This is a genomic window from Cellulomonas sp. HZM (assembly GCF_000708885.1).
Lineage (GTDB): Bacteria > Actinomycetota > Actinomycetes > Actinomycetales > Cellulomonadaceae > Cellulomonas.
Window position 1 is genome coordinate 57,672 of record NZ_JEOE01000005.1, and the last position, 57,671, is coordinate 115,342.

The window sequence follows — 57,671 nt, forward strand, 5'->3', positions numbered from 1 at the left end:
CCTGCTTGGTCTCGGGCGTGACGGACATGAGCTGCTCGTCGAACACGACCGTGCCGATCGCGGCGGCGCCGTTGCTGGAGACCGTGCGGATCTCCTTCGACATGTCGAGCATCTTGCGGGCCTGGTCGAGCTGCTGCTGCGAGGCGTCGAGCTTCGCGCGCTGCTCGTCGAGCTGCTTCTGCTGCGCGTCGAGCTGGGCGAGCGCAGCCTTGAGCTCGGGCGTCTCGCCCGACTGCTTGATCGCGCCCTCGGTCTGCGTGCGTGCGTCGTCGAGCTTGGTCTGCGCGTCGTCGACCTGTGCGCGTGCGTCCTTGACCTGGGCCTCGCCCTGCGTGACCTTCGCGGCCTGCTCCTCGCGCTGCGCGGTCGACGCGAACGGGTCGACGACGGTCGTGACGCCGTCGACCTTCGCGGCGTCGGCCAGCGCCGCGCTCACGCCGGCCTGCTGGTCCTTCGTCATCGCGGAGTCGTCGTCGGTGTGGAAGACGACCGCGCCGGTGCCGCCGCTCGCTGCGGGCAGCTCCTTCGCGAGCCGGTCCGTGACCTCGGCCGTCGGCGTGCCGGGGATCGAGAGCGTCGAGGCGAGCGAGCCGCCGAACGCCACGAACGCCGCGACGGCGATCGCGAGCACCGCGGCCCAGCCGGCGAGGACGACCCACGCCCGGCGCGCGGAGAACCGGCCGAGCCGGTAGAGCAGTTCAGCCACGGGTCATCGCTTTCCGGCGCACGGGTGCGCGGCCTGGGGTGAGGGGAAGCGGATCGACGCAATCCACTTCGGGCAGCCTAAGCATCTCCTGCCCGCCTGTGCACACCCGCGCGGCTGTGAAGTTGATCTCAGCTATCCGCTTCGGCGGGTATCGTCGGCCGCATGACCGACCGCCGCCCGGCACTGCGCCGCGACGCCGAGCGCAACCGCACGCGCATCGTGTGCGCCGCGCGGGAGCTGTTCGCCGAGCGCGGGCTCGGCGTCGGGTTCAACGAGGTCGCGCACCGCGCCGGCGTCGGGGTCGGCACCGTGTACCGGCGGTTCGCGGACAAGCCGGAGCTGGTGCGCGCCGCGCTCGAGGAGCCGCTCGACGCACTCGTCGAGGTCGCCGCCCGGGCCGACGAGGCCGCACGGGCCTGGGACGGGCTCGAGCTCCTCCTGGTCCGCATCACCGACCTGCTCGTCGACAACCTCGGGCTGCGCGACGCCGCGCTCGGCGGCGGTGCCTGGGAGCTCGCCGCACCCGCGACCGAACGCATCGCCGAGGTCATGGAGCGGCTCCTCGCCCGTGCGCACGACGAGGGCGACCTGCGCGCCGGCGCCGGCGGCGAGGACGTCGTCATGCTCCTGTGGCTCGTCACGACGCTCGCCGAGCACGCCGCCGAGGTGCGCCCCGCCCTGCACCGGCGCTACCTGCAGGTGCTGCTCGACGGGCTACGGTCCGGCCCCGGCCGTGCCGCGCTCCCCGAACCGCTCGGCCCGGCCGACGTCGACGCGATCTCGCGCCGCTGGGCTGCCTCGTGACAGGCGACGTCGGCACGGCCTGGGACGAGCGCCGCGTGGCGTTCGCGTCCGCGGCGTCATGGTTCACGGCGACGGTCGGGCTCGTGGGTGCTCGCTGGGGCAGGCCGGCCCTCGGCGAGTGGGACGTGCGCGCGCTCGTCGGCCACACCTCGCGTGCGCTCCTGACGGTCGAGCAGTACCTTGCCAGGCCCGCGGCGGCCGTGGACGTCCCCACGAGCGTCGCGTACTTCCTCGCGGCGCGGTCGGCAGGAGGGGGCGTCGCGGCCGACGTGGCACGGCGCGGACGGGAGGCGGGCGCCGCGCTGGGTGCCGACCCGGTCGCAGCCCTCGACGCGCTCGCCGCGCGCGTGCTGCGCGCCGTCTCGGCCACCACCGGCGACGAGCTGGTGACGAGCGTCGTCGGCGGGATGCGGCTCGCCGAGTACCTCCCCACGCGGACTTTCGAGCTCGTCGTCCACACCGTCGACCTGGCGGTAGCGCTCGACGAGCCGGCTGAACCTCCCGCCGCCGCAGGTCGCGCGGCGCTCGACGTCGTCGCCGCGCTCGCGGCCGCCGAGGGCACCGCGGGTCCGGTGCTGCTCGCCCTGACCGGGCGCGACGCGCTGGCACCCGGCTTCACGTTGCTCTGAGACCGGCGGGGGTGCCGCGCGCCGCCGCCGGCACCCACCTCGCGGCACGGTAGAAATACCCGCAGCACGGCCGCCGGGGCCGTCGCGGACGACGAAGGGTACGCGTGCTCACGGACACCGAGCGGATGAGCGGCAAGGACCACGCGACCCGGACGCTCGTCGCGCTCGCGGCCGCGGTCGTGGTCTTCGTCGGGGTGTGGGCCGGGCGAGGCTTCCTCGCGCCGCTCGTCCTGGGTGCGGTGGTCGTCGTCATCGCCCACCCGCTGCGGTTCCCGCTCGAGCGCCGTGGCTGGCCGCGCTGGGCCGCGACGACGGTGGTCATCGTCGCCGGCTGGGTGATCCTCGCCGGCATCATCGGGCTCGTCGCGTTCGGCGTCGTGCGGTTCGGGTCGATGATCGCCGACTACCAGGACGAGCTCGCCGCGAAGCTGAGCGACGCCCAGGGCTGGCTCGACTCCGCGGGGCTCGGCGGGACGACGACCGACGCGGTGACCCGAGCATTCGACCCTGCGACGCTGCTGTCCCTCGCGCGCCGCATCGGGTCGTCCGCGATGGCCATCTCCGGGGCGCTGTTCTTCGTGTTCGCGTACGTGCTGTTCATGGCGGTCGACGGCGCGCACTACGCGCGCTCGCGCACGTACTTCGGGCACGAGCGCGGCGCGGCGATCGACCGGGCCGGACGGCTGACCGCCGGTGTGCGGCGCTACTACGTCGTCAACGCGACGTTCGGCGCGATCGTCGCGGTGCTCGACGGCATCGCGCTGTGGCTCCTCGGCGTCCCCGGTGCGGTGGTGTGGGCGATCCTCGCGTTCGTCACCAACTTCATCCCGAACGTGGGCTTCGTCATCGGCCTCGTACCGCCTGCGATGCTCGCGCTCGTCGTCGGCGGCTGGCCGCTCATGCTCGCGGTGATCGCCGTGTACTGCGCGGTCAACGTGGTGCTGCAGGTGTTCGTGCAGCCCAAGTTCGTCAGCGACGCGGTCGACCTGAGCCTCACGCTCAGCTTCGCGTCGGTCGCCTTCTGGTCGCTCGTGCTGGGGCCGCTCGGCGCGGTGCTGTCCATCCCGCTGACGTTGCTGGTCCGAGCCCTGATCCTCGAGCCCGACCCGTCGAGCGGGTGGTTGCGCTGGCTGTCCGGGGACCGCTCGGCGAGCGAGCGGGACGTCAGCAGCGATGGGGCGCCCACGTCCTGACGCCCTGACGTCCCGCACCCGATGCCCCGACGTCTGGCGTCCTGAACAGGACGCGCGCGCGATCCCCGAACCATCGCGGGGGTTGACGTTTGCGCGCGTCGGTCCGTAATGTCGGCGTTCACCGTGCAAGAACTCGACGAGTAGACGCACAAAGCGGTGCGTGCAGTGAAACGAATCGAGCAGCGGTGCCGCCGTGGCGAGCCGACCCCCGTGGCCGACGTCCGCGACGAATGCTGCACCCGCAGGTCCACGCACCGATGTCGCACGTCCGCTCCCCCTCCTGCCCTGCGGGAGGGGAACCCGACCCCGCAACGACGCGGGAGACCGAGGAAGTCTCACCGATGAGGCCATCGCGCAGTCAGAAGCCCGTCCACGACCGCCCCCTCCACGACCAGCCCCTCGCCGGCGCACGGACCAGGACCCGGCGCGCCCGCCCGTCCCGGAGCGTGCTCGCGCACCGGCTGCGCGGAGCCGTCGTCGCCGTCGCGACCGCCGCGCTGGTGGTCCCCCTCGGCGTCACCCTCGCGACGAGCGCGTCCGCAGCCCCCGTCGACCTGGCGCTCGGCAAGCCCGTGACGGCCAGCAGCCAGAGCGACGTCTACGCGCCCGGCAACGTCACCGACGGAAGCACGGGCACGTACTGGGAGTCGCAGAACAACGCGTTCCCGCAGTGGGTGCAGATCGATCTCGGATCCGCGCAGACCGTCGAGTCGCTGGGCCTGAACCTGCCGCCCGGCTGGGGAGACCGCACCCAGACCGTCTTGGTCCAGGGCAGCGCGGACGGCTCGTCGTTCACGACGCTCAAGGGTGCCGCCACCTACTCGTTCACGCAGTCGGCCTCGAACGCCGTCGAGATCGACACGACGGACGCGAGCGTGCGCTACGTCCGGCTCACGGTGACCACCAACTCCGGCTGGCCCGCGGCCCAGCTCTCCGAGGTGCGTGTGCTCGGCTCGACCGGCTCGGGCACCGGTGACCCGGGCGGCAGCAACCTCGCCCAGGGACGCCCGATCGTGGGCTCGTCGACCACGCAGGGCTACGTCGCCGCCAACGCGGTCGACGGCTCGCGCAGCTCGTACTGGGAGGCCGCCTCGGCCGCCAGCACCCTCGACGTCACGCTCGCCGCGCCGTCCGACCTCACCGCCGTGAACGTGCTGCTCAACCCGGACGCCGCCTGGGGCGCCCGTACGCAGACGTTCGCCGTTCTCGGCCGCACGGGCTCGAGCGGGTCCTGGACGACGATCAAGCCGTCCGCGACGTACGCGTTCGCACCCAGCAGCGGCAACCAGGTCGCGGTCCCCGTGACCGCGGCCGCCTCCGAGGTCCGGCTCCAGTTCTCCGGCAACACCGGTGCGACCGGCGCCCAGGTCGCGGAGCTGCAGGTGATCGGCACGCCGTCGAGCACGCCGACGGCCCCCGACCTGCAGGTCAGCCTCCTGGCGACCTCTCCCTCGGCACCGACCACCACGACCCCGGTGACCCTGTCCGCCAACGTCCGCAACGCCGGGACCGGCGCAGCCACGGCGACGACCGTCGTGCTCACCGTGGACGGCACGACGGCGGCGACCGTCGCCGTCCCAGCCCTCGCCGCCGGCGCCTCGACGACCGTCACCGCCGTCGTCGGCACGCGCGCCGCCGGGACGCACGCGGTCGTCGCCACGGTCGACCCCGCCGGGGCCGTCACCGAGTCCGACGAGTCCAACAACACCGCGACCGGCTCGTTCACCGTCAGCCCGGACGGTGTGCCGGTCAAGGCCGACCTCGTCGTGCAGGGCCTGACCACCATGCCCGCCTCGCCGACGACGGCCGATGTCATCACTCTCGGCGCCACCGTCCGCAACCAGGGCACCGGCGCCTCGGCGGCCACCACCGTGGCGTTCGCCGTCGCGGGGCAGCAGGTCGGGACCGCGACCGTCCCGGCGCTCGCGGTCGGTGCGTCGTCCGGCGTCACCCTGACGCTCGGAACTCGCGCCGCGGGCACCTACACGCTGGGCGCGACCGTCGACCCGACGAACGTCGTCGCCGAGTCCGACGAGGGCAACAACTCCGCCACCGGCAGCGTCACCGTCACCGCCGGCCCCACCGGAGGCGACCCGGTCGACCTCACCACCCACCGTCCCGCCACGGCGTCCTCGTCGGTCGGGTCGCTCGACGCCGCCAAGGCCACCGACGGTGACACCGCCACCTACTGGGAGGGCGGCAGCGGCGCCTACCCCGGGACCCTCGCGGTGACCCTCGCGTCGGTGTCCACGCTGCAGCAGGTGACCGTCAAGCTCCCGCCGAGCGACGCCTGGGGGCCGCGCACCCAGACCTTCTCGGTCGAGGCCCGCACCGGGACCGGCTCGTGGACGACGATCGCCGCGTCCAAGGCGTACGCGTTCACCAACGCGACCGCGTCGAACTCCGTCACCTTCCCGGTGACCGGCTCCGGCAACGAGGTGCGCCTGTCGTTCACGGGCAACACCGGCGCAGGCAACGGGCAGGTCGCCGAGCTCGTCGTCGTCGGCGTCCCGGCACCCAACCCCGACCTGGTCGTCACGAGCGTGGCGACGACGCCGACGGCACCGACGGCCGCCGACGCGGTCACCGCGACGGTCGTCGTCAGGAACACCGGCAACCTCGCCGCCTCGGCAACCACGGTCGACGTGCTGATCGACGGCGCCGCGACGGCCAGCGCAGCCGTCCCGGCGCTCGCGGCCGGCGCCTCGGCCACCGTGACCGCGTCGCTCGGCAAGCTCGCCTCCGGCTCGTACACGCTCGGGGCGAAGGTCGACCCGGCCGGCACGGTCGTCGAGAAGGACGAGACCAACAACGTCCTGACCAGCACCGCGGCGCTCGTCGTCACGGACGCCCCCGGCCCCGACCTGCAGGTCATCGACCTCACCACCAGCCCGGCGAACCCGGCGGTCGGCGCGGCGGTCTCGTTCACCGTGCAGGTGAAGAACCGTGGGACGACGGCGGTCGCCGCCGGGACCGTCACCCGCGTCACGATCGGCTCGACGACGCTCAACGGCACCACGCCCGCGATCGCCGCCGGCGCGACCGTCACCGTCGCGATCGCCGGGACCTGGACCGCGACCAGCGGGGGCGCGACCGCGACGGCCACGGCCGACGCGACGAACGTCGTCGCGGAGACCAACGAGGCGAACAACACCCTCGCCACGGCGATCGTCGTCGGACGCGGTGCCGCCGCGCCGTTCACGTCCTACGAGGCCGAGAACGGCACGACGAACGGCACCGTCGTGCGCGCCGACGCCGAGCGCACCTTCGGGCACACCAACTTCGCCACCGAGTCCTCGGGGCGGGCGTCGGTGCGGCTCGACGCGCAGGGCCAGTACGTGCAGTTCACGTCGACGGTGGCGACGAACTCGATCGTCGTGCGCAACTCCATCCCGGACGCGAACGGCGGCCAGGGGCAGGAGAAGACGATCAGCCTGTACGCGAACGGGACCTTCGTGCAGAAGCTCACGCTCTCGTCGCACTACTCGTGGCTGTACGGCACGACGGACCAGCCCGAGGGCCTGACGAACACCCCGGGCGGTGACGCCCGCCGGCTGTTCGACGAGTCGCACGCGCTGCTGGCCCGCTCCTACCCGGTCGGCACCGTGTTCCGCCTCCAGCGGGACGCCGGGGACGACGCGGCGTTCTACTACATCGACCTCGTGGACCTCGAGCAGGTCGCGCCGGCGCTGACCCAGCCGGCGGGGTGCGTGCCCATCACGCAGTACGGCGCGGTGCCGAACGACGGCATCGACGACTCGGCTGCGATCCAGGCGGCCGTCACGGCGGACCAGAACGGGCAGATCAGCTGCGTGTGGATCCCGGCGGGGCAGTGGCGGCAGGAGAAGAAGATCCTCACCGTCGACCCCCAGCACCGCGGGACGTACAACCAGGTCGGCATCAGCGACGTCACGATCCGTGGCGCTGGGATGTGGTACTCGCAGCTCTACTCGTTGACGGAGCCGCAGGACGCCAACACGATCAACCACCCGCACGAGGGCAACTTCGGGTTCGACATCGACAAGAACGTGACGCTGTCCGACATCGCGATCTTCGGCTCAGGCCGTATCCGCGGTGGCGACGGCAACGCCGAGGGCGGCGTCGGGCTCAACGGTCGGTTCGGCACCGGCACGTCGATCAGCAACGTGTGGATCGAGCACGCCAACGTCGCCGTCTGGGTGGGCCGCGACTACGACAACATCCCCGACCTGTGGGGACCGGCCGACGGGCTGCAGTTCAGCGGCATGCGCATCCGCGACACCTACGCCGACGGCATCAACTTCTCCAACGGCACGCGCAACTCACGCGTGTTCAACTCGACGTTCCGCACCACGGGCGACGACTCGTTGGCGATGTGGGCCAACCCGTACGTCAAGGACCGGACCGTCGACAACGAGCACGACAACCACTTCGTCAACAACACGATCGCGCTGCCCTGGCGTGCCAACGGCATCGCGATCTACGGCGGCTCGAACAATTCGATCGAGAACAACCTCGTCTCCGACACCATGAACTACCCGGGAATCATGCTGGCGACCGACCACAGCCCGCTGCCGTTCGGGGGCACCACGCTGATCGCCAACAACGGGCTCTACCGCACCGGCGGCGCGTTCTGGAACGAGGACCAGGAGTTCGGGGCCATCACCCTGTTCCCGTCGACGCTCGACATCACGGGCGTGACCATCCGGGACACGGACATCGACGACTCCACGTACGACGGGATCCAGTTCAAGAACGGCGGCGGGAACATGCCCGGCGTCAAGATCACGAACGTGCGGATCGACAGGTCGAACAACGGGTCGGGCATCCTCGCGATGAGCGGCGCTCGCGGTGACGCGACGCTGACGAACGTGACGATCACGCGATCGCGCGACGGGGACGTGCTCAAGGAGCCCGGCAGCCAGTTCGTCCTCACGGGCACGACGAGCTGATGCGTGGCTGACGGGTGGCACCTGAACCACGACGAGGGGAGCGCGGCCATCGCGGCCGGGCTCCCCTCGTCGTCTGCGGCTGCGGGACCGGCGGCCGACGAGGCCTGAGGCCCGCGGCCGGGCTACGTGTGCTGGGCGACCACGCCGTGCGCCGCGAGGCGTGCACGCAGCACGTCGTGCCCCTCGTCGAGGTGCCACACCACGGCAGGCATGCCCGCCGCCCGCGCGCCCTCGACGTTGGGTGCGGTGTCGTCGACGAACAGGATCGTCCCCGGGTCGGCTCCGATCCGCCGAGCCGCCTCGACGAAGAAGCCGGGGTCCGGCTTGGCGACCCCCAGGTCGTGCGAGTAGCAGCTGACGTCGAACAGGTCGTCGTAGCCGAGCGACGTGCGCATGTACGCGCCGCGCATGCTCTCCTGGTTGGTGCCCAGGTGCACCCCGTAGCCGCCGGCGCGCAGCGCCGCGACGAGCGCGAGGGACTCGTCGTGGACCTCGATCCGGTGCCACACGTCTGCGTACACCACCTCGACGGGCGTCTCGACCCCGTGCTCGGCGAGCGCCGCGGCGAGCACAGGCAGGTACTCGCCGCGTCCCGCGAGCATCGGCAGCTCGTCCTTCCACGTCGCGTGCAGGAACGTGCGCGCGCGGTCACCGAGGTACGGCTCCATCGCGGCGTACCAGCCGCCGGGTATCTGCTGCAGCACGCCGTCGGCGTCGAGCAGCACGTGCCGGATCGTCGTCATCGGTCGACCGACCCCTCGGCCCCGAACCCGGTGTGGGCCGCCCACCGGCGTGCGGCGCTCGAGGCGGCGTCCGTCACGAGGTCGCGCAGCTCCGGGACGTCCGGGACGCGGAACGAGACGTAGCCGCCTCGCCCCCCGGCGACCGGGCGGCCGTACGCCTTGGCCGCGAGCGTGCCGTCCGGCAGCAGCCGCACGGTGATCGACTGCAGCTCGAACTCCTCGCCGCGGCGGGTGTCGCGCCAGCGCATGTGCTCGGGCACGACGACGTTGACGGCGAGGGCGGAGAGCTCGGGTTCCGGCACGACGCCATCCTCGCGCGTGCGTGTGGGTCTCGGTGCGTCAGTGGCGCAGCAGGACCCACGAGCGGATGTAGGACCTCGTGACCCGCTCGTGCGGGTACGGGGTGACCTCGTCGAAGGACACGAAGTTGTCGTCGTCGCGCCAGCGGAGCGTCACGTACTTCCACCCGGTCGTCGACGACGTGGTGCGCACGGGCATGATCTTGTCGCCGACCTGCACGTCGAACGTCCCGCACGTGGGGCAGGTGCGCACGAGCAGACGGATCCCGACCGCACCGTCCTGGTGGAACTGCGACGCGCTGGAGGAGCCCGAGTGGTGGACCGAGTTCTGCAGCACCGCGACGGTGTGGCCACCGACCTTCTTCGTCTTCCCGTAGACGGTGAAGCCCTTCGCCGTCACCGGCGCGGCGACATCCGTGCAGTGCGGGGCTGACCACGGGCTCGTGCGGCCGAGCTCGTCGCGCGCGCGCACCTCGTAGCAGGCCTCCTCGCCGGCGCGCAGCGTATGGGTCACCGACCGCTTCGTCGTGTGCGACGCGAGCGGCGCCCAGAGGCCGAGGCCCTCGTCGATGCGGGCGACCTTGACGCGCACGTCGTACGACGTGACGCCCCGGTCGTCGGTGCCCGCGAACGTCACGGTCGAGCGCAGCCTGCCGCTCGTCGGGACCCCACGCCAGCGCGGCACCGAGACCTTCGTGACCTTCGGCGCCGCGGTGTCGGTGCCGAGGCAGCGGCTAGAAGACCACGCCGAGACGTGGCCCTGCCGGTCGCGCACGCGGGCCGCGAAGCAGATGCGCTGGCCGGTCGTGATCGTCACCGACGCCTTCTGGCTCGTCGTGCCCTGGAACGACGAGCGGTACGTCCACGCGCCGTACGCCGACGAGCCGCGCGGCCACACCTTGTAGCGGACGTCGAAGCTGCCGATGCCGGTCGCGTCGGTCGCCGCGTACGTGACGGTCGCGGTCGCGCGGCCAGCCTTGACGATCACGGCCGGGGGCACGGAGACCTTCGTGAGCGTGGGCGCGGCGAGGTCGGACAGCGTGCACTCGGGCTGTGACCAGTCCGAGGTGTTGCCGAACCGGTCGCGGGCCCGTGCCTCGAAGCAGGTGGAGCGGCCGTCGACGGCCCTGACGCTGCGCGTGGTGCCCGCGGTCGGGGTGCTCCACGGCGTGGACGAGTCGCCCGGGCGCGCCTGGCGGGAGCGCATCTCGACGGTGACGCCCCCGGCCGCGACGAACGGGAACGTCGCGACGTCGGTGGGCACGTAGGTGGTGGCGACGACCGTCGTCCCGGCGCTCACCGGTGGCAGCGAGGCGACCCAGGGGACGTTCGGCGCGTCGTGGTCCTCGACCTGCGTCGCGGCCGCCGGCAAGCCGGACAGATCGACGAGGCGCGCGTGGCCGACGGCGTCGACATACACCGCGCTCGTCCCGGACTCGTCGACGTCCGGCTGCGCGCCGGAGGCGGGGCCGTAGCTCGTCGTCGTACGGTCCTTGCCGAGATCAGCCACGACGAAGGCGCCGCCCGCACGATCGAGCCCGACCGCGACGTCGCGACCGGTGACGAACGTGTCGCGGTCCTCGTACGGCGCGGCCCAGCTGTCGAGCACCCCGGTCAGGTCGCGCACGAACCGAGTCGGGTACCCGGGGGTGGTGACCGTCGCCCACCGGCCCGCGGGTGCGACGGCCAGGACCCGGCTGGCGAAGGGCGCCGAGGAGATCGACGTCTGCGTCCCGAGGTCGAGCTCGCGCAGCTCGCGCACCTCGCCGGGCGCGGACGCTGCCACGAGCACCCACAGGTGGTCGCCGTCGATCGCCGCCGTCGACCCGGCCGCGACGGCGTAGTCCCACACCTCGTCGCCCGTGCGCGCATCGCGGACGAGCCAGCCGTCGGTCGACTCGTGCAGCGCGTACCGCGCCCCACGTCCCAGGACCGTGCCGTCGGGCACCTCGCGCGCGGACCAGCTGCCGTCCGCCTGCTGCCACGCGATCTCGTCGTGCTCGCCGGCGTCCACCAGGAGCGTGCCGGAGTCGGCGTCCAGGAGGTTCCCGACGAGGCGAGCGCCGTCGACGTCGACCGGGGTCCACGCCGTGCGCGGGCCGGAGCGGTCGAGGGTCGAGATGCCGTCCGCGGTCTGCGCGACGACCAGGTCGTCGGTGAGCCCCACGGCCGTGACGAGCGTCGCGTCGCCGACGAGCACGCCCTGCGGGAGCGCCGCCTCGGCGTGCACTCCCGTCGCGACCGCCCCCGCGGAGAGCCCCGCGGCGACGAGGCCCGCGGCGGTCGCGGTCGCCCACGCTCGTCGTGCTGTCCCAGCGGTGGCGCGGCTCATCGTTCCCCCTGCTCGCGTGCGGTCGTCGGTCGAAACGTAGCGGCTGGCGACGCCGCGTGGGAGGGGTTCGCGCAGGCCGTACCCGTTCGGGCGCTCAGTCCTCCGGTCTGCGGCTGCGGCGTGTGATCTCCGCGAGCACGCGCGGGATGTACACGGGCACCGCGAGGTTCGTGTCCGCACCCGTCTCGAGCGTCGACCACTGCCAGTACGGGGTGACCGCGGCCTCGCGCCCCTCGACCTCGAGCCGCAGGTCCAGCAGCACCGCGTACCGGTACCCGAACCGGTGCTGCAGCGCCTGCGCCGCAGCGAGCGCGGGGCGGTCCTCGTCGGCGTCGTCGACCGCGACGTGCATGAGCAGCAGGTTGTGCTCGGGGCCGAGCAGCCCGCGGTGGTGGACGATGAGGTTCGGTACGTCGACGCCGAGCGCGACCGACCGCTCGAGCAGCATCCCCGAGCGGTCGTACTCGCTGTCGACGCTCCACTCGCGCGGCACCATCTGGCGCAGGTACCACCCGAGGTGGAACGCGAGCGTGCGCGCGCTGGGGCGGCTCGTGCCGGTCGTCGGCGCGAACAGCGACCACTCCTCGACGAGCGTGTTGGTCAGCGCGATGCGCACGCGCGACTGCAGGTCGGCCAGGATCATGCCCGGACGCTACGGGCGCGATGTGTCGCCAGACTGGGCCCTTCGGCTACGGGCGTGTGACATCTCGAGCTGGTGGCAGCCGGCTCGGCTCGGGAGCCGGGTCCCACCCGGTCGGCGCCCGGCGCGCGGCGGGTCAGCGGCGGCGCAGGTGCAGGACCGCGTCGTGCAGCGTGATCTCCTCGCCGTCGACCGTCGCCGGGCGGGGGACCTTCGCGGCCGTCACCGTCTCCCACTCGTCGTCGCCCAGCACGGCCGCGAGGTCCGCCGCGTCGGCGAACATCTCCTTGGGGTGCGGGCGATCGACGACCTCGGTGTCGGAGCCGTGGTGACCGACGACGACGAGCGAACCGCCCGGAGCCACCAGCGCGGCGACCGCGACCAGCCAGCGCTCGCGGATCCCGAGCGGCAGGTGCAGGTACGCGGACGTCACCAGGTCGAAGCGCTCGTCGGTGCTCCACGTGCGTGCGTCGGCTCGCACCCACGTCACGCGGTCGGCGACGCCCACGGACTGCGCCGCCGCACGCCCGCGGGCCAGCGCGTTCTCCGCGACGTCCAGCGCGGTCACGGTCCACCCGTGCTGCGCGAGCCAGATCGCGTCGCCCCCCTCGCCGGCGGCCACGTCGAGCGCCGTCCCGGGCACCAGCCCCGCGACCTCGGAGACCACCGTCCCGTTGGCGCGCCCGGACCACACGCGGTCGTCGCCCGCGTACCGCTCCTCCCAGAAGTCGCGGTCGTGCAGATGCGTCAGGTCGTGCTCGTGGTCGTGGCTCATCGTGGCCTCTCGTGACGGGTGCGCGGCCTCAGTTGAGGCTCGCGTCCTCGGGGTAGCTGGCGACGATCGCGAGGTCGCCGCCCTGACGGCGCAGCACCCTGCGCCAGAGCTGGTCGGGTTCCGGGGTGAACGCATCGGCCGTCTCGGCGGGCACCACGAACCACGAGCCCTCCTCGATCTCGGCCTCGAGCTGCCCACCGCCCCAGCCGGAGTGCCCCGCGAACACGCGAAGGCCCGTGAGCGCGCCGACGAGCGGCTCCGGGTCCGAGTCCAGGTCGATCAGCCCGAACGGCGCCGCCATGAGGTCCAGCGAGCCGCCGCCGACCGCGACGCCGATCGCCCCGTCGAGCCCGACCGGGCCGCCCTGGAACAGCGTGCTCGGGCCGCTGACGGCGGCGCCCCAGCCGGGCAGCACGTCGTCGACCTCGACCTCGAGCGGTCGGTTCAGCACCACGCCGAAGGTGCCCTCGTCCGTGTGGTCGAGGAGCAGGACCACGGTGCGGTGGAAGTTGGGGTCGTCGAGCTGGTGCCGCGCCACCAGCAGCTGCCCCCGCAGACCCTCCATGCCCCCATCATCCCCGTCGGCTGACGTCATCGCGTCCCCGCCCGTGCGGCCCGTCGACCGAGTCAGCGGTACTTGTGACGCATGGCGACTCGTGGGGCGCGATCGGGTCGACTTCAGTCCCTCCCGTCACAAGTGCCGCTGATCCTGATCGGGAGCGGCGACCGGAGGGGGTGCGGGCCGCCGGCGCGGGCGACGAGGCGCGCCCCTGCGACGTCAGCGCTGGGCGACCAGCCGCCGCGCCGCCGCGACCAGGGCCGCCCGGTCCGCCGGGTCGAGCGCGGCCAGGAGCGTGCCGAGCCGCGCCTCGACGGCGGCCGCCCCGCGCGCCGAGAGCTCGCGCCCCGCGTCGGTGACCTGCACGTGCACCACGCGGCGGTCGTGCGCGCCGGCGCTGCGGATGACCAGCCCGCGCCGCTGCGCGCGGTCCACGAGCCCGCTGACGCTCGACTTGTCGAGCCCGAGGTGGGCGCCCAGCTGGGCCATGGTCGGCTCGTGGTCGCGCAGGATGCCGAGCAGCCGGAGCTGCGCCACCGTGACGTCGTGCTCCGCGGCGACGGCTGCGACGGCGCCCTGCACCGCGAACGTGAGCTCCACGAGGGCGTCGACGTCTTCGCTCATGTCACCGAGACTACTCGACAAGGTTCGCGCCACGAACTACTGTAGTTCGCGCCACGAACTATCTGGAGGTGCGAGATGCACACCGAAGCCGCCGTCGTCCGTTCGTTCGACGCCCCACCGCGCTACGAGCAGATCGACGTGCCCGATCCCACGGACCGGGAGGTGGCTCTCGACGTCCTCGCGGTCGGGCTGCACCCGCGCGTCCGGTCGGGCGCCTCCGGCGCGCACTACACCAGCTCGGGGCGCCTGCCGATGGTCCCGGGGGTGGACGGCGTCGGCCGGCTGGACGACGGCTCGCTCGTCTACTTCGCGGTGGACGACGACGTCTCCGGCTCGATGGCTCGCCGCCTCGCGGTCGACCCGCGCCGCACGGTCCCCCTGCCCGCGGGCACCGACCCGGTGCTCGTCGCGGCCGCCATGAACCCCGCGATGTCGTCGTGGACCGCGCTGCGACGCCGCACGCGGCTCCAGCCGGGGCAGTCCGTGCTGGTCCTCGGCGCGACGGGAAACGCCGGGGGGATGGCCCTGCAGGTCGCGCGGCTGCTCGGCGCGGGGAGGGTGGTCGGGGCCGGGCGCGACGCCGCCGCGCTCGCGCGCCTGGACGCGGACGCCACGGTCCGGCTCGACCAGTCGGAGACCGCGGCGGCGCTCGCGGACGCCGCCGCCGAGGTCGATGTCGTCGTCGACTACCTCTGGGGGCCGCCCGCGATGGCAGCCATGGAGGCGATCCTGCGCGCGCGGTCCGACCGCAGCCGCCCGCTCGACTGGGTGCAGGTCGGTTCTGTCGCGGGTCGGACCGCGGAGTTGCCGTCGGCGCTGCTGCGGCAGGCCGGGCTGCGTGTCATGGGCAGCGGGCAGGGGTCGGTGTCGCTCGCCGGGTACGTGGCCGAGCTGCCCGCGCTGGTCGAACAGCTCGCGGCCGGCGCCCTCACCGTCCGCACCCGCACGGCGCCGCTCGCGGACGTCGAGCGCGTGTGGGGCGAGCCCGACGAGCAGGGGGTGCGCACGGTGCTCGTCGCATGAGCCGTCGCGCGCCGACGGCCGAGCCGCAAGCCCGCCACCCGTGCCCGACGTCACGCTCGCGCGGGCGCGCACGTGCCGACCGGCGGGCATAGCGTCGAGAGCATGCGAGCGATCACCTACTCCCGCTTCGGCGGCGCCGACGTCCTCGAGCTGACAGACCAGCCGGTGCCCAAGGTGGGCCCGGACTCGGTGCTTGTCCGTGTGCGGGCGTCGTCGGTCAACCCCGTCGACTGGAAGGTGCGCGCCGGGTACCTCGACGGCCTCATGGACACCCAGTTCCCGGTGGTGCCGGGCTGGGACGTCGCGGGTGTCGTCGAGCGCGTCGGCCTCGACACCCCGGAGCTCGCCGCGGGCGACGAGGTGTACGGGTACGTGCGCAAGGACTGGATGCACGGCGGCACGCTCGCCGAGTACGTCGCCGCGCCCGTGCGCACGCTCGCGCACAAGCCCGCGTCGCTCTCGTTCGAGGAGGCGGCGGCGGTCCCGCTCGCGGGGCTGACCGCCTTCCAGACGATCGAGCGCGCGGGCATCACTTCCGGGCAGACCGTGCTGGTGCATGCGGCGGCCGGTGGCGTCGGGCAGTTCGCGGTGCAGATCGCTGTGGCGCGCGGTGCGCGGGTGATCGGCACCGCGTCGCCGACGAACCACGCCCACCTGGCCTCGCTCGGCGCGGAGCCGGTCGAGTACGGCGACGGCCTCGTCGACCGCGTGCGTGCGCTCGCGCCCGACGGCATCGACGTGGTGCTCGACTACGGCGCGCAGGACCTCGTCGAGACCACCCGTGCGCTGCTCACCGACGGCGGCACCGTCGCGTCGATCGTCGACGCCGCGGCGCGAGACGAGCTGGGCGGCCACTACGTGTGGGTGCGCCCCTCGTCGTCCGACCTCGACGCGCTGACCGGGCTGATCGAGGCCGGGAAGGTCAAGGTCGACGTGGCGCAGGTGTTCGAGCTGGAAGACGCGGCCGCCGCGCACGAGGCCAGCCAGGGCGGGCACGTGCGCGGCAAGGTCGTCGTCCGCGTGGGCTGACGCGCACGGCGGCTGCCGGCGCGGTTGTTCTCCGCCTGTTCGCCCAGACGTGGCCGCGAGTACGTCCAAGCCCGCCACGCTCGTCCCCGTGAACCGTGGACTCGCGCGCCTCCTCGCGCCCCTCGCCGCCCTGTCCGTCCTGAGCGCGGTCGTCGTGGCCGCCCCCGCCGGCGCGCAGGCCGCCGCTGCGATCGATCCGGGCTGGGCGAGCATCCACGTCAACGAGGTGTCGTCGGACAACGGCAGCACGCCCGTGGCCGACGCGATCGAGCTCTCCAACAGCAGCGGCCAGGCCGTGAGCATCGCGGGGTGGCTGCAGATCGACAGCGGCGCGGCGTCGGCCGCGAAGACGTTCACGGCGTACCTGGCCGACGGCTCCGCGACGAGCGTCGTGCCCGCGCACGGCTTCGTCTACCTGTCGTCGACCAAGGGTCTCGGCAGCGGCGGGGACGGCGTGAAGTTGTACCTGCCGGACGGGCCGTCGGGCACCGCGGGCACGCTCGTCGACCATGTCACGTACACCGCCGGCCAGGCGGGCGACGACGAGTCGAACGGCTTCGGTGCCGGGGCGCTCGCGCGCTGCCCGGACAGCACGGGTGCGTTCGTCTCGGTCGCGGACAAGAGCTTCGGCGCATCCAACTCCAGCGCGTGCCAGCACCCGCTGAAGGACCCGACGACGACCGTCCCGACCCTGCCGTGCGAGCCCGAGGCGCCGTCGGGCAGCGGGTCGCTCCCGGCCACCGCACTCGCGCCGACGACGTGGCCCGGCTCGTCGGCCGTGACCGTCGCCGACGCCGCCTGCGCCTGGACCACCGCGACCGGCCCCGAGGGCCGCGACGTGAGCGGGCTCGTCTTCGACCCTTCCGACCCCGGCGTGCTGTACGCGGTGAAGAACAAGAGCTGGGTGTTCCGCCTGGTGCAGCGGGACGGCCTGTGGACCCCGGACACGAGCAACGGGTGGGCGGGCGGCAAGGAGATCTTCTTCCCCGGCAGCAGCGACCCGGCGACCAACCAGCCCGACTCCGAGGGCCTGACGGTCGGCCCGGACGGCGCGCTCTACGTCACCACCGAGCGCAACAACGCCGCCAACACCATCCCGCTCAACTCGATCCTGCGCATCGACCCGACGCAGCCCGGAACTCAGCTCGTCGCGACCGCGCAGTGGGACCTGACCGCCGACTTCCCCGAGCTGCACGCCGGCAGCAAGACGGAGGCGAACCTCGGCTTCGAGGGCGTCACGTTCGTGCCGGACTCCTACCTCGTGGACAACGGGTTCGTCGACGCCTCGACCGGCCGCACGTACGACCCCGCGGCCTACCCGAAGCACGGCTCGGGCCTGTACTTCGCGGCACTCGAGAACGACGGCAAGCTCTACGCCTACGCGCTGGGCAGCGACGGCTCGGCGCACCGGGTCGCCGTCGTCGACACCGGCATGGGCCACGTCATGGACGTGCAGTACGACGCGACGACTCAGCGCATCTGGGCGTTGTGCGACAACACGTGCGGCGTCGTGTCGACGGTGCTGAAGGTCGGCTCGACCGGCGCGATCGTGCCCGACGTCGCGTACAGCCGCCCCGCCGGGCTGCCCGACGACAACCTCGAGGGCTTCGCCCTGGCGCCGACGTGCGTCGACGGCACGCGCGCCGTCCTGTGGTCCGACGACGGCATCTACGGCACCGGCGCGGGTTCGGCCGGCGAGGGGCACGCGCTGTACGCCGGGCGGATCTCGTGCGACCTCGGGCTGGGCGGGCAGGGCGTGCCGCGGCCTCCGGCCTGGGTGCGTGCCGCGGTGTACGTCGGCGGGGACGTCGTGTCCTACGGCAGGTCCGTGTTCCGGGCGCAGTGGTGGACCTCGGGCGAGGTCCCGGGGTCCAGCGCGTACGGGTCGTGGGAGGAGATCGCGACGACTGCCGACGGCACGGCCGTGTGGACCGCGTCGCGCGTGTTCACCGGCGGTGACGTCGTGGCGTACGGCGGGAAGAGGTACCGGGCGATGTGGTGGACCCGCAACCAGGTGCCGACGACGCCGTGGGGGCCGTGGCAGCTCGTCGGCTGATCGAAACCTGCCCAAACTAGGTCCGCGCGATCATTCGCGGGCAACGTACCGGGAATCTCGTGCCGTGTTCGAGACGTCTCGGTCAGTAGTCGATGGGATGCGGAGTGAGAAGTGCGGGCGCGTCGCAGCCGCCACATCACGCTGAAAATCACCCGTACGCCCACTGAGTGTATCCGTTATGGTCGGGGCATGAGGCGAGTGGTTCCCGAACACACGAAGAGCGCGGTGGGCCGTGCGAGTAAGGTCGTTGGAAAGGGCGTTGGCTCAGCCGGTGAGATTGAAGCCGCGCGGGCGGTGCTTAGCAACTTTCGGAGCGCGCACGCGTTCCCGCTGAATGCCGTCACGGTCACCGTGCGTCAGCGGGCGCTAGACGTGAATCCCAATGCTGTCGTCGCACAGCGACTCAAGCGACTGCCGACAATTCTAGACAAACTGACGCGAATTCCTACAATGAGCGTCACAACGATGCACGACCTGGGTGGCTGCCGGGTTGTGTTCGAAACCGTGGAAGAGGTTGACGCCCTGGTCTCGGTGCTGCGAGATCTACCCAGGGCCAGGAACCGTGTTACCCGTGTCTACGATTACCTGCGCGACGATCCAGGTCCAAAGGCCTCCGGTTACAGAGGAATGCACCTCGCCTACGAATATGGCGCGTCAATGGCCGAGTATCACGGTCTACGCATCGAACTGCAGGTGCGCACCCAGCTGCAGCACGCGTGGGCCACAGCGGTCGAGACCATGGACCTGTTTTCAGGGAGTGAACTCAAGTACAGCAAGGGGGATCGGGACGTCATTCGGTTCTTCGCGATCGTTAGTTCGCTGATGGCATACGAGGAGCGCACGGCGCCCGTTCCTGGCGCTGAGCAAGCTCCCGGCGCTCTGCTCGCGGAACTCGACGAGTTAGAGTCTCGTCTCGGAATAGTTGGGCGCCTTCGGGGCTATGCCGCCATCGTTGGCGATCATGCCAGCAGTGATCGTCGCAGTGCGCTCACGCTTGCCCTGCAGAGACGCGAAGGGCGCCTTACCGTGACCGTTCACGAGACAATGGCCGAAGCCGAAGCGCGGCTCAACGAGTTGGAGTCCCAGAATGACCCCGAGGTCGATGCAGTTCTTGTAAACATCGCGCGCATCGGCCAACTGCAAGCCGCATATCCAAATTATTATGCGGACACTTCCATGTTCACCGACTTCGTTGTTTCTCGACTAATGTCGTTCGCGTAGCCTGGGGCGCTCAGTATGCGTAGTTCCCGATCGTGTGCTCGAGCGCGCCCGTGTTCTGCGTCGCCCTCAGCGCGGCGACGCCGCCAGCCACGCGTCGAACGCGTCGAACGACGACGGCCGCCCCAGGAACCGCTCGACGAGCTCGGCGGCGTCCGCGCTGCCGCCCGGCTCGAGGATGCACTCGCGGTAGCGCCGGCCCACCTCGGGGTCCATGAGGTCGTCGCCGAACGCGGTCCGCAGGTCCTTCGCGATGACCAGGCTCCAGAGGTACGTGTAGTACGCGGAGCCGTAGCCGTCGAGGTGCCCGAAGCCCGCGTACTGGTGCGTGCCCGGGATCGGTGCGAACGGGCCGTAGTGCTCGTCGACCTGCGCCGTGAACGCGTCGAGGTCCGCCGGCGGGTTCGCGTGCAGGCCGTAGGACAAGGCCGTGAAGTTGAGCTGGCGACGCGTCCAGGCTCCGCGGCCGAACGCGTCCGCGGTGCGCATGCGCTCGACGAGGTCGGCGGGGATCGGCTCACCCGTCTCGTTCGTCGCGAAGCCCTGCAGGACCCCGACGTCCCAGCCCCACTCCTCGAGCAGCTGGCTGGGGGCCTCGACGAAGTCCCACTCGGTCGCGACGCCGGTCTGCTCCGCCCACGCCTGGCCGCCGCCGACGATCTCGTGCAGCAGGTGGCCGATCTCGTGGAAGAACGTCAGCACGTCGTCGTGCTCCATGAGGCCGGTCGGGAAGTTGCACACGAGCACGCCCTCGGGCAGCTGGCGGCCCGCGATGCCCGGCACGAGCGGGAACTGCGCCGCGTGGTTGTACTTGCCGGCGCGCGGGTGCATGTCGAGGTACACACGGCCGATCACGGTGCCGTCGTCGACCACGTCGTACACGTCGACGTCCTCGTGCCACGTCTGCACCTGCACGGGCCGCAGCGCGAGCCCGAACAGCCGGCACATCGTGGACAGCACGCCCTCCTTCACGGCCTCCCAGCGGAAGTACGGGCGCAGCGCCTGCGGGTCCACGTCGAACCGCTCGCGGCGGATCGCGGCGTCGTAGAACAGGCTGTCGGCGGGCGTGATCGCCTCGAGCGTCGGGTCGTCCTGCCGCGCGCGCTCGAGGAGCACCTGCACGTCCGCCGCCGCAGGCTCGGCCGTGAGCGCGTCGAGCCGCTCGATGAACTCGGCGACCGCCGCGCCCGATCCGATCATGCGCGTCTCGACCTCGTATGTCGGCCAGTCCGGGTAGCCCAGCAGCTCGGCGCGGCGCGCGCGGAGCCGGAGCAGCTCGGCGAGGACGGCCTCGTTCTCCGGCCACGCGAGGCGCAGGTACTCGGTCATGAGCTCGCGGCGCACGCCCGCGTCGGTCGCGTACGTGCGCACCGGGACCAGATCGGGGTACTCGGTGGTGAGGGTGACGAGCCCGTCCTCGTCGGCCGGGTGCGCCTCGACGAAGTCCTCCGGCAGCCCGGCGAGCCGCGCGGCCTCGACGCGGATGGACCGCGTGCCCTCGCGGATCGCGCGCGAGAACTCGAGCCCCAGCTCGGTGCAGCGCCGCGCGAGCTCGCGCAGCTCCTCGCGCTCCTCGTCGGACCGGTCCACGCCGGCGCGGCGGAAGTCACGCAGCGCGTGCTCGCGCACGCGGGCCGCCTTCGAGTCCAGGCCGTCGGCGGACGTGCCGTCGAGCACGCGCCGCAGGTCGACGTCGAGGCTGCGCTCGGTCGCGAGGTCCTCCGACGCCTGCGCGCCCTCCTCCGCCGCGGCCCGGACGTCGGCGTCCGGGTGCACCTCGGAGAGCAGGTGCGCGAGCGCGCTCGCCCCGCCGTGCACCACGGCGGCGTCGTTCCACAGCGCGAGCACGTCGTCGGTGCTGCGCTCGGTCCCGTCCTTCAGCCGGTCGAGCAGCTCACGCGTGCGTGCGAGCCCGCCATCGACCGCCTCCGCCAGGTAGGGGAGCCATCCGGCCGCGTCGGTCGGGAAGGCGGTGGGGAATGCGCTGGGAGCCATGCCCGCACCCTACGGCCCGCATCCGACACGGCCCGAGCGCTTAAGCCGCCGCGCCCCGCAGGTGCCCGCGGCGACCGCTGACCACCGACCCGGCCGCGACGATCTCGTCGGCCCCGACGACCGCGCGCTCCTGCACGACGACCCCGGCTCCGAACCGCACGTTGCTGCCCACGCGCGCACCGTCGCCGACGACCGTCCCGGCCGCCACGTGCACGTTGCGCCCCAGGACCGCCCGCGCGCCCACGCGTGCGTCACGTTCCACCCAGCTGCCCGTCCCGAGCCGCGCGCGCGGCCCGACCACGGCTCCGGCCTCGACGTACGCGCCGGGGTCCACCTGGGCGTCGTCGGCCACGTGCGCGTGCGGCGACACGTAGCCGCCGCCGTTGGCGTGCCGGTCGTACTGCACGACCGTGCCCTCGTCGGTCTCGAACTCGATGCGTCCTGCTCGTCGCGGCACCCGCGACACCTCCTCCGTCTGGGAATCGCTCTCATCACCAACGGTCGGAAGGCCTCGGATGTTCCTGTGTCAGGCAGGTTCTCGGTGGGCGGCGAACGCAGCCGTGGCGACGACGAGGAAGCCGACCCCCCACCACGGCAGCCCGGCGACGACCAGCAGGGCGGCGACGACGACGAACACCCCGACCTGCGCCGCGAGCCGCGGCCCCCGCGCGAGCCGCTGCTTCGAGCGCGGCGCCATCCACCGCCCCCAGACGGCGACCACCACCAGCACGAACGCGACGGCGAGCAGCGCGCCCCACAGTCCACCGCCGCCGATGCGCCAGCCCGCGACCGCGAGCAGCACGAGCATCGCCAGCTCGGCGACGAACGCGAGGATCGCGAGGGGGCCGAGGGACGGGGCGGCGGACGGGCCGGGAGCAGCGGGTTCGTCGGGCACGACGAGCAACCTACGCCTGGCGTGCCTGCCCGGTCGCGTGCTGGGATGCCGTCATGGACATCGAGCTGCGCGACGAACCGACCCGCCTGGTGGCGGTGCACCGCGAGACCGTGCGCATGGACGAGCTGCCCGGGTTCTACGACCGTGCGTACCGGTCGGTCGTCGCCGCGGTGCAGGCCGCCGGGGGCACGCTCGTCGGGCCGGCCATCGGGTGGTACCGGGGCATGCCGACGGACACCACCGACGTGTCCGCGGGGTTCCCTGTCGCGGGTCTCGACGAGGGCGAGGTCGTCGACGGGGTCGTCGTCGAGCCGCTGCCCGGGGGTCGGGTGGCCGCGGGTCTGCACGTCGGACCGTACGACGGCCTGCGCGACGCGTGGATGAGCCTCGAGGACTGGCGCCGCGCGCACGGCGTCACTCCGCGCGGGGACTTCTGGGAGGTCTACCTCACGGACCCGTCGCCCGACGGCGACCCCGGGCTCAACGAGACGCTGGTGGTGCTCCCGTTGGTGTGACGCGCGCCCGCGCACGCCACACCGCGAGCACCACGGCCCCCAGCGCGAGCGTCCCCGCGATCGTCACACCGCGCCACACCAGCACGCCCGCGACGACCGCGGGCTCGGCGTCGGCCCCCGCCACCGCGGTGACGGCGCCGACCAGCACCGCGTCGAGCGGCCCGAACCCGAACAGCGGCATGAGCGTGAGCGGGTAGGCCACGAGGAACGCGACGACGACCTCGGCGGCCGGGACGTGCACCCCGACGGCCCGCAGCGCGACGACGAGGATCGCCGCATCGGTCAGCACCATGAGCACGAGGGCGACGAGCGCGCGCACCAGCCCGGCCCGCAGGCTGTCCGCCGAGCGGCGCCGCAGGTCCACCACCGCGTCCGCCCACCTCTCGGGGTCGATCTGCGCACGCACCCGCCGCAGCGCACGGCCCGACGAGCGCCCGATCCACGCCGCGAGCTCGTCGCTGCGGAGCAGCAGCGCGAGGGCGACGAGCATGACGACCGAGACCAGGCCGCACGCGAGCGCCACGAACCACTGGCGTCGCTCGATGCCGTGCTCGACCGCGACCGCCAGCCCGAGCAGCACCCCGAGGACGGGCGCGACGAACCGCACGGCGTAGAACGTCACGGTGTTGAGCGCGGACCCGGCCAGCCCGATGGCAGGTTCGATCTCCCACGAGCGGAACATCGCGACGCGCACCACGACGTCCCCCGGCGGCGGCGCGAACGTGCCGGCGACGTTGGCGCCGAGGTCGTTCTGCACGGAGTGGCGCAGCCCGAGGCCGGGCACGTAGAGCGCGAGCGGGATCGCGTTGAGCACCTGCCGGGCACCCAGCAGCGCGAGCAGCGGGACGAACGCCCACCCGGGCACCCGCCCGAACGACTGCCCCACCTCGCGCCAGTCGATCGCACCGATCAGCGCGCGCAGCGCGAACCAGGCGAACACCCCGAGGCCGAGCCACAGCGCGAGTCGCGCCCACAGGGGCCAGCGCCGCCGCTCGGGCACGTCGTCCGGCGCGCTCGCGGGTGCGGTATCGGGCGTGCTCACGGCGCTCACCGTAGGGACAGGGAACGCCCTGGGGGAAGCGGGGTCAGCCGGCGGTCGTCCGTTCGGGCGGCAGGACGAGCGTCACGCCGTCGACCTGCACGACGCGGCGGCCTCGCTCGATGTCGTCGCGCGTGCCGGGTGCGATCCCCTGCGGGATCGCTCCGCGGACCAGCAGCGTCGCGGCACCCGAGCCGTAGTACCTCGCGGCGACGGCCTGCCACACGCGGTTGTCGAGCCTCGACACGGGCCGCCCGTGCGGGTCCCGGCTGCCCGCGCCGTAGCTCACGCCCGAGACGTCGACGGGGATGTCGCACCCCTCGTCGAGCTCACGCGACAGCCGGCCGAGCAGCGCGAGCGTGCCGGGGGAGTCGGTGCGGATGCAGCCGTCGGCCGGCAGCAGCGCCTCGAGGCGCGCGACGGGGAACGCCTTCACGTGCGTCGGGAACCAGGGTCCGGTCGCGAGGACGAGCACGAGCGAGGCCGCCACGGCGACCGGTGCGCGCACGGGGACCGGCATCGTCGACGCGCCCGCGGCGACGACGAGGACGAGCGCGGCCGCCGCGAACGACGCGTAGTGCCACAGGAACGACGGCGACGCGACCAGCACGCCCAGCTGCACCGCGAGCATCACGACCCACAGCCGTTCGCGCCGCGCCCGCCACGCTGCCACGGCCGCGAGCACGACGACAGTGCCGACGAGCACCACGAGCCACGTGCGCCCCGCGGCGTCCGGGCCGAGCCCGCTGTGCCGCACGTCGAGGATCTGCTCGAGCCGGTCGACGAGCGTGCCCGGGTAGCGCGGCCGGCCGAGCTGGTCGCGCACGACGAGCTGCCACATGCGCGCGCCCGCGAGCGCCGCGAACGGCCCCACGACGAGCAGGAACGAACCCGCCGCCGCGCCCGTGGCGCGCGCTGCGACCGGCCACCCGCGCGTCACCACCAGCCACGCGAGCACGACGACGACGGGGACGACGCCCCAGATCTTCGTCGTCGGCGCGAGTCCCAGCACGGCGCCGCCCGCGAGCACCGCCGCGGGGGTGCCGCGGCGCAGCAGCACCACCGCGCCCAGCACCGCTGCCGTCCCGAGCGGCTCGATCAGCGTGATGTACTCGCTGCCCGCGGCGATCGGCAGCACCGCGTAGAGCGCGCCCGCGGTGACCGCGGAGGCCATGCCCCAGCGGGTCGCGAGCCGCACCACGAGCACCGTGTTCAGCACGCCGACCAGCACGAACGCCAGGCGGGAGAGCAGCACGCCGTCCGCGTCGCCGACCCACCGCCCGAGCTCCGCGAACGGCGCGAGCACCAGCATCACGCCCGGCGGGTGGAGCAGGACGAAGTCGCGGTAGGGCACGTTCCCGTGCACGAGCGAGGCCGCGGCGGCGTAGTAGACCCCGTCGTCGTACCCCTGGTACGCGCGCAGCCCGACGAGCCCGCCGCCGCGCGCGATGCGCACGACGAACGCGAGCACCCCCGCGAGCCCGGCGACGACCCACGCCCGGCGCCCGCGCACCGGGACACCGCCCCCGCGTGCACCCATGCTCGGGACGGTACGCGCGCAGGCTGAGCGATATGCGGGGTTCTGGTGTGACCTGCGTCTCCGCACGATGCTGCGGACGCTAGGTTCGTGCACCGTGAGCCCGACGAGCCCGGTGGACAACGCCTTCGACGCGGCCGAGCGCGAGACGTGGCGGGGCAGAGCGCAGGCCTACCGCGACACCTACGCGCTGCTGTGCGCGGCGACCGTGCCGGTCCTGCTCGACGCGGTGACGGCCGGGCCGGGCACCCGCCTGCTCGACGTCGGCACCGGCACCGGTTCGGTCGCGCTCGCGGCCGTCGAACGAGGTGCGCGCGTGGTGGCCGTGGACGCCGAGCCGTCCATGGTGGAGCTGACGGCCGCGCGGCTCCCGGCTTCGGCACCGGCGCTCGTCGCAGCTCTCCCCGTGCTGCCGTTCGCCGACGCGTCCTTCGACGCGGTGACCGCGAACTTCGTGCTCAACCACGTGGGACGGCCGCGTTCCGCGCTCGAGGAGACGCGCCGCGTGCTCCGCCCGGGCGGAGTGCTGGCAGCGACGATCTGGGCGACGCCCGCCGAGGTCGGGCAGCGGCTCGTGCCGGAGGCGCTCGCAGCTGCCGGTGCGGTGCGGCCGTCGGACCTGCCCGTGCTCGCGGCGGAAGACGACTTCGAGCGGTCCGCCGCCGGTCTTGCCGGCCTGGTGCGCTCGGCGGGCTTCGTGGACGTCGCGGTGCGCACCGAGCGGTGGGTGCACGTCGTCGCCCGCGACGACTGGTGGGCGGGGCCCGCCGCGGGGATCGCGGCGGTGGGGCGCACGCTCGTCGCGCAGCCGGAGAAGGTGCGGCGTGCGGCCTACGAGCGGTTCGTCGAGGCGGGCACGGCTCTCGTCGGACCCGACGGCCTGCTGCGCCTGCCGCACGCGGCTTTCCTGGTCACAGGGCGGGCGCCGGCGGGCGGCTAGTCCGAGGCGGGGAGCGTCGCCGTGAAGTCGAGCGCGCGGGCTACCCACGCGCGCAGCGCCTCGTCGTCGACCGACGCCGGGTCCACGTGGACCCAGTCGCGCATCACGCGCTCCCCCATGACCGCGGGGCGTGCGGCGGGTTCGTCGGGCAGGTCGGCGACCGCGGCCCGGCCGATGCGCACCAGGAGCCTCCCCGAGCCGGTCGCCGCGACGAGGTTGCCGTGCAGCAGGAAGCACGGGCCGCCGAACATCCGCTTCTCGGTGATCCCGTCGATGCCGTCGAGCGCCACCCGCACGCGGGAGGCGAGGTCGAGGTCGGCCATCGCGTCATCGTCGCGCACGGGTTGACGGACGTCACGCCCCGAGGCATAGTTGCGACATCACGTAATTGCGGAGGTAGCTAAGTGACCGTGACCGACGACATCGACGCGGTGTTCGCCGCGCTCGCGGACCCGACACGCCGCGCGATGCTCGCGCGACTCACGCAGGGCACCGCGACCGTCGGGCAGCTCGCCGAGCCGTTCGAGATCAGCCTCCCGTCGGTGTCCCGGCACCTCAAGGTGCTCGAGAGCGCGGGGCTGGTCAGCAAGGGCCGCGAGGCGCAGTGGCGCGTGTGCCGGCTCGAGCCGGAGCCGCTGCGCCGTGTCGACGACTGGATGGCGCCCTACCGCGAGTTCTTCGGCGGGCGGTTCGACCGCCTCGCTGCTCAGCTGCAGGCCATGGGTGCACCGGCGCCCGCAACAGACGGAGGAAGCGATGAGCACTGACGCGACGACGATGACCGGCCGCACGCTGACCATCACCCGGGAGCTGCCCGCCTCGCGCGGCGCCGTGTACCGCGCCTGGACCGAGCCGGAGCACCTGGTGTGGTTCTTCAACGACTCCATGCCGCGCCCGTCCGACCTCCCGACCGTGGACCTGCGTGTCGGCGGGACGTGGCGACTGCTCATGGTGGTGAACGACGAGCTGCAGTACTGGACCGGCGGGGTCTACCGCGACGTGGTCCCCGACGAGCGGCTCGTGTTCGCGTGGGGAGCGACCGACGGGTGGCCGGCGATCGACCCCGCCGACCTCGACGCAGGTCCTCAGGTCACGGTCGAGCTCGTGGACAGCGACGCGCACCCGGGCGGGACGCGCATGGACGTCACGGTCGAGCTCCCCGAGGGGTGGTCGCACGAGACGGTGCAGGAGTGGCTGGACATGGGCATCGAGAGCGGCTGGAGGACGACCCTGGACCGCCTCGAAGCCTGACCACGAACGAGATCAGCGGCACTTGTGACGTGTGCCTACTCGTGGGGCGCCGTGGAGGGCGCACGAGTAGTCAGCTGTCACAAGTGCCGCTGATCATGATCCGGCCGCGCCGGAGCCGTCCCGACGGACGACATCACGCTGCGAGCAGGAGAACGCGGCGAGCAGGCGTCAGGCCGAGACGGCCTTGCTGCTCACGCGGATGAACGTCGGGTGCGACTGCCAGATCGCGCGGACCTGGATGGTCTTGCCCGGGCGGGGGGCGTCGATCTGCTTGTTGCCGCCGAGGTAGATCGCGACGTGGCCCGGCGTCCAGATGAGGTCGCCCGGCTTGGCGGCGCTGCGCGAGATCTTCTTGCCCTGGTGGCGCTGCACCGAGGAGCTGTGCGACAGCGTCTTGATGCCGGCCTTCTTGTAGACGTACCGCGTGAAGCCCGAGCAGTCGAACGCCTTGGGGCCGGACGCGCCGTGGCGGTAGGGCTTGCCGACGTACTCCTTGGCGACCGTGACGACCTTGGGCGTGCCCTTCTTGACGTGCACGAGGTGTGCGGACGCGGAGCCCTTCGCGCTCGACGAGCCGAGGTAGCGCACGACGATGCGGTGCGCGCCGACCTTCAGCGAGGACGGCAGGCGGTACGTCGCGACGCCCTTGTGGAGCGTGAGGGTGCGCAGCTTGTGCGTGCCGTCCTTGACGACCACGCGGCCGGTCGCGTGCTTCGAGCCGACCGTGACGGTCGTGCGCAGCTTCGCGGCGGTCTTGCCGTGCGTCTGCGTGCGCTTGGAGAGGTGGAACGTCGTGCGGGACGACTTCTTGGTGATCTTCTTGGTGACCGTCGTGGTGGTGGCGGCCGATGCGGTGGCGGCGGTCGCGACGGGTGCCGCGACGACGAGGGCCAGGCCTCCGGCGAGCAGCGCGAGGCTGCGGGTGAACCGGCGGCGGGGCGTGGGGGTGACGGAGTTCGTCATAGAGGTGACCTCGGACGCCTGCGAGCTGAGCTGTCGGATGCTCCGTGGACGCGCTGTGGGTCGATGCGCGAGCCGGCGGGACGGTGTCCCGTGTGCACCCCGAGTGCGGGACGAGCCCGGCACGTACTGATGTGGGTCGCCCGTCGCTGCCGTGGGGGTATTCGGGGGATCCGGGGCGGCGGCAGCGCTCGGCGTCCGGCCCGGAGCTCCGGGGCTGGAGGCCCTCGGAACGCAGACGACCGTAGGCCACCGCGTGTGAAGGTAACGATCCGATCACGGCCCCTGAGGTGGAGGGCGTGTGAAGATCGCCGCGCCAACCGTCAGAATCCGGACGAAGCGGTCGGCCGACGGGCCCGGGACCGTCGGCCGGGACCGTCAGTGCGGCGCGGCCGCGGTCGACTCCCGGACGACGAGCTCGAGGTCGAACAGGAGCTCCGAGTTCTGCGCGGGAGCCCCGTCGATCCGGGCGACGAGGGTGTCGACGGTCGCGCGCGCCATCGCCTCGATCGGCTGCCGCACGGTGGTCAGCGGAGGGTTGGTCCACGCGACGAACGGCGAGTCGTCGTACCCGATCACCGAGACGTCGCGCGGCACGGACAGGCCACGCTGGCGTGCGGCGCGCAGCGCCCCGAGGGCCATGACGTCGGACGCGCACAGGATCGCGGTGTGCCCGGACTCGAGCAGCCGGGTCGCCGCGGACTGGCCGCCCTCGACCGTGTAGAACGAGATCGCGACGTGCTCGTCGGCGGTCGTCTCGTCGGCCAGGCCGTGCGCGACGAGCTGCTCGTGGAACGCGTCGATCTTGCGCTGCGCGGGCACGAACCGGCGCGGCCCGACGACGAGCCCGATGCGCGAGTGGCCCAGGCTGACGAGGTGGCGCACCGCCATGGCGACGCCCGCGGCGTCGTCGGCCGAGACGAACGGCGCCTCGATCGCGGGCGAGTACCCGTTGATGAGCACCATCGGCATGCCGCTCGACGTCAGCCGCCGGTAGCGGCCGGGGTCGGCCTCGGTGTCGGCGTGCCGGCCCGAGACGAACACTATGCCGTCGACCTTGTGGTGCAGCAGGGTCTCGACGTACTCGTCCTCGGTGGTCCCGCCGGGTGACTGCGTGCACAGCAGCGGTGTGAACCCGTGCCCGGCGAGCAGCGTCTCGATGGTCTGGGCGAACGCGGGGAAGACGGGGTTGGTGAGCTCCGGCACGACGAGGCCGACGAGCCCGGCGGGCTCGTTGCGCAGCGTGGCGGGGCGCTCGTAGCCGAGCACGTCGAGGGCGGCGAGCACACGCTGGCGGGCGTCGTCGGAGACCCCGGGCTTGCCGTTGACGACGCGCGAGACCGTCGAGATGCTCACGCCCGCCTGCTCGGCGAGGTCGGTGAGGCGAGTACGCACCCTCGGAGAGTACGGGAGCGCTCCCCGACACCGGGGGACCGAGGGCCCGGGACGCGTGCGCGTCACCCGGCAGGACGAGTCTCTCGACCGGTCCGCCCGGCTTTGCTACGTTTGCGCAAACGCGCTGGCATTTGCAGCAACCCTTGCAGTGGCACGCGTCGTCCACGCCCTGGCAGGCCGACACGGCCGCGCGGCAGCGACCGCCCACGGGCACCCCGACCGGCAACGACGCCGGTCGTCCCGGAAGGAAACCGCATGCGCACCACCGCACCGCAGCGTTGGGCCCGGCGCCTGACTGCGCTGTCCCTCTCGGCCGTCCTGGCCGTCGGGGCGCTCGTCGCCCTGCAGGGGAACGACACCGCCTCCGCGTCCGCCCCGAAGACCGCCAAGGGTGACGCGATCCTCAACCTGTTCCAGTGGACGTGGCCGGCCGTCGCGTCCGAGTGCACGTCCACGATCGGACCCGAGGGGTTCGCCTACGTGCAGGTCTCACCGCCCCAGGAGAGCATCCAGGGCACGCAGTGGTGGACCTCGTACCAGCCCGTCAGCTACAAGCTCGACTCGAAGCTCGGCAACCGCGCCCAGTTCGCGGACATGGTCGCGACCTGCAAGGCCGCGGGCGTCGGCGTGATCGTCGACGCCGTGATCAACCACATGGCGGGCGTCGGCCGCACCGGCACGGGGACCGGCGGGTCGTCGTTCGGCGACGACAGCTTCCCCGCGGTGCCGTACGGCTACGGCGACTTCAACGACTGCCGCACCAACATCTCGAACTACGGCGACCGGTACCAGGTGCAGAGCTGCCGGCTCGTCGGCCTGCAGGACCTGCGCACGGGCTCGGACTACGTGCGCGACAAGATCGCGGGCTACCTGAACGACCTCATCGGCCTCGGCGTCGCGGGCTTCCGCATCGACGCGGCCAAGCACATCCCGGCGTCCGACCTCGTCGCGATCAAGCAGCGCCTGAGCAACCCCGGCATCTACTGGGTGCAGGAGGTGATCGGTGCGTCCGGCGAACCGATCCAGCCGTCCGAGTACCTCGGCACGGGTGACTCGCACGAGTTCAGCTACGCACGCACGCTCAAGTCGCGGTTCGACGGCAACATCGCCGACCTCAAGAACGTCGCGAACGGGCTGCTGCCCTCGGCGAACGCGGGTGTCTTCGTCGACAACCACGACACCGAGCGCAACGGCGAGACGATGAGCTACAAGTGGGGCGCCAAGTACAAGCTGGCCAACACGTTCATGCTCTCCTACCCGTACGGCTCGCCCGCGGTGTACTCGGGCTACACGTTCACCGACACCGACGCCGGTGCACCCGGCGCGTCCGCGACGAGCGTGCCCGCCGCCGATTGCTCGAGCAGTGCGTGGACCTGCGTGCAGCGCTGGACCGAGACCCGCGGCATGGTCGCGTTCCACAACACGGTCGGCGACGCCGCGCTCACCAACTGGTACGACGACGGCGCCAACCTCGTCGCGTACGGCCGCGGGGCCAAGGGCTACGTGGTGATCAACAACGCGTCGAACGCCGTCACGCGCACCTACACGACGTCGCTGCCCGACGGGACCTACTGCGACGTCGTCGCGGCGAGCGACTGCTCGCGCACGGTGGCGGTCCGCGGCGGCACGTTCAGCGCGACCGTGCCGGCCTACGGCGCCCTCGCGCTGCACGTCGGTGCTCTCTCCGGGACGACGTCGACACCGACGCCCACCACGACCGCCGGCACGTCGACCACGGTGTACTACTCGACCGCAGCAGGATGGGGTGCCTACAAGATCCACTACAAGGTGGGCAGCGGCTCGTGGACCACGGTCCCGGGCGAGGCCATGACCGCGGCCTGCACCGGCTGGGTGAGCAAGCAGGTCGCGTCGGGCGGGTCGACCGTCACGGCCGCGTTCAACGACGGCAACGGCACGTGGGACAACAACGGCGGCAAGGACTACGCGCTCAGCGGCTCCGTGGTCGCGGTCAAGGGCGGGGCGGTCACGACGAGCGACCCGTGCGGGACGACGAGCACGCCCACCCCGACTCCCACCGCGACGCCGACGTCCACCACGGCCGCGCTCGCGTTCAGCGTGACCGCGACGACGAGCTGGGGCCAGAACCTGTTCGTCGTCGGCGACGTCGCGGCGCTCGGCGCGTGGGACACGTCGAAGGCCGTCGCGCTGTCGTCGGCCGCGTACCCGGTGTGGCGCGCGAGCGTCCAGCTCCCCGCGGGGACGGCCGTGCAGTACAAGTACGTCCGCAAGGACGCGACGGGCGCGGTGACGTGGGAGAGCGGCGCGAACCGCACGGCGACCGTCCCCGCGAGCGGGACGCTCTCGCTCGCCGACACCTGGCGAGGCTGACCAGGGCCGGTGGCGCGGACCGCGACAGGTCCGCGCCACCGGCGCACGGGTCAAGCGCCGGTCACGCGCCGCTCAGCAGCAGACCCGCCCAGCACGCCGCGACGCTGAGCAGCAGCATCCCGCCCGCGTGCACCGCGGCCCCCCAGGGGCGCCCCGCGCGCAGCAGGCGCGCACCCTCGACGCTCGCGGTGCTGAACGTCGAGTAGCCGCCCAGGAAGCCGGTGCCGAGCACGGTCCGCAGGTCGTCGTGGCCGACGAGCAACCAGCCCGCGAGCAGCCCGATCGCGAGGCATGCGGTGACGTTCACCGCGATCGTCCCGAGCGGCACCGCGGCCCGCAGGCGGCGCCCGACGAACGAGTCGAGCCAGAACCGGCACGCCGCACCGATCCCGCCGGCGAGCGCCAGCAGCACCCACGTCATGCGGCCGCCCTCCGCTGCGCGAGCGCCATGCCGGCCCCGGCGGCCGCGATGCCGACGACGACGCTGACCAGCGCGTAGGAGAACCCGACCGCGGCGTGGCCACCGCGCACCAGGCGGTCCGTCTCGAGCACGAACGTGCTGTACGTGGTGAAGCCGCCGACGATCCCGGTGCCGACTCCGAGCCGGACGGTCCTGCGCACGCCCTCGTCGGGTCCGCGCACCGCGAGCGACTGCAGCAGCAGCCCGAGCACGAACGACCCGACGAGGTTGATGACGAAGGTGGTCCAGGGCCAGCTCCCCGCGCGCGCGGGGAACCAGGTCTCGAGCGCGGCGCGTGCGGTGGTGCCGAGCGCCCCCCCGAGCACGATCCACGCGACGACGGGCACGCGGGTCAGTCGTCCCACGCCGTGCGTGCCTTCCAGTCGACGACGCTGAGCGGCACCGTGAGCACCGGGCGGTGCTGGTGCCGCGCGAGGCGCATCGGCACCGAGGTGTCGACGAGCTCGCGCAGGCGCGTGCCCGGACCCGCGGCGCTCGCGCCCACGACGTACAGCGCGGCGTCGACCGCACGGGCGAGGTGGGTCAGCGAGCGGTCGGGGCGCCCGGCCAGGTAGCGCAGCTCCCAGCTCACGTCCTGGCCGTCGAGCACGCGCGTCAGGTAGGCGTGCAGCTCGTCGTGCGTGCGCTTCCACGACTCGTCGCCCGAGTCGGGGTCGATCGGGGAGTGGCTCACCGAGCCGTCGGCGTGCTCGGCGTCGACGACGCGAGCGGTGTCGACGTACGCGAACCACAGCGTGCCGCCCGTCGCGCGCGCCCAGGACGCAGCCGTGAGGGCGACGAGCTCGGGCTGCCCCGGGACGATCCCGACGACGGCGCCGTGCCCGGCGACCTCGACGAGCCGCTCGGGGCTCGGCTGGGGTACCTCGTGGTGCACGGCGTCCTCCGGTCGCTGGTCCTCCCCGCACCTTACGGCCGCGCACCACGGCGCGGGTGATTCCGGTCGCATCGCGGCACGGCAGGAGGTGCGGCCCTGGAGAACTGGACAGTTGCCCGGCACAATGCGGAGGTGCTCCGTCACCGCAGGTCCTGGACCATCACCCGCGCCGTCGCGGTGGCCGCGACGACGGCCCTCGTCGCCGTCCTGCTCGGACCGCTCGACGCCGCGGTCGCGGCGCCCGGCATCACGGCGACCAAGAGCGCGGACGGGGAGTCGCTCGCGGGAGCGCCGATCGCCTACACCCTCACGGCGCGCAACCCGTCGAGCAACGCGGACGCCGTGGACGAGTACAACGTCTCGTTCCGCGACCAGCTCGCTCCGGGGCTGACGTACGTGGGTCCGACGACGCCCGCGAGCGCCGGCGAACCGACCGTGCACACCGACGCCGTGACGGGCGCCCAGACCCTCGTGTGGTCGAACGTCAGCGACCTCTCGGTCGACGGGTCCATCGCGATCCACTACTCCGTGCAGCCGGACCCGGCGGTGTTCCCCGTCGGGTCCACCGTCACCGACACCGCCTCGGCGTACGCCTCGAACGACCCGTTCACGGTCCCCGCGTTCGACGACTCCGGCGTCTTCGTGCCCGACGCCGCGGTGCAGCAGACGAGCACCGGCACCACCGCGACGACGATGAGCGGCGTCTCGGTCGAGAAGTCGGAGCCCAGCCCGGAGGGCGAGCTGCTGCGCGGCGTCCACGACCACCCGACCGTGTTCACGCTGCATGCCCGCACGACGCGCCTCGCCGGCAGCGACGACGTCGTGCTCGTCGACTACCTCCCGGCCGCGCTCGAGTTCCTGGGCTGCGGCGGCGTCGACAACTCGTCGGCACCCGAGTACGTGGGCGCTCCGTCGCTCACGGCGACGCCCACGCCGGCGGGCTGCCGCCAGCCGGATGCGGTGTCGACGGTCGTGAACCCGGCGCCGACCGGCTCGACGACGTACCCCCCGGGCACCTACACGCGCGTCGAGTGGGACCTGGGCGACCTCCCCGCGAACGCCGACGTGACCATCCGGTACGCCGCGGGCGTGCCGCTGCGCGCGAACGTGGCGTGGGCAGCACCGGCTCCCGCCGACGACGAGCAGATCGCCAACCTCGACAACAACACCGGCCCCTCGACCCGCGAGACGCTGACGGAGCAGTCTGCGACCAACGTCGCGCGCATCGACGGCACGTACACCGGGCCCCTCGCGCCGGGCTCCGTCGCGCGCGCCGGGTCGAGCGACAGCACCACGGTCACCCTGGAGGACCTCGCGATCCAGAAGGGGGTCTCTCCTGACGACTTCACGGTCAACGGGCGTGTCACGTACACCGTCAAGGTCTCGACCAGCGAGTACACGTCCGCGTCGGACGTCGTGCTCACGGACACCGTCCCGGACGGCGTCTGCCCCCTCGGACCGGACGGCACCAACTACACGAGCGCGTCGATCCCGAACTGCGCGGGGTCGGACGCGACGGCTCCGCAGAACGCGACGTTCGACTCCGTCACGCAGAACCCGGACGGCACGTTCACGGTCGTGCTCGACCCGCTCGTGCTCGACCCGAGCGGCACGACCACGATCACCTACTACGGCACGATGCTGCCGACGTACATCGGCAGCGGTGACCCCACGGCGACCGGCGACTCGTTCACCAACAACGTCGACGCGGCCGGGACCACCACCCCGATCGCGGGCACGGGTGAGACCGGGACGCAGGGGGTGCTCGACAGCTCGAGCGCCACGCAGGGCTCGGGCAGCCTGACGATCGACAAGCTCATCGCCCCCAGGTCGTTGTCCGGCGGCACCGCGTGCCCGACGGACCTGAGCGAGTACGGGGAGCCGGGCGACTTCTCCGCCGACGAGATCTCCCTGATGCGCGGGGACACGATCTGCTTCGCGCTCGTCGCGAACTTCCCCGAGCGCACCCAGACCCGCAACCCGCTCGTGACGGACTACCTGCCGCCGGGCTTCACGTACGTGGCGGGCACCGCTCAGCAGGCGAGCACCGCCGTCGCCGCGCCGTTCACCGTGACGTCCGGCTCCTCGACGGTCCGGTTCACCATCGGCACCCCCGAGGCGGGCGGCCGCTACGTGCCGCCGAACGCGGTGTTCGCCGCGGTCTTCCAGGCGAGGCTGTCGCAGACGCCGACCGGCTCCTCGCCGCTGCAGCGCAGCAACCTCATGAAGCTGGTGGTCGCGAACACGGCGGGCCAGACGGAGTCGTTCCGCGACCAGCTCGAGCTGACGGTGGTCCCCGTGGCGCCGTTGGGCGTCGTGAAGGGCGTCGAGTCCGTCGACGACCCCGCCACCGGCCCGAACGGGCTGAACAGCGACGTCGACGGCGTCCCGGTCCACGAGGGCTCCAAGGTCACGTTCCGCGTCGACCTCACCAACAAGGGGACCGCGGCGACGCAGACGGACTACGCGATCGGTGCGTCCGACGTGTGGGACGTGCTGCCGCAGCAGATCGACTGCACGGACATCGACCTGGCGTCGGTGCACACGTTGCCCTCGGTCGCGGGCGTCACGGTGACCTGCACCGACCCCGGCGACCCGGGGCACCCGACGTTCGCGGGCTCGACGCTCGCCAGCCTGCTGCGGGTGACGTTCCCCGCCGTCACCGCGGCGAACGTCGGCACGGCAGGGATCGCTCCCGGCGGCTCCGTGTCGGTCCTCTACACCGCGACCGTCCGCACGCCGAGCAGCCTCGGCACCACGCTGCGCAACACCGCCTACGTGCACAGCTACCAGGCCGTGACCAACTCGGGCGACGCGGCGACGTTCTACCCGAAGGACAACGTCGACACGACGATCCCCGTCACGCAGCAGGACGCGCCCGCGGCGAGCGACCCCTCGTCGGTGGTCGTGCCGAGCGCGACCGTGGCGAAGACGGCGACGACGTCGATCGACGAGAACAACAACAACCTGACCTCGCAGGCGACCGTCGGCGAGATCGTCACGTACACGTACTCGGTGACGATCCCGAAGCACACGTCGGCGTACTCCGGGGTGCTGTCGGACACGCTGCCCACGGGCCTGACGCTCGTGCCGGGCAGCGCCACGCTGGCCTTCTCGCCCGACGCCTCGGCTCCCGCGACGACCGCGCCCGCTCCCGCCGGCGTCACCCTCGACCCCGCGACCGGCACGCTGAGCCTCAGCGACGTCGGGCCGGGCTACACGTACTCGAACAGCACGGGCACCGACCAGCTGTTCGCGGTGACCGTGCGCACGACGGTCACGGGCGCGGCGCTCAGCACCACCGCGAACAACCAGGTACGGACCAACACCGCGACGTTCGTGAGCCTCGACTCGGTCGGCGGCTCCGCGCGGCCGCCGGCGAGCGCGACCGTCAACGTGACGCTGCGGCAGCCGAACCTGGTGCTGACGAAGTTCTCGTCGGCCGTCGTCCCGGTGCCGGGCGGCACACCCGTCGTCTACACGCTGCGGGTGGCGAACGAGAACGCCAACGGGACGGCCACCAACCGCACGCCGCTGCACGAGACCACGGTGCAGGACTGCGTCCCGGCGGGCCTCGTCGTGACCAACCCCGGCACGGCGACCGTCGAGACGACGACGGCGCCGTGCGCCACGGGCGAGACCCGGCTCACGTGGTCCGTCGGCACGGTCGTCGCCGGCACGCCGGTGACGCTGACGTACACGGCGACCACGCCGACGTCCGCGGTCGGCGGCTCGGTCTACACCAACCACGCGAGCGCGCAGGGCTGGTCGGTGCCGGGCGGCTCGGCGACGAACGGCGCCCGGCAGTACACGTCGACGGCGACCTCTGACGTCCGCATCATCGGCGCCCTGGTCACGAAGACCGTGGACCCGTCGACCGCGACGATCGGCCAGCGCGTCTCGTGGACCCTCACGATGCTGCTGCCGGCGAACACGGCGTTCTACTACCCGACGATGATCGACTCGCTGCCGTCGGGCTTCGACGCCTCGTCGGTCACGCTCGACGACTTCACCTGCGAGATCCTCACGACGCCCGTCACGACGTGCGCCCCGGGGATCCACTTCCTGGCTCCGGTGCAGCAGGGCACGAACACGCTCATCGGCCTGTACTTCGCAGGTTCGGCGGGTGACCCGGCGCAGCGCGGCATCACGCTCGAGCTCTCGGGTGCCGTCGCCGACACCACGCCGGTCGCTGGGTCGCTTCTGACGAACACCGCGACGTCGAGGTGGGACACGTCGGACCACGGCGCGCCGACGTCCGTGACGGCCGCACGCGACACGACGGGTGGCTCCGCGTCGGCCACCGTGCGCGTGCTCGAGCCCAGCCTGACCGTCGACAAGACGGTCGTGAGCACCACCCCGGCCCCGGCCGACGTCTTCGCATACCGCATCCGGGTCACGAACGCGACGGGCAGCGACGTGAGCACGGCGTACTCGACCGTGGTCAAGGACGTCGTCCCGGCGGGCGTGGTCGTCGACCCGACGACGATCTCCGAGCCGGGTGCGCTGACCGGCGCCGACCCGGTGCTCGGCGGCGGGACGATCACGTGGACCCTCGACCGTGACGGCGACGGCATCCAGCCCGGTCAGTTCACCGACCTGAGCTACGAGGCCAGGCTCGCACCCTCTGCGGAGATCACGACGGCGCGCCTGACCAACACCGCGACGATCTCGTCGTACCGGTCGCTCCTCGACGCCGGCCGCACGTACGCCGGGCCGTCGGACACCGCCGACGTGAGCCCGCACTTCCCGCACCTGACGACGACGAAGTCCACCGTGTCGACGAGCCCCGCGTACATCGGTGAGCCGTTCACGTGGAACATCCAGGTGACCAACGACGGCAACGCGCGCGCCTACGCCGTCGGTGCGACCGACCTGCTCCCGCCGGGCTGGGAGTACGTCGCGGGCTCGGCGACGGTCACGCTCGCGAGCGGGTCGCCGGTCCCGGCGGAGCCGGAGGTCGACGGGCGCAACCTGACGTGGACGGACCTCGGCGGGCTCGACGGCGGGGTCGCGGCGAGCATCCGGTACCAGGCGAGGCCGACGGCGTCCGTGGTGACCGCCCCGGGCGTCGGCAGCGCCGTCCCGCACACCAACACCGCGCAGGCCTACGGCGAGGACGCGACGACGGCCACGGGGAACAAGACGGGTTCGTACGTCGGGCCCGCATCCACCGCCTCGACGCACGTGGACGCGGCAGATCTCGTCGTGACCAAGACGCACTCCACGCCGGTGGTCGCGGGCCGCGACGCGACGTGGACGGTCACCGTGAAGAACAACGGTGCCGACACGGCCGTCGGCCCCTTCACGGTGACGGACGCGCTCCCGACGGGCCTCGGCTACGTCTCGGCGACGGGCCCCGGGTGGACCTGCACGCCGAGCGGGGGCGCGACCCCGACGACCGTGACCTGCACGCGCGGCACGACCACGACGACGCTCGCCGGCGGAGCGACCCTGCCGCTCATCACGGTGACGACGAGCGTCCCCGCCGAGACTCTCGCGGGCACGACGTTCACCAACGGTGCGTCGGTGTCCGGCCGCACGTACGACCCGGTCCCGTCGAACAACTCCACGACCGACACCGCCACGGTGACGGCCGCGGCCGACCTGCGCCTGACGAAGGGCCACACGGGCACCGCGGTCGCCGGGCAGCCGTTCACGTGGACGATCGACGTCGCGAACCTCGGCCCGTCCGACTCGCAGCCGGACATCACCGTGACGGACACGCTCGCGAGCGGCACCACGTTCGTCTCGGGCAGCGGCGCGGGCTGGGACTGCTCGGCCTCCGGACAGCTCGTCACCTGCACGCGTGACACGCTCGTCGCGTCGGGTGCCTCGGCCCCGCAGATCGCGCTCACGGTGGACGTCGCGCCCTCGCGCACGGGCACCCTGGCCAACTCGGCGACGGTCGCGGGCACCACGCCGGACCCGGTGACGACCAACAACACGGGGACCGACCAGGTCACGGTCGGCACGTCGGCGGACCTCCAGCTCGAGAAGTCGCACGAGGGTGCGTTCGTCGCCGGCGCGACCGGAACGTACGTGCTCACGGTGCACAACATCGGCCCGTCCGACGCGGCCGCTCCCGTGACGATCACGGACGCCCTTCCCGACGGCCTGACGTTCCAGGGCTCGACCTCGCGCGAGGGCACCTGGACCTGCTCCGCGACGTCAGGCGACACGCAGGTCACGTGCACGATGAGCGGTGCCCTGGCGTTCGACGACACGGCCACCGTGGCGATCACGGTCCTCGTGGCCGACGACGCCGGGACCGGCTCGTTCCACAACGAGGCGACCGTGAGCTCGCCGACGGCCGACCCGGTGCTCTCGAACAACACCGACGACGACGACACCGCGTTCTCCTCGGAGGCGGACCTCGGGATCGTGAAGTCCCACACGGGTGACGCGACCGCGGGCTCGACGTTCGACTGGACGCTCGCCGTCACGAACCACGGCCCGTCGGTGTCGCCGGGGACCATCACCGTGACGGACTCCGTGCCTGCCTCGGTCGACGTGCTCACCGCGTCCGGGACCGGCTGGACGTGCACCACGGAGGACGGGGCGGGCGGTCGCACGCTCGTGACCTGCGAACGGACCACCGCGCTGGGTTCGGGTGCCGACGCGCCCGACATCACCCTGCACGTGCGCGTCCACCCGGACGCCGGCCCGGGGACGATCGTCAACATCGCGTCGGTCGACGGCCCGCTCGCGGACCCGAAGCTGACCAACAACGCGTCCACGGACACCGTCACGATCGGCGACGACGCGAACGTCACGCTGAGGAAGGTCGCGGACGCGACGGGCCCGGTCGTGGCAGGGACGTCGACGACGTTCACGCTCACGGTCGGCAACGAGGGGCCGTCGGACGCGGATGCGGTGCGCGTGGTCGACGACCTCCCGTCGGGCCTGACGGCGACCGACGCCACGGGCGCGGGCTGGGACTGCGACGTCACCGCCGCGCAGGTCGTGTGCACGCGTGACACGCTCGCGGCGACCGTCGGCGGGACCACGACGAGCACGATCACGGTGACCGCCCTCGTCGGCAGCACGGTGCCCGACGGCACGACGCTGACCAACACCGCGACGGTGTCGACGTCATCGCCGGGCGACGACCCCGACGACAACACCGGCACGGCAGACGTCGACGTCGTCGCGCACGCCGACCTGGTGCTCGTGAAGTCGCACGACGCGGACGACGAGCCGGCGATCGCCGGCCGGGACGCGACGTTCGACATCGCGGTCCGCAACGACGGACCGTCCGCTGCGGTCGGCCCGATCACGGTCGTCGACACGCTGCCCACGGGCACGACGTACGTCTCGTCGGCCGGCCCCTGGACCTGCACCCCTGCGGCCGACGGCGAGAGCGTCACGTGCGTGCTCACCGACGTGGACACGCTCGCAGACGGTGCGCATGCCCCGGGCCTGAAGATCACGGTGGCGCTCGCGGCGGACGAGCAGCGCGACGAGATCACGAACACCGCGACGGTCTCGTCGGCCACCACCGACACGGACGAGGACAACAACACCGACGACGACGTGTTCCCCGTCGACCGCATCGCGGACCTGTCGGTGACGAAGTCGCACGACGCCCCGGCCCGCGTGGGCGACCCGCTCACGTGGACCCTCACGGTGACGAACGCGGGCCCGTCGGACGCCGCCGGCGTGACGCTCGACGACGCGCTGCCCGCGGGGGTCACGTACGTCGACGCGACCGGTGACGGCTGGGTGTGCGCGCTCGACGACGGCACGGTGCACTGCGGGCTGGACGCCCCGCTCGCGCCGGGCGATACCGCCGCGCCGGTCTCGCTCGTCGTGACGGTGGACCCGGGGGCGTTCCCGTCGGTGACCAACTCGGTGCACGCGGCGACCACGACGCCCGAGACGGCGCTCGCGGACAACGACGCGTTCGACACCGTCCCCGTCCCGCCGCAGGTGGATCTCACGATCACCAAGACGCACGACGCGGACTTCGTCGTCGGCGGCACGGGAACATGGGACCTCGTCGTCACGAACGACGGCCCGACGCCCGACGACACGCCCGCGACGATCACCGACCGGCTCCCCACCGGCACCACGTACGTCTCCTCCAGCTCCGACGACGGCGTGACCTGCACCGTCGACGGGCAGGACGTGACCTGCACGGTCCCGGCGCTGAAGGTCGACGAGAAGGCGCACGTCTCGATCGTCGTGAACGTGCTCGCGAACGCGTACCCGTCCGTGGTGAACGCAGCGACGGTCACGACGCCGTCGGAGGACACCGACCCGGGCAACAACACCGCGACGGACACCGCGCCCGTGACGCCGGTCTCGGCGCTCGCGATCGACAAGTCGGTCACGCACCAGGACGGCCGTGACGTCACCTACCGGATCAGGGTGACCAACCAGGGCCCGAACGCGACGACGCTGCCCGTGCAGGTCAGCGACCCGGCGCCGCTGGGCCTGAGGTTCACCGACGCGAGCGGCGAGGGCTGGACCTGCACGCAGTCCTCGAAGCAGGTCACGTGCAGCTACCCGGGCGAGGTGAAGGACGGCAAGCACGCGCCGGACATCACCGTGACCGGGCACCTGACGGCCGACGAGGGCACCGACGTGGTCAACACCGCGACCGCGAGCGGCGCCTGCCCGGTGTGCGACGCGGTGAGCGACACCGCGACGGCCGGCGTGCCGGTGACCCCGACGCCGACCCCCACGCCCACACCGACGCCGAGCCCGACGAACCCCGGCACGATCGCGACCACGGGCGCCGAGTCGTGGCCCGTCGCGATGCTCGCGGTGCTGCTGCTCGCCGCGGGCGGTCTCGCGTTGGGCCTGCGACGCCGGCACGGCTGAGCTGCCGGAGCGAGAGGAGACAGAGCATGTCGTTCCAGGCGTACCTCGACGCGATCGAGGGCAAGACCGGCCGCACCCCGCGCTCGCTCGTGGAGGAGGCGAAGGCGAAGGGCTTCGACGCTCCCGACGTGAAGGCGGGGACGATCGTCGACTGGCTCAAGGACGACTACGGGCTGGGTCGCGGGCACGCGATGGCGCTCGTGCACGTGATCCGCAACGGGCCGACGATCGGTGACAAGCACGTCGGCTCGGGCGGGACGCACAGCGACGAGTCGACCGAGCTGTGGCTCGACGGGAAGGCGACGAAGCCGTCGTCGTGAGCTGCCTGGAACCGCGGCGCGTCAGACCTTGACGTCGAACTCCGCGCTCAGCAGCACCTCGTCACGCGACGACGGGCCGACGAGCAGCTCGAACGTGCCGGCCTCGACCACGCGGTTGCCCTCGGGGTCGACGAGCGTGCAGTCCGCGACGGCGAGCTCGAGGTCGACGACCACGGACTCGCCGGGCTCGACGCGCACCTGCCGGAAGGCCTTGAGCTCCTTGACCGCCCACGTCACGCTCGAGACGACGTCGTGCACGTACACCTGCACCGTCTCGAGCGCAGGACGGTCGCCCGTGTTCCGCAGCGTGACGGCCGCGCGCACGGTGTCGTCGACGCCGACCGACGGGTTCTCGACCCGCAGGTCCGAGTACTCGACCGTCGTGTAGGACAGTCCCTCGCCGAACGCGAACGCCGGGCTCTGCGTGAGGTCGGCGTAGCGCTGACCGTGCTGCCCGGGGATCTGGTTGTAGAACGTCGGCTGCTGGCCCACGTGGCGCGCGTAGCTCAGCGGGAGGCGGCCGGTCGGCTCGATCAGGCCGAGCGTGAGCTCCGCGATCGCGCGGCCGCCGCGCATGCCGGGGTTGGCGGCGTGGATGATCGCGGCCGCCGAGTGCGCCGAGGGCGGCAGCACGAGCGGCTTGGAGCTGATCACGACGACGACCATCGGCGTGCCCGTCGCGGCGAGCGCGTCGAGCAGCGCCACCTGGCCGCCGATGAGGTCGAGCGTCGCGGTCGAGCGGCCCTCGCCGATGAGCTCGATGCGGTCGCCGACCACCGCGACGACGTAGTCCGCCTCGCGCGCGGCCGCGACGGCCTGCGAGACGAGCGCCTCGTCGGGCTCGGCGGGGACCACCACGGGCGGGCGGGGCTGGCCGTCGGGGAAGAACGCGCCCTCCGGGTCGGGGCCGACGGACAGGATCTCGGCGCCCTGCGCGTACGTGATCGTCCAGTCGGCGGGCGCGTGGTCGCGGAAGCCGTCGAGGACGGTCTGCGTGAGCTCGCGCGGGTGGCCGTCGGGCAGCCAGTCGGTCTGGCCCGACGCACCGGCCCAGTCGCCGAGCTGCGCGTGCTGGTCGTCGGCGTTGGGTCCGACCACCGCGATGCGGCGGGCGGTGCCGGTGGCGAGCGCGCGGCCCTCGTCGTCCGCGGTGAACCCGCCCTCGAGCGGCAGCGTGCCGTCGTTGGTGAGCAGCACGAGCGAGCGGCGCGCGACCTCGAGGTTGAGCGCGGCGTGGTCGGGGTGCTGGATGACCTCGGCCTGGCGCGCGGCGTCGGGGTGGCGCGGGTCCTCGAACAGGCCGAGCTCGAACTTGAGCGTGAGGATGCGGGCGACGGCCGCGTCGAGCGCGGACTCCTCCACGAGGCCGCGCGCGATCGCGTCCTGTGCGCCCTCGAAGAACTTGGGCGTGACCATGACCATGTCGTTGCCCGCGTTGAGCGCGCGCGCCGAGGCCTCGGTGTAGTCCGCCGCGATGTGCTGCTCCCACACCATGCGGCCGACGTTGTCCCAGTCGGTGATGAGCGTGCCGGTGTAGCCCCACTCGCCGCGCAGCACGTCGTTGAGCAGCCAGCTGTTCACCGTGATCGGCACGCCGTCCATCGACTGGTAGCCCAGCATGAACGTGCGGCAGCCCTCCTTCGCCACGCGCTCGAACGGCGGCAGGAACCAGGAGCGCAGCTTGCGGCGGCTGATGTCCGCCTCGGACGCGTCGCGCCCGCCCTGCGTCTCGGAGTAGCCGGCGAAGTGCTTGGCGGTCGCGAGGATCGCGGTGGGGTCGTCGAGCCCGTCGCCCTGGTAGCCGCGGACCATCGCGGACGCGAGCTCGCCGATGAGGAACGGGTCCTCGCCGAACGTCTCGCTCACGCGGCCCCAGCGCAGGTCCCGCGTGATGCAGAGCACGGGGGAGAACGTCCAGTGGATGCCGGTCGCGGCGACCTCGACGGCCGTCACGCGGGCCGCGCGCTCGAGCAGGTCCGCGTCCCAGGTGGCGGCCATGCCGAGCTGGGTCGGGAAGATCGTCGCGCCCTCCCAGAAGGAGTGGCCGTGGATGCAGTCCTCGGCGACGAGCAGCGGGATGCGCAGGCGCGTCCGCTCGGTGAGCTCGGCGGCCTCGAGCACGCGCTCGGGCGACGCGTGCAGGATCGAGCCCGCGTGCTTGTCCTCGATCGCGCTGCGCACGCCGTCCTTGGCGTTGAGCTGCAGCATCTGCCCGACCTTCTCGGGCAGCGTCATGCGCGCGAGCAGGTCGGCGACGCGCTCGCGCACGGGCAACGAGGCGTCCTGATAGGGCAGCGTGGGCGTGCTCACGGCGATCCTTCCGGTCTGCGCCGGGGCCGACGACGCACAGCAGGGCGGCCCGCCGAAGCGGCTGACCGAACGGTAAGTATTACTCACCTGTCAGCCTCCCGTCGAGTGCCGCGCGGCGCGCGGCCGGCGCCGATCGGCCTCGATGCGGGGGTGTTCGCCTGCGAGTGCGCCAGTTTCGGACGAGAGACGAAGTCCAGACGCGCGCGCTCGTCCGAAACTGGCGCACTCGCTAGCGGTCCTGTCAGGGGGACGGGTGGCGGCGGTACGACGAGAGGAGGCGGTAGCTCTTCGTCGGGCCGGTGACCGACCACTCCTCGTCGAAGGCGTGCGGGCCGAGCCAGCGGCCCGTCACCACGTACTCGTCGGCGCCGCAGGGGTGCACCGCGGTCCACTCGCCGGCCACCGGGCGGTAGACGTAGAACGGGCGGCCGTCGGCGAACCGCACCTGGACGCCGTCGGCGCTGCCCGGCCCCCACAGCAGGTGCCGCTCGGCAGGCCCGCGGTGGTCCCCGTACGTGAGCTCACCGGCCTCGGTCTGGACCACGCCGCCGTCGTCGGCCGCGAACGTCGCGGTCCCGACGAACTCCCCGCGCGTGCCGGCCAGCGAGTCGAGCACGAGGCGCCGCACGTCCCACGTGCCGACGAGTCCGTCCAGTCCATCGACCGATCGTGGCACGAGCTCACGCGCCGACGAGCGCCAGCACCTCGTCCGTCGTCCCGGTCTCGCCCAGGCGCGGGAAGATCGCCTCGACCGCGCGCTCGTGGCTCGTCCCGACCATGTCGGCCATCGCGTCGGTCACGAGCGTCACGTGGTACCCGTGCTCGTGCGCCGCCCGCGCGGTCGACTCGACGCCCATGCTCGTCGCGATGCCGGTGAGCACCACCTGCGTGATCCCGCGGCGACGCAGCTGCAGGTCGAGGTCGGTGCCGTAGAAGGCGCCCCAGTTCCGCTTGGTCACGACGACGTCCTGCGGGTGGCCCGCGAGCTCGTCGACGATCACGTCCCAGCCCTCCGCCCGTGCCGCGGCGGGGCCGCGCTCGGTCCGGCCGTGCGCCCCGTCGGCACCGTCGGCCGCGCGCGAGACGCGGACCAGCACGACGAGCCGCCCCGCGGCCCGGAACGCGTCGGCCAAGCGGGCGGTCCGCTCGACCACCTCGGCGGCCGTGTGGGGGACGGTCGGGGCGGCGACGATGCCCCGCTGCAGGTCGATGACGACGAGCGCGCTGGTGGGGTCGATGGTCGAGAGGGTCATGCGGAGGTCTCCTTGCGGGTGGGGGTGCCGAGGCCGCGCAGCGAGCGGTCCAGCAGGGTGACGACGACGAGCAGGCCGGCCGCCGCGAGGCAGAACCAGCCCATGTCGTGCAGGCCTGAGGTGGTGGCGCCGTCGGCGAAGAACGTGGCGTTCGCGGCGGAGGCGACGATCGCGCCGAGGTACGTGAAGGTGCGCAGGAGCCCGGCGGCCGCGCCGATCCGCGCGGGATCCGCCTGGTGGTAGAGCGCGTTCTGGTTGGCGAGGCTGTTGAGCCCCTGCGGCACGCCCGCGAGCAGCGCGAGGCCGACGAGCAGCGGCACGGGCGTCGTCGACCCGACGAGCACCAGCGGTGCGCACGCGACGACGAGCGACACCGCACCGACGACGAGCTTGCCGCGCACCTGGGGCCGCCGCCCGGACACGGTCGTGACGACGATCGCGCCCGCGAACATCGGCAGCAGCACGAGCCCTGCCTGCGACGGCGTGAGCCCGTGCCCGGCCTCGAGCCACTGCGTGTACCCGTACAGGAACGAGTACGACACCGTGAGCGCGAGCACCTGGCGGACGTACGTCGCGAGCAGCGGACGGTTGCCGCCGAACACGCGCAGGTCGATGAACGGCTCGCGCGTGCGCAGCTCCCGCAGCGCGAACCCCACGCCCGCGACGACGGTCACGACGAGGAGCCACGCGGTCCCGGTGCGCGGGTGCATGCCGAACAGCATCAGGGTCACGAGCGCGGCGCCGAACAGCGCGATCCCCGCGAGGTCCAGCCCGGGCCTCGGCCCGGCCGCCCGCGGGACCCGCGGCAGCCGCCACGTGCCGAGCACCAGGCACGCGACCGAGAGCGGCACGTTGACGGTGAAGATCGCGCGCCAGCCGTCGAGCGCGATGAGCAGCCCGCCGAGCGTCGGCCCGACGACCGCGACGACCTGGTTGGTGACCGCGAGCAGCGTGAGGATCCCGCTGGGGCTCTCCTGCCCCGTGCGCCGCGACTCGCTGCGGATGAGGTACATCGCCGCGGGGTAGCCGGCGCACGTGCCGAGCCCGATGAGGACGCGCGCGGCGATCAGCGTGCCGAGGTTCGGCGCGAACGCCCCGAGCAGGCCACCGACCCCGACCATCGCCGTCCCCGACAGGAACAGCGGCCGCGGACCGTAGGTGTCGACGAGCCGGCCGACGACGGGCTGGCCGACCGACGTCGCGAGGTACAGCGCCGTGACCAGCCACGCGGTCGCCGACGGCGGGGCGCCGAACGCGATCCCGATCGGCACGAGCGCGACGGCCAGCATCGAGGAGTTGACCGGGTTGAGCAGCGACCCGAGCACCATCGGCGGCACGAGCCGGCGGTCGAACCGCCCGGCCGGAGCCCCGTCGAGCCCGACCCCGCCGGTCGCGCCCGCCGCGGGCGCCTCGTCCCGTCGACGTGGGCCCTCCCGTCGCGAACGGCCCCCGTCCGGCGCAGCAACCCCCACCTCGCGCGGGGCGGCCGCGCTCGGGCCGGCCGCCCGCGTCACCGGGCCGTCGCCTCGTCCAGCAGGTCCATCGCGCGCTGGATCGTCGCCACGTCCTCGTCGGGCAGGGCCGCCAGGCGGGTTGCGAGCCACTCCGCGCGGGCCTCGCGGTCGCCGGCCGCGCGCTCGCGGCCCGCGTCCGTCAGGACGACGAGCTGGCGACGACCGTCGTCGGGGTCCGCGACCCGCGTGACGAACCCGCGCTCGTCGAGCACGGCGATCGTCGCGGCCATCGACTGCGGCCGCACGCCCTCCGCGGCGGCGAACGTGCTGGCGGTGCCGACCTCGCCCTTGCCGAGCCGGATCAGCACCGCGAGCTGGCTCGCGGACAGGTCGTCGGCCTGCGCGACCTCCCGCATCCGGCGGCGCAGCCGTCCGAAGACGACGCGCACCTGCGTGGCCGTGTCCGCGGCGGTGGTGGTGGGCACGCCATCGACGGTACGCCTCGACAGCCCAAACTGCACAGTCCAACCTGTCGATCGCGTCCTGGGTCCGCCGAGCAAGCAGGTGGTCTCGCCATGGACCGGCTGAACGAAACCAACCGCTTGCTCGGCGCGGTCGGCGCGGGCAGGCTCGGGGCGCATGTGGTGGATCTGCGCGACGTGTGGCGTCGAGCACGGGGAGCGGGTCGACGTGTGCGCCGTGTGCGCCGACGAGCGGCAGTGGGTGCCCGCGTCCGGGCAGTCGTGGACCACGCTCGACGAGCTCGCGGCCGCCGGCACGCACGTCGACGTGCGCGAGCTCGAGCCCGACCTCTTCGGGCTGACGACCTCGCCCGGCGTGGGGATCGGCCAGGAGTCCAAGGTGGTCCGGACGTCGGTCGGGATGCTGCTGTGGGACCCGCTCGGGTACGTGGACGACGAGGCGGTCGCCGCGGTGCGTGCGCTCGGGGAGGTCGTGGCCGTCGTCGCGAGCCACCCGCACATGTTCGGCGTGCAGGTCGAGTGGTCGCGCGCGGTGGGTGGCGTGCCGGTGCTCGTCGCAGAGGCGGACCGGCACTGGGTGGCGCGCGAGGACCCGGCGATCGAGTCGTGGCGCGGCGAGCTCGAGGTGCTGCCGGGGGTCGTGCTGTCCCAGCCGGGCGGTCACTTCCCGGGCAGCGCGGTGGTCCACTGGGCGGCGGGGGCCGACGGGCGCGGCGCGCTGCTGAGCGGGGACACGATCTTCGCCAACCCCGACCGCACGTCGGTCAGCTTCATGCGGAGCTACCCCAACCGCATCCCGCTGTCGGGCGCGGTCGCCGAGCGGGTGGCGGCCCACGTCGCGCGCCGCCCGTTCGAGCGGATGTACAACAACTTCGAGGGTGTCATCCCGGCGGACGCGCGCGAGGTCGTCCTGCGCTCGGCCGCCCGCCACGCCGCCTGGACCCGCGGCGACCACGACTCCCTGACCTGACCAGGCCTGACCTGACCAGGCCTGACCTGGCCGGCCCGGTCCGGCCCCGCCCACCGAGTGCGCAAGTTTCCGACGAGAGACGCAGTCCAGACTGGCGCACTCGTCGGAAACCCGCGCACTCGGCGCGGACGGCGGGCGGGATCAGCGGTAGACGCGGATGTCGGCCAGGCTCCACCACGAGCCCGACGACGCCGTCGTCGTGACCCGCACGTATCGGGCCGTCGTCCGGCCGAGGTCGAGGCGGAGCAGCTGGCCCGTCCCGGTGCCGGCCGCGACCTGGTGCCAGATGTGCCCGTCGCGGCTCGTCGTCACCGTGTACCCGCGTGCGTAGTCGCCGAGGTTGTCCCCGGAGTCCACGTCGAGGGTCGAGAACGTGCGCACGCGCCCGAGGTCCACCTGCAGGTACTGACCCGGCTCCTGTGCGGCTCCCGACGACCAGCGGGTCGACGCGTCGCCGTCGACCGCGAGCGCCGCGTCACCCGCGTTCACCGACGCCGTGGCCGACGAGACCGGGACCGACCGCAGGTCGGAGCGCAGCGCCTTCGACGCCGGCCAGGTGAACGTCGCCAGGGCACCCCCGGGCAGCGTGTACTCGAACGAGCGGGACCCCACGCGCACCGCGAACGAGCGCGGGTCGTCGTTCTCGTTGTGCACGACGAGCGCCGTCGACCCGTCGGGGTTCCGGAACGCGACGTCCATGATCTGCCCGTTCCACCCGGTGGTCCCGAAGGACGTCGACCCGATGCGGACCGCGCCGGGCTTCACGAACTTCGAGAGGTGGCCGATCGTGTAGTACTCGGCGTCGGTGCGGACCGTCCCGTCGTCGAGCACGGTGACCAGTCCGGTGCACGTGTCGCAGCCGCCGTTGTGCGGGCCGCCGTTCTCGTCGAGCGCGATGTTCCAGTTGACCACCGACTTCGCCCAGTTCCGCGGGGTGCCGATCGTGAGCGTGCGGGCGTGCCACGTGAGCGTGCCGCGGAAGATCTGCGCGTCGGTGTCGTCGGGCCCGTGCGAGCCCGAGCACTCGGTGAACCAGATGCCCTTGCGCGGGTACGCGTCGTGCAGCGCGGTCTGCGCCGACGGGTCGCCGTAGTAGCAGTGGTAGGCGGTGCCGGCGACCCACCTCGCGGCGGCGCTGTCGAGCAGCTGGTACGGGTAGTCCGTCCCGGGGTCCTCGCCCGGGGGCGTGCTCGCGGCGTCGTTGGGGTGGGTCTGCCAGTTGTGGTCGTAGCCGAGGATCTTGGTGCGCGGGCTGGCCTTCTTGAGCAGCGGGCCGAGCGCCTCGATCACCTTGATCTCCTGCGTGACCGGCATGTCCGTGCCGGGGTAGCCGCTGGGCGTGCGGTTCTGCGGCTCGTTCTGCACGGTGAGGTAGTCGACCGGGACGCCGGCGCGGGCGTACGCCTGCACGAACTTCACGAGGTAGCGGGCGTAGGCGTCGTAGACCTTCGGGTCGTCCTTGAGCCGGCCGCCGACGAGCGAGTCGCCGGTCTTCATCCACGCCGGCGGGCTCCACGGCGTCGCGAGCACTGTCAGCTGCGGGTTGAGCTTCTTGGCCTGGCGCAGCAGCGGGAGGACCTGCTTCTCGTCGTGAGCGATCGAGAAGTGCTTCAGCGCGAAGTCCGTCTTCCCAGGGGCGACGTCGTCGAACGTGTAGTGCTCGGCCTCGGCGGTGAAGTCCGACGAGCCGACGGGCTGGCGCAGGAAGCTCACGCCGATGCCCGTGCGCGGGTCGAACAGCTTCTTCATCGTGGCGTCGCGCTGCGTCTTCGGAAGCGCGGACAGGACGTGGGCCGACGAGTCCGTGATGGACGCGCCGAACCCGTCCATCGTCTGGAACGTCTGGTCGGGGTCGACGACGATCGTCGAGAGATCCGACGAGCCCTGCGTGAACGGCACCGAGGCGCGCTGGTGCAGCAGCTCGGACCGGTCGACCGTGGTGACCCACACCTGGGCCTGCGGCGTCGCGCCGCCGGTCGGGTGGCCGTGCCGGTCGTCGTGCGCGGCCGCCGGGGGGACGGCCAGCGCGATCGCGGCGGTGGCGCCGACGAGCGCGAGGGTGGTTCTCCTCATCTCACTCTCCATCGAGTAGACGTGGGGCCGCCCGAGTGAAACAACCTGTAACATCGGGCGAACCGGTTGCAACCGTACAGAACACCCCGCGACGATGCGCATGTCAACTGCAGCGAACGGTTCCCTTCGATGAAACGGCGGATGTAACACATGCCCACTGTCCGCGACGTCGCCGCCCAGGCCGGCGTCTCCATCGCCACCGTCTCGCGCGTCCTCAACGGCGCCGACAACGTCGCACCCGCGACCCGCGCCCGTGTCGAGCAGGCGCTCGCGGCCGGAGGCACCACGGCCCCCGTGCCGCGCGCGTCGACGGGCGCCCGCAGCGGCCCGGTGTTCGTGCGCTGCCCGTACGTGCTCTCGGACTACTTCGGGCCCATCGTCTCCGCCGTCGCGGAGGCGCTCGACCTGCACGGCCGCACCATGCTGCTCGACGCGGGCGAGTCGGCGCAGGCGGGCCACCCGTTGTCGACGCTGCCGGTGCGCGACGTCGCCGGCGCGGTCCTGGTGCTCCCGCCGGAACCGGGCGAGGAGCTCGTCGCGCTGCGCCGACGAGGCTTCCCGTTCGTCGTCGTCGACCCGCGCGTGCCGCCCCCGCGGGACGTCGCCGCGGTCTCCGCCGCCCACTTCTCCGGCGCGCGCCAGGTCACGCAGCACCTGCTCGCGCTCGGGCACCGTCGGATCGGCCTTGTGGCCGGCCCGCGCGAGTGGGTCGCCGGCAACGACCGCTACGCGGGCCACGCCGCGGCGATGGTCGACGTCGGGATCCTGCCCCCGCCCGAGCTGGTCCGGCACGCGCACGCCACCACGCAGGACGGCCACCGCGCGGCGGGCGAGCTGCTCGACCTGCCCGACCGGCCCACCGCGATCGTCTGCTTCAACGACCAGACCGCGGTGGGCGCGCTGCACGCCGCCGCGGAGCGCGGGCTGCGCGTCCCGGACGACGTCTCGGTGACCGGGTTCGACGACATCGAGGTGAGCCGCGCGACGACGCCCGAGCTCACGACCGTGCGCCAGCCGCTCGCGGAGATGGGGCGCATCGCCGTGAGCCTGCTCGCCCGACTCGTGGCGCGGCAGAAGGTCGACGCGCTGCACGTGGAGCTCGCGACCGAGCTGGTGGTGCGGGGGTCGACGGGCGCCGTGCGGTCGTCGCCTGGAGCAAACGGGTGATCTGCGGACCGCCCGTGCGTGCCGGCTCATGCGTCGTCGAGACTCTGCCGAAGATGTTCGGGTCTGGGTGAAATGTCTCGAGGGGGATCGGTGCGCAGGTTGTTCGGTCGGGCGACGACGAGCGGGGTCCGGGGTGAGCGCGCTTGAGGTTCCATGACGTCCCGCTGGACCAGGCAGAGCTGTTCCGGGACCACGTGATCGCGCGGGAGCCGTACATGTTGCGGGAGCTGGCGTCGTGGATGGAGCAGACGGGCGGCCCGATCGAGCTGATGGACGCCTCGGTCACTTCTCTGATCCGGATGTGCGACTGGTATCTCGACTTAGCACGCGCCGGGTTCTTGGGCCTGGTCGACGACGCCGTCCCGGCGAGGTACCCAGAGCTGACGCTCGCGGAACAGAGGTCGCATCCGCACGCCGTGGCTCGGCGTCTGTCCGCGGCTGCCGGGGATCGTCTCGTGCACTACGTGCGCCTGGTCTGGGGTCGCTTGGTGCCCGAGTCCTACTGGGGTGTGTACACGGAACGACGCAGGCCCTTCGCGGAAAATCTCCGTCATCAGACCGTGGTCTTCTTGCCCGGATGGCACTGGCCCGACCGCAAAGACATCGACTGGTCCGTCTTCGTGCAGGACAGCGCCGGCATCGGCTTCGGGGCCATGACCGGGGCGGCCGGGGAGTCCGACCGGCTGGCATGGAGTGTTGCCAGCAGCTGCCCCCGGGACCTCAGGCCATGGCAGCAGTCCCGAGAGTCATCTGTTCTCACGGGCTATCTCGAGGCCGACCTGCCGCCGATGCCTGAGATCGCGCGGGTGACTCCGGCGTTGGCGTGGGTGAGTGCGCCGGTGGAGCCGGAGGTGCGCGCAGCGGGCGACGGTGAGTGGGACGAGATGGTGTTGGCGAAGGGGCCGGTGGGCGGGCTCGAGGAGCCGGGGCTGTTGGTGCCGTTGCCGGTGGATGCGGTGGTGGGGGCCTTGCGGGCCGCGGGGTTCGTCGGTGTCGATGCTCGTGGTGTCCTGGCGGAGGGGGAGTTCGAGCACGCCGAGGGTGTCGCGCACGTGATGACGTTGGTCCACGGAGGTGAGCTCAGGGCGGTGCACGTGGAGCCGGTGTCGCCCTCGGAGTCGTCGTGGGAGGCGGTGCTCGCGCCCCTGCGGATGCTGGCGGTCGACCTCGGGGCGAACTTCGGCCCGGCCGGCGACTACCCGGCGTGATGCCTGGTGAACACGATTCACCGACCTACGCGGCGGTACGGGTTGACACGGATTGTCCGAAAGGTACGTTGGGCCTGACCCGCGGCAGCCGACACCCCCCGACGCCAACGATGGCGAACGGTCCGGAGGCCTGACGGGCCTTGTCGATCCTCATCGTCGAAAGGTCGATCCATGCTGCCCAGCACGCACCCACGTCGGCTCCGCCGGCCCCGCAGAGCGCTCTCCGCGCTGCTCGCGGTGGCCCTCGCCGGCACCGTCTCCGCCCTGGCCGTCGCGCCCGCGAGCGCGCACGGCTCGTCGTCGTCGGACCCCGATCTCGGCCCCCACACCATCGTGTTCGACCCGAGCATGCCGGTCGACCAGATCCAGGCGAAGGTCGACGCGATCCACGCCCAGCAGGTCGACGCCGAGATGGGCGACGGCCGCTACGCGATCCTGTTCAAGCCCGGCACGTACGGCACCACCGAGCACCCGCTGCGCTTCCAGGTCGGGTACTACACCGAGGTCGCAGGGCTCGGGCAGAACCCCGGCGACGTCAAGATCAACGGCGCGATCGAGGTCTACAACCGCTGCCTGCCCGTCCCCGAGGGCTCGGACCCCAACTGCATCGCGCTCGTGAACTTCTGGCGCTCCCTGTCCAACCTGTCGATCAACTTCGTCGGCGGGGGCGACGGCTGCCGCGACAGCGCCAACTTCTGGGCCGTGTCGCAGGCGGCGCCCATGCGCCGCGTCGAGCTCACGGGCGCCAACCTCTCGCTCATGGACTACTGCACGGCCGGGCCGCAGTACGCGTCCGGCGGGTTCATCGCCGACTCGAAGATGCCGTTCGTGGTGAGCGGGAGCCAGCAGCAGTTCATCACCCGCAACAGCTCGGTCGAGGGCTGGAGCAACTTCGTGTGGAACCAGGTGTTCTCCGGCGTGGAGGGCGCGCCCGCGGGCGGTGCCTTCACCGACGACAACAAGTACACGACGATCGCCGCGACGCCCGTCTCGCGTGAGAAGCCGTACCTGTACGTCGACGGCAAGGGGAAGTGGAACGTCTTCGTCCCCGCGGCGCAGAAGAGCTCGGTCGGGACGTCGTGGAAGAACGGCTCGACCCCGGGCCGGTCGGTGCCGCTGTCGAAGTTCTACGTCGCCAAGCCCGGTGACTCCGTCAAGCGCATCAACCTCGAGCTGCTCGCGGGCAAGAACCTGCTGCTCACGCCGGGGATCTACGACAACGACCGCACGATCCTCGTGCCGCGCGCCAACCAGGTGGTGCTGGGCCTGGGGCTCGCGACGATCGTGCCCGAGAACGGTGTCGTGGGGCTGCAGACGCTCGACGCGCCGGGCATCGACGTCGCCGGGCTCATGTTCGACGCGGGTGCCAAGAACTCGCCCGCGCTGCTCGTCGTCGGCACGCAGCTGTCGAAGATCGACGGCCTGCTCAAGAAGCAGCACCTGTCCGACCCGTCCAACCCGACCGCGCTGCAGGACGTGTTCTTCCGCGTCGGCGGTGCCCACGTCGGCAAGGCCACGCAGTCGCTCGTGGTCAACGCGAACAACGTCGTCGTGGACCACACGTGGGCGTGGCGCGCGGACCACGGCCAGGGCGTCGGCTGGACCGTCAACACCGCCGAGACCGGCGTGCTGGTCAACGGCAACGACGTGCTCGCGACGGGTCTGTTCGCCGAGCACTACCAGAAGTACAACGTCGTGTGGAACGGCGAGCGCGGCACGACGATCTTCTTCCAGAACGAGCTGCCGTACGACGCACCGAACCAGGCGGCGTGGAAGCACGGCTCGACGCTCGGCTGGGCCGCGTACAAGGTCGCGCCGAACGTGAAGAAGCACGAGGCGTGGGGTCTGGGCAGCTACATCTACACGAACGTCGACCCGACGCTGCACGCCACGCAGTCGTTCGAGGTGCCGACGACCGCGGGGGTCAAGCTGCGCAACATGATCATCGTGTCGCTCAACAACGCCGGGACCATCGACCACGTCGTCAACGGCGTGGGCGGCCCGGCGGCGGCCGCGCCTGGTGGCTCGACCACGGCCTACCTCGCGGAGTACCCGCAGCCGTGACCGTGCGGCACGCGGGCTCACGCTAGAGGCCGACGACGAGCGGGCCGCCTCCCCTCACCGGGAGGTGGCCCGCTCGATCGTCGTCCGGCCCACCCGGCTACATCGCGGCGCGGACCTCGATCGGCAGCCCCGTCGCGTGCGCGAACCGCCCGGCCCACGAGACCGCCTCGGCACGGTCGTGCACCTCGACCACGGTGAACCCGCCGACCGACTCGTCGGAGGCCACCACGGGGCCGGTCGACTCGTGCACGTCGCGGCCGTCGGCCCGGACGGTCGTCGTCTGCGCCGCGGGCTCGAGACCGCACGCGAACACCCACAGCCCCGCGGTGCGCAGCTCCTGGTCCAGCGCGTCGACGTCGCGCATGATCTCGTCGATGTTCGCGGGCGCCGGCCCCTGCGGCTGCACGAACGTGAGCACGAACTTGGCCACCGTGTCCTCCAACGGTCCGGTGCCGCACGCGGTGCGCGGCGGGACCCATCTCACTCCGGTCGGCCCCGTCGCGCATCCTGCGTGCCTCCCGCGTGCAGCCGGCCGTGGGGTTGTCGTCGCCCGGCGCGCGTGGCAGCGTCGCCGTGTGACCGACGAGGACGCACAGCTCCCCGCCCAGCAGGTTCCCGACGAGCAGCTTCCCGACGAGTGGGACCCCGACCAGCTCCCCGCCCAGCACGGCCGCACGTTCGTCGTGACCGGCGCCAACAGCGGCACCGGTTTCGAGGCCGCGCTCGCGCTCGCGGGGGCGGGTGCGCACGTGGTGCTCGCGGTGCGCGACGGGTTCAAGGGCCAGGCCGCGGCGGACCGGATCCGCGGGCAGCACCCCGACGCGTCCCTCGACGTGCGCCGGGTGGACCTCGCGTCGCTGCGCTCGGTGCGCGGCTTCGCGGCCGACCTCCTGCGCGAGGTCCCGCGCATCGACGTGCTCGTCAACAACGCCGGCGTGATGGCCCCGCCGCGCCGGTTCCAGACGGTCGACGGCTTCGAGCTGCAGCTGGGCACCAACTTCCTGGGCCCGTTCGCGCTCACCAACCTGCTGCTCCCACGGCTGCTCGAGTCGCCCGCGCCCCGCGTCGTCACCATGAGCTCGGGCGTCGCGCTGTGGGGTCGCATCCACCACCAGGACCTGCAGTGGGTGCACGGCTACCGACCGCAGCGCGCGTACGCGCAGTCCAAGCTGGCCGACCTCTACCTCGCGCAGCACCTCGCGCGTGCGGCGGACGCCCGGGGGTGGGACCTGCGCAGCACCGCCGCGCACCCCGGGTTCGCGCGCACCAACCTGCAGACCGCGGGGGCCGCCCTGGGCCGCGACAAGCCGCGCCGCTCGCTGTTCACCGTGCTCCCGGTGCCCTCGCAGTCGGCGGCCGCAGGCGCGGAGCCGCTGCTGGCGGCGGCCACCGACCCGGCCGTGGCGAACGGCGCCTACCTCGGCCCGGCCGGCCCCCTCGGCCTCGTCGGCCCGCCCGCCCCGGTCCACCTGACGCGCCGCATGCGTGACCCGCGCGCTGCGGCATGGCTGTGGCAGGAGTCCGAGCGCCTCACAGGCACCCACCTGCCCCACTGACCGGGGTCGGCTCGCGCCCGCCGGCTCCGCGTGACTCGTCGGCGTCGACGAGAGCGCGCGTCCGGCCCGAGAGCGAGGGTTCTACGTTCGACTCTCGCGCCGAAGGCTCGCGCTCGCGGGTGCCCGGCGCCCGCCGGGCGGGAGCCGGGGGCGCGGGGAGGAATGGTGAAAGAACGGGTGGCGGCGGGCTCCG

Annotated in this window: 46 protein-coding genes (1 of these 46 only partly in view); 20 read left to right on the forward strand and 26 right to left on the reverse strand. The window is 72.7% G+C overall.

The features are described from left to right. On the reverse strand, positions 1-706 hold the start of the coding sequence (locus tag AW16_RS0104820; RefSeq protein ID WP_029288564.1) for an MMPL family transporter. 1,739 nt of this gene lie to the left of the window's left edge; only the first 706 of its 2,445 coding nucleotides appear in the window; it begins with the start codon at positions 704-706; its stop codon lies beyond the left edge, outside the window. A gap of 162 nt (positions 707-868) precedes the next feature. Here AW16_RS0104820 and AW16_RS0104825 point away from each other — a divergent pair, with 162 nt between their 5' ends. The 4 genes from AW16_RS0104825 (at position 869) to AW16_RS17960 (ending at position 8,263) form a co-directional block, all read left to right on the forward strand. After that, a complete protein-coding gene (locus AW16_RS0104825; RefSeq protein WP_034648130.1) occupies positions 869-1,510 on the forward strand; it encodes a TetR/AcrR family transcriptional regulator in 642 nt (213 codons plus the stop codon). Further along, the gene (locus AW16_RS0104830) at positions 1,507-2,139 is read left to right on the forward strand and encodes a maleylpyruvate isomerase N-terminal domain-containing protein (protein ID WP_051681670.1); all 633 of its coding nucleotides are present in this window, start codon (positions 1,507-1,509) and stop codon (positions 2,137-2,139) included. Before AW16_RS0104825 ends, AW16_RS0104830 begins: the two co-directional genes overlap by 4 nt. A gap of 104 nt (positions 2,140-2,243) precedes the next feature. Continuing rightward, the gene (locus tag AW16_RS0104835; RefSeq protein WP_231495947.1) at positions 2,244-3,332 is read left to right on the forward strand and encodes an AI-2E family transporter; all 1,089 of its coding nucleotides are present in this window, start codon (positions 2,244-2,246) and stop codon (positions 3,330-3,332) included. Positions 3,333-3,778: 446 nt separating this feature from the next. Next, the gene (locus AW16_RS17960; RefSeq protein ID WP_156044052.1) at positions 3,779-8,263 is read left to right on the forward strand and encodes a CARDB domain-containing protein; all 4,485 of its coding nucleotides are present in this window, start codon (positions 3,779-3,781) and stop codon (positions 8,261-8,263) included. A gap of 122 nt (positions 8,264-8,385) precedes the next feature. Here the strand turns inward: AW16_RS17960 and AW16_RS0104850 are convergent, their stop codons facing one another. The 7 genes from AW16_RS0104850 to AW16_RS0104880 all read right to left on the reverse strand — a co-directional run bounded on the left by AW16_RS0104850 (position 8,386) and on the right by AW16_RS0104880 (position 14,235). Further along, on the reverse strand, positions 8,386-9,006 hold the full coding sequence (locus AW16_RS0104850) for an HAD family hydrolase (protein WP_029288574.1): 621 nt from the start codon (positions 9,004-9,006) through the stop codon (positions 8,386-8,388). Then, positions 9,003-9,308, reverse strand: coding sequence for a hypothetical protein (locus AW16_RS0104855; RefSeq protein ID WP_029288576.1), 306 nt, complete (start codon positions 9,306-9,308; stop codon positions 9,003-9,005). The genes AW16_RS0104850 and AW16_RS0104855 overlap by 4 nt, the downstream gene beginning before the upstream one ends. A 37-nt stretch (positions 9,309-9,345) precedes the next feature. Further along, positions 9,346-11,637 (reverse strand): hypothetical protein, encoded by a 2,292-nt coding sequence (locus AW16_RS0104860; RefSeq protein WP_029288578.1) that lies wholly within the window; start codon positions 11,635-11,637, stop codon positions 9,346-9,348. Between the two features lie 94 nt (positions 11,638-11,731). Beyond that, positions 11,732-12,280 (reverse strand): hypothetical protein, encoded by a 549-nt coding sequence (locus tag AW16_RS0104865; protein WP_029288579.1) that lies wholly within the window; start codon positions 12,278-12,280, stop codon positions 11,732-11,734. Between the two features lie 133 nt (positions 12,281-12,413). Beyond that, the gene (locus AW16_RS0104870; protein WP_029288581.1) at positions 12,414-13,052 is read right to left on the reverse strand and encodes a cyclopropane-fatty-acyl-phospholipid synthase family protein; all 639 of its coding nucleotides are present in this window, start codon (positions 13,050-13,052) and stop codon (positions 12,414-12,416) included. Positions 13,053-13,080: 28 nt separating this feature from the next. Continuing rightward, the gene (locus tag AW16_RS0104875; protein ID WP_029288583.1) at positions 13,081-13,617 is read right to left on the reverse strand and encodes a YqgE/AlgH family protein; all 537 of its coding nucleotides are present in this window, start codon (positions 13,615-13,617) and stop codon (positions 13,081-13,083) included. A gap of 213 nt (positions 13,618-13,830) precedes the next feature. After that, positions 13,831-14,235, reverse strand: coding sequence for a MarR family winged helix-turn-helix transcriptional regulator (locus AW16_RS0104880; protein ID WP_034648131.1), 405 nt, complete (start codon positions 14,233-14,235; stop codon positions 13,831-13,833). A 75-nt stretch (positions 14,236-14,310) separates the two neighbouring features. Here AW16_RS0104880 and AW16_RS0104885 point away from each other — a divergent pair, with 75 nt between their 5' ends. The 4 genes from AW16_RS0104885 (at position 14,311) to AW16_RS0104900 (ending at position 19,564) form a co-directional block, all read left to right on the forward strand. Further along, a complete protein-coding gene (locus tag AW16_RS0104885) occupies positions 14,311-15,258 on the forward strand; it encodes a zinc-binding alcohol dehydrogenase family protein (protein ID WP_029288587.1) in 948 nt (315 codons plus the stop codon). Between the two features lie 102 nt (positions 15,259-15,360). Then, a complete protein-coding gene (locus AW16_RS0104890; RefSeq protein WP_029288589.1) occupies positions 15,361-16,287 on the forward strand; it encodes an NADP-dependent oxidoreductase in 927 nt (308 codons plus the stop codon). A gap of 88 nt (positions 16,288-16,375) precedes the next feature. After that, positions 16,376-18,343 carry an esterase-like activity of phytase family protein gene (locus AW16_RS17965; protein ID WP_231495948.1) on the forward strand — a complete coding sequence of 656 codons (1,968 nt, stop codon included), beginning with the start codon at positions 16,376-16,378 and terminating at the stop codon, positions 18,341-18,343. 189 nt (positions 18,344-18,532) lie between these two features. Then, positions 18,533-19,564: a RelA/SpoT domain-containing protein gene (locus tag AW16_RS0104900; protein WP_029288593.1), complete on the forward strand. Its 1,032-nt coding sequence runs from the start codon at positions 18,533-18,535 to the stop codon at positions 19,562-19,564. A gap of 66 nt (positions 19,565-19,630) precedes the next feature. On the opposite strand, the gene AW16_RS0104910 is transcribed toward AW16_RS0104900, so the two are convergent. The 3 genes from AW16_RS0104910 to AW16_RS0104920 form a co-directional block, all read right to left on the reverse strand. Then, positions 19,631-21,556, reverse strand: a complete 1,926-nt coding sequence (locus AW16_RS0104910; RefSeq protein WP_029288594.1) for a M3 family metallopeptidase — start codon at positions 21,554-21,556, stop codon at positions 19,631-19,633. Between the two features lie 40 nt (positions 21,557-21,596). Further along, the gene (locus tag AW16_RS0104915) at positions 21,597-22,013 is read right to left on the reverse strand and encodes a transferase (RefSeq protein WP_029288596.1); all 417 of its coding nucleotides are present in this window, start codon (positions 22,011-22,013) and stop codon (positions 21,597-21,599) included. Positions 22,014-22,082: 69 nt separating this feature from the next. Beyond that, a complete protein-coding gene (locus AW16_RS0104920; RefSeq protein ID WP_231495949.1) occupies positions 22,083-22,451 on the reverse strand; it encodes a YrdB family protein in 369 nt (122 codons plus the stop codon). Positions 22,452-22,504: 53 nt separating this feature from the next. On the opposite strand from AW16_RS0104920, the gene AW16_RS0104925 reads away from it, so the two are divergent. Next, positions 22,505-22,966, forward strand: a complete 462-nt coding sequence (locus AW16_RS0104925; protein ID WP_029288600.1) for a GyrI-like domain-containing protein — start codon at positions 22,505-22,507, stop codon at positions 22,964-22,966. Here AW16_RS0104925 and AW16_RS0104930 read toward each other — a convergent pair. Further along, positions 22,932-24,008: a lysylphosphatidylglycerol synthase domain-containing protein gene (locus AW16_RS0104930; RefSeq protein ID WP_197021560.1), complete on the reverse strand. Its 1,077-nt coding sequence runs from the start codon at positions 24,006-24,008 to the stop codon at positions 22,932-22,934. The two genes, AW16_RS0104925 and AW16_RS0104930, sit on opposite strands and share 35 nt — an antisense overlap. Before the next feature lie 43 nt (positions 24,009-24,051). Further along, positions 24,052-25,545, reverse strand: coding sequence for a glycosyltransferase 87 family protein (locus AW16_RS0104935; protein ID WP_029288605.1), 1,494 nt, complete (start codon positions 25,543-25,545; stop codon positions 24,052-24,054). A gap of 94 nt (positions 25,546-25,639) precedes the next feature. Here AW16_RS0104935 and AW16_RS0104940 point away from each other — a divergent pair, with 94 nt between their 5' ends. Next, a complete protein-coding gene (locus AW16_RS0104940) occupies positions 25,640-26,482 on the forward strand; it encodes a class I SAM-dependent methyltransferase (RefSeq protein ID WP_029288607.1) in 843 nt (280 codons plus the stop codon). Here AW16_RS0104940 and AW16_RS0104945 read toward each other — a convergent pair. Continuing rightward, positions 26,479-26,805 carry a TfoX/Sxy family protein gene (locus tag AW16_RS0104945; RefSeq protein WP_029288609.1) on the reverse strand — a complete coding sequence of 109 codons (327 nt, stop codon included), beginning with the start codon at positions 26,803-26,805 and terminating at the stop codon, positions 26,479-26,481. The two genes, AW16_RS0104940 and AW16_RS0104945, sit on opposite strands and share 4 nt — an antisense overlap. A gap of 87 nt (positions 26,806-26,892) precedes the next feature. Here AW16_RS0104945 and AW16_RS0104950 point away from each other — a divergent pair, with 87 nt between their 5' ends. Next, on the forward strand, positions 26,893-27,249 hold the full coding sequence (locus AW16_RS0104950; protein WP_034648146.1) for a helix-turn-helix transcriptional regulator: 357 nt from the start codon (positions 26,893-26,895) through the stop codon (positions 27,247-27,249). Continuing rightward, a complete protein-coding gene (locus AW16_RS17535; RefSeq protein WP_051681673.1) occupies positions 27,239-27,733 on the forward strand; it encodes an SRPBCC domain-containing protein in 495 nt (164 codons plus the stop codon). The genes AW16_RS0104950 and AW16_RS17535 overlap by 11 nt, the downstream gene beginning before the upstream one ends. Before the next feature lie 168 nt (positions 27,734-27,901). Here AW16_RS17535 and AW16_RS17540 read toward each other — a convergent pair whose 3' ends face one another. Together AW16_RS17540 and AW16_RS0104965 are read right to left on the reverse strand one after the other, a co-directional pair. Beyond that, complete coding sequence (locus tag AW16_RS17540) at positions 27,902-28,696, reverse strand: C40 family peptidase (protein ID WP_051681674.1); 795 nt, start codon at positions 28,694-28,696, stop codon at positions 27,902-27,904. A gap of 375 nt (positions 28,697-29,071) precedes the next feature. Further along, positions 29,072-30,088 (reverse strand): LacI family DNA-binding transcriptional regulator, encoded by a 1,017-nt coding sequence (locus AW16_RS0104965; protein WP_029288616.1) that lies wholly within the window; start codon positions 30,086-30,088, stop codon positions 29,072-29,074. A 255-nt stretch (positions 30,089-30,343) separates the two neighbouring features. Here AW16_RS0104965 and AW16_RS0104970 point away from each other — a divergent pair, with 255 nt between their 5' ends. Then, positions 30,344-32,437 carry a carbohydrate-binding module family 20 domain-containing protein gene (locus AW16_RS0104970; RefSeq protein WP_034648133.1) on the forward strand — a complete coding sequence of 698 codons (2,094 nt, stop codon included), beginning with the start codon at positions 30,344-30,346 and terminating at the stop codon, positions 32,435-32,437. Positions 32,438-32,498: 61 nt separating this feature from the next. Here AW16_RS0104970 and AW16_RS0104975 read toward each other — a convergent pair whose 3' ends face one another. From AW16_RS0104975 to AW16_RS0104985, 3 genes are read right to left on the reverse strand one after another with little or no spacing between them, the layout of a single operon-like run. Then, positions 32,499-32,858: a CrcB family protein gene (locus AW16_RS0104975; protein ID WP_029288619.1), complete on the reverse strand. Its 360-nt coding sequence runs from the start codon at positions 32,856-32,858 to the stop codon at positions 32,499-32,501. After that, complete coding sequence (locus AW16_RS0104980; protein ID WP_231495950.1) at positions 32,855-33,262, reverse strand: CrcB family protein; 408 nt, start codon at positions 33,260-33,262, stop codon at positions 32,855-32,857. Before AW16_RS0104980 ends, AW16_RS0104975 begins: the two co-directional genes overlap by 4 nt. Continuing rightward, positions 33,250-33,792 carry a universal stress protein gene (locus AW16_RS0104985; RefSeq protein WP_029288623.1) on the reverse strand — a complete coding sequence of 181 codons (543 nt, stop codon included), beginning with the start codon at positions 33,790-33,792 and terminating at the stop codon, positions 33,250-33,252. Before AW16_RS0104985 ends, AW16_RS0104980 begins: the two co-directional genes overlap by 13 nt. Positions 33,793-33,924: 132 nt before the next feature. On the opposite strand from AW16_RS0104985, the gene AW16_RS0104990 reads away from it, so the two are divergent. After that, positions 33,925-42,621: a DUF11 domain-containing protein gene (locus tag AW16_RS0104990; RefSeq protein ID WP_029288625.1), complete on the forward strand. Its 8,697-nt coding sequence runs from the start codon at positions 33,925-33,927 to the stop codon at positions 42,619-42,621. A 26-nt stretch (positions 42,622-42,647) separates the two neighbouring features. Beyond that, positions 42,648-42,941 (forward strand): DUF4287 domain-containing protein, encoded by a 294-nt coding sequence (locus AW16_RS0104995; protein ID WP_029288627.1) that lies wholly within the window; start codon positions 42,648-42,650, stop codon positions 42,939-42,941. 21 nt (positions 42,942-42,962) lie between these two features. Here the strand turns inward: AW16_RS0104995 and AW16_RS0105000 are convergent, their stop codons facing one another. The 5 genes from AW16_RS0105000 to AW16_RS0105025 form a co-directional block, all read right to left on the reverse strand. Next, positions 42,963-45,251, reverse strand: coding sequence for a glycoside hydrolase family 3 N-terminal domain-containing protein (locus AW16_RS0105000; RefSeq protein ID WP_029288629.1), 2,289 nt, complete (start codon positions 45,249-45,251; stop codon positions 42,963-42,965). 241 nt (positions 45,252-45,492) lie between these two features. Beyond that, on the reverse strand, positions 45,493-45,927 hold the full coding sequence (locus AW16_RS16870) for a DUF6314 family protein (RefSeq protein ID WP_051681675.1): 435 nt from the start codon (positions 45,925-45,927) through the stop codon (positions 45,493-45,495). A gap of 4 nt (positions 45,928-45,931) precedes the next feature. Further along, positions 45,932-46,504 carry an isochorismatase family protein gene (locus tag AW16_RS0105015; protein WP_029288633.1) on the reverse strand — a complete coding sequence of 191 codons (573 nt, stop codon included), beginning with the start codon at positions 46,502-46,504 and terminating at the stop codon, positions 45,932-45,934. Beyond that, the gene (locus tag AW16_RS0105020) at positions 46,501-47,832 is read right to left on the reverse strand and encodes an MFS transporter (RefSeq protein ID WP_034648148.1); all 1,332 of its coding nucleotides are present in this window, start codon (positions 47,830-47,832) and stop codon (positions 46,501-46,503) included. The genes AW16_RS0105015 and AW16_RS0105020 overlap by 4 nt, the downstream gene beginning before the upstream one ends. 182 nt (positions 47,833-48,014) lie before the next feature. Beyond that, entirely contained in the window at positions 48,015-48,443 is a 429-nt protein-coding gene (locus AW16_RS0105025) for a MarR family winged helix-turn-helix transcriptional regulator (RefSeq protein WP_029288637.1), read from the reverse strand. 154 nt (positions 48,444-48,597) lie between these two features. On the opposite strand from AW16_RS0105025, the gene AW16_RS0105030 reads away from it, so the two are divergent. Continuing rightward, positions 48,598-49,410: an MBL fold metallo-hydrolase gene (locus AW16_RS0105030; protein ID WP_029288639.1), complete on the forward strand. Its 813-nt coding sequence runs from the start codon at positions 48,598-48,600 to the stop codon at positions 49,408-49,410. A 141-nt stretch (positions 49,411-49,551) separates the two neighbouring features. Here the strand turns inward: AW16_RS0105030 and AW16_RS0105035 are convergent, their stop codons facing one another. Beyond that, positions 49,552-51,483 (reverse strand): discoidin domain-containing protein, encoded by a 1,932-nt coding sequence (locus tag AW16_RS0105035; protein WP_029288641.1) that lies wholly within the window; start codon positions 51,481-51,483, stop codon positions 49,552-49,554. 150 nt (positions 51,484-51,633) lie between these two features. Here AW16_RS0105035 and AW16_RS0105040 point away from each other — a divergent pair, with 150 nt between their 5' ends. The 3 genes from AW16_RS0105040 to AW16_RS0105050 all read left to right on the forward strand — a co-directional run bounded on the left by AW16_RS0105040 (position 51,634) and on the right by AW16_RS0105050 (position 55,922). Further along, the gene (locus AW16_RS0105040; protein ID WP_029288643.1) at positions 51,634-52,650 is read left to right on the forward strand and encodes a LacI family DNA-binding transcriptional regulator; all 1,017 of its coding nucleotides are present in this window, start codon (positions 51,634-51,636) and stop codon (positions 52,648-52,650) included. 143 nt (positions 52,651-52,793) lie between these two features. After that, positions 52,794-53,858 carry a hypothetical protein gene (locus AW16_RS0105045; RefSeq protein ID WP_029288645.1) on the forward strand — a complete coding sequence of 355 codons (1,065 nt, stop codon included), beginning with the start codon at positions 52,794-52,796 and terminating at the stop codon, positions 53,856-53,858. Between the two features lie 171 nt (positions 53,859-54,029). Then, positions 54,030-55,922 (forward strand): hypothetical protein, encoded by a 1,893-nt coding sequence (locus AW16_RS0105050; protein WP_029288647.1) that lies wholly within the window; start codon positions 54,030-54,032, stop codon positions 55,920-55,922. A gap of 97 nt (positions 55,923-56,019) precedes the next feature. Here AW16_RS0105050 and AW16_RS0105055 read toward each other — a convergent pair whose 3' ends face one another. Further along, positions 56,020-56,352 (reverse strand): YciI family protein, encoded by a 333-nt coding sequence (locus AW16_RS0105055; RefSeq protein ID WP_029288649.1) that lies wholly within the window; start codon positions 56,350-56,352, stop codon positions 56,020-56,022. 145 nt (positions 56,353-56,497) lie between these two features. Here AW16_RS0105055 and AW16_RS0105060 point away from each other — a divergent pair, with 145 nt between their 5' ends. Beyond that, positions 56,498-57,478, forward strand: a complete 981-nt coding sequence (locus AW16_RS0105060) for an oxidoreductase (RefSeq protein ID WP_231495951.1) — start codon at positions 56,498-56,500, stop codon at positions 57,476-57,478. Positions 57,479-57,671 lie beyond the last annotated feature (193 nt).

Coding starts and splice junctions, on each gene's coding strand:
- AW16_RS0104825 (WP_034648130.1), top strand. CDS start 869: ATGACCGACCGCCGCCCGGCACTGCGCCGCGACGCCGAGCGCAACCGC.
- AW16_RS0104850 (WP_029288574.1), bottom strand. CDS start 9,006: ATGACGACGATCCGGCACGTGCTGCTCGACGCCGACGGCGTGCTGCAG.
- AW16_RS0104860 (WP_029288578.1), bottom strand. CDS start 11,637: ATGAGCCGCGCCACCGCTGGGACAGCACGACGAGCGTGGGCGACCGCG.
- AW16_RS0104865 (WP_029288579.1), bottom strand. CDS start 12,280: ATGATCCTGGCCGACCTGCAGTCGCGCGTGCGCATCGCGCTGACCAAC.
- AW16_RS0104870 (WP_029288581.1), bottom strand. CDS start 13,052: ATGAGCCACGACCACGAGCACGACCTGACGCATCTGCACGACCGCGAC.
- AW16_RS0104875 (WP_029288583.1), bottom strand. CDS start 13,617: ATGGAGGGTCTGCGGGGGCAGCTGCTGGTGGCGCGGCACCAGCTCGAC.
- AW16_RS0104880 (WP_034648131.1), bottom strand. CDS start 14,235: ATGAGCGAAGACGTCGACGCCCTCGTGGAGCTCACGTTCGCGGTGCAG.
- AW16_RS0104885 (WP_029288587.1), top strand. CDS start 14,311: ATGCACACCGAAGCCGCCGTCGTCCGTTCGTTCGACGCCCCACCGCGC.
- AW16_RS0104890 (WP_029288589.1), top strand. CDS start 15,361: ATGCGAGCGATCACCTACTCCCGCTTCGGCGGCGCCGACGTCCTCGAG.
- AW16_RS0104900 (WP_029288593.1), top strand. CDS start 18,533: ATGAGGCGAGTGGTTCCCGAACACACGAAGAGCGCGGTGGGCCGTGCG.
- AW16_RS0104910 (WP_029288594.1), bottom strand. CDS start 21,556: ATGGCTCCCAGCGCATTCCCCACCGCCTTCCCGACCGACGCGGCCGGA.
- AW16_RS0104925 (WP_029288600.1), top strand. CDS start 22,505: ATGGACATCGAGCTGCGCGACGAACCGACCCGCCTGGTGGCGGTGCAC.
- AW16_RS0104935 (WP_029288605.1), bottom strand. CDS start 25,545: ATGGGTGCACGCGGGGGCGGTGTCCCGGTGCGCGGGCGCCGGGCGTGG.
- AW16_RS0104945 (WP_029288609.1), bottom strand. CDS start 26,805: ATGGCCGACCTCGACCTCGCCTCCCGCGTGCGGGTGGCGCTCGACGGC.
- AW16_RS17535 (WP_051681673.1), top strand. CDS start 27,239: ATGAGCACTGACGCGACGACGATGACCGGCCGCACGCTGACCATCACC.
- AW16_RS17540 (WP_051681674.1), bottom strand. CDS start 28,696: ATGACGAACTCCGTCACCCCCACGCCCCGCCGCCGGTTCACCCGCAGC.
- AW16_RS0104970 (WP_034648133.1), top strand. CDS start 30,344: ATGCGCACCACCGCACCGCAGCGTTGGGCCCGGCGCCTGACTGCGCTG.
- AW16_RS0104975 (WP_029288619.1), bottom strand. CDS start 32,858: ATGACGTGGGTGCTGCTGGCGCTCGCCGGCGGGATCGGTGCGGCGTGC.
- AW16_RS0104995 (WP_029288627.1), top strand. CDS start 42,648: ATGTCGTTCCAGGCGTACCTCGACGCGATCGAGGGCAAGACCGGCCGC.
- AW16_RS0105015 (WP_029288633.1), bottom strand. CDS start 46,504: ATGACCCTCTCGACCATCGACCCCACCAGCGCGCTCGTCGTCATCGAC.
- AW16_RS0105020 (WP_034648148.1), bottom strand. CDS start 47,832: ATGGTGCTCGGGTCGCTGCTCAACCCGGTCAACTCCTCGATGCTGGCC.
- AW16_RS0105030 (WP_029288639.1), top strand. CDS start 48,598: ATGTGGTGGATCTGCGCGACGTGTGGCGTCGAGCACGGGGAGCGGGTC.
- AW16_RS0105035 (WP_029288641.1), bottom strand. CDS start 51,483: ATGAGGAGAACCACCCTCGCGCTCGTCGGCGCCACCGCCGCGATCGCG.
- AW16_RS0105040 (WP_029288643.1), top strand. CDS start 51,634: ATGCCCACTGTCCGCGACGTCGCCGCCCAGGCCGGCGTCTCCATCGCC.
- AW16_RS0105050 (WP_029288647.1), top strand. CDS start 54,030: ATGCTGCCCAGCACGCACCCACGTCGGCTCCGCCGGCCCCGCAGAGCG.